The organism is Streptomyces sp. CoH27, from assembly GCF_020181035.1.
GTDB lineage: Bacteria > Actinomycetota > Actinomycetes > Streptomycetales > Streptomycetaceae > Streptomyces > Streptomyces camelliae.
Genome location: NZ_JAIQYY010000003.1, coordinates 331,862 through 389,532 on the forward strand (window position 1 = coordinate 331,862; position 57,671 = coordinate 389,532).

Annotated in this window: 48 protein-coding genes and 1 pseudogene (1 of these 49 cut by a window edge); 24 read left to right on the forward strand and 25 right to left on the reverse strand. The window is 71.7% G+C overall.

Annotation, left to right across the window (positions count from 1 at the left end; translation table 11 throughout):
* The 3 genes from LE548_RS06725 to LE548_RS06735 form a co-directional block, all read right to left on the reverse strand.
* The coding region (locus tag LE548_RS06725; RefSeq protein WP_225095720.1) for a trypsin-like serine protease at positions 1 to 761 on the reverse strand (761 nt) is incomplete at its 3' end.
* A 242-nt stretch (positions 762 to 1,003) separates the two neighbouring features.
* Entirely contained in the window at positions 1,004 to 3,823 is a 2,820-nt protein-coding gene (locus LE548_RS06730) for an AAA family ATPase (protein ID WP_225095721.1), read from the reverse strand.
* Positions 3,824 to 3,991: 168 nt separating this feature from the next.
* Entirely contained in the window at positions 3,992 to 4,822 is an 831-nt protein-coding gene (locus LE548_RS06735; RefSeq protein WP_225095722.1) for a helix-turn-helix transcriptional regulator, read from the reverse strand.
* Between the two features lie 114 nt (positions 4,823 to 4,936).
* Between LE548_RS06735 and LE548_RS06740 the strand changes: the two genes are divergently transcribed.
* Positions 4,937 to 6,607 (forward strand): AMP-binding protein, encoded by a 1,671-nt coding sequence (locus tag LE548_RS06740; RefSeq protein ID WP_225095723.1) that lies wholly within the window; start codon positions 4,937 to 4,939, stop codon positions 6,605 to 6,607.
* Positions 6,604 to 8,202, forward strand: a complete 1,599-nt coding sequence (locus LE548_RS06745) for an AMP-binding protein (protein ID WP_225095724.1) — start codon at positions 6,604 to 6,606, stop codon at positions 8,200 to 8,202. Before LE548_RS06740 ends, LE548_RS06745 begins: the two co-directional genes overlap by 4 nt.
* Positions 8,203 to 8,208: 6 nt before the next feature.
* On the opposite strand, the gene LE548_RS06750 is transcribed toward LE548_RS06745, so the two are convergent.
* Positions 8,209 to 8,910 (reverse strand): hypothetical protein, encoded by a 702-nt coding sequence (locus LE548_RS06750; RefSeq protein WP_225095725.1) that lies wholly within the window; start codon positions 8,908 to 8,910, stop codon positions 8,209 to 8,211.
* A gap of 236 nt (positions 8,911 to 9,146) precedes the next feature.
* Between LE548_RS06750 and gcl the strand changes: the two genes are divergently transcribed.
* Complete coding sequence (gene gcl / locus LE548_RS06755; protein ID WP_225095726.1) at positions 9,147 to 10,934, forward strand: glyoxylate carboligase; 1,788 nt, start codon at positions 9,147 to 9,149, stop codon at positions 10,932 to 10,934.
* Between the two features lie 89 nt (positions 10,935 to 11,023).
* On the opposite strand, the gene LE548_RS06760 is transcribed toward gcl, so the two are convergent.
* The 4 genes from LE548_RS06760 to LE548_RS06775 form a co-directional block, all read right to left on the reverse strand.
* Positions 11,024 to 11,257, reverse strand: a complete 234-nt coding sequence (locus LE548_RS06760; protein ID WP_158926183.1) for a hypothetical protein — start codon at positions 11,255 to 11,257, stop codon at positions 11,024 to 11,026.
* A gap of 431 nt (positions 11,258 to 11,688) precedes the next feature.
* Positions 11,689 to 13,161, reverse strand: a complete 1,473-nt coding sequence (locus LE548_RS06765; protein ID WP_225095727.1) for a catalase — start codon at positions 13,159 to 13,161, stop codon at positions 11,689 to 11,691.
* Positions 13,162 to 13,346: 185 nt separating this feature from the next.
* Positions 13,347 to 14,240 carry a 2-hydroxy-3-oxopropionate reductase gene (locus LE548_RS06770; protein WP_225095728.1) on the reverse strand — a complete coding sequence of 298 codons (894 nt, stop codon included), beginning with the start codon at positions 14,238 to 14,240 and terminating at the stop codon, positions 13,347 to 13,349.
* A 42-nt stretch (positions 14,241 to 14,282) separates the two neighbouring features.
* On the reverse strand, positions 14,283 to 15,140 hold the full coding sequence (locus LE548_RS06775; RefSeq protein ID WP_225095729.1) for a TIM barrel protein: 858 nt from the start codon (positions 15,138 to 15,140) through the stop codon (positions 14,283 to 14,285).
* A 424-nt stretch (positions 15,141 to 15,564) separates the two neighbouring features.
* Here LE548_RS06775 and LE548_RS06780 point away from each other — a divergent pair.
* From LE548_RS06780 to LE548_RS06820, 9 genes and pseudogenes are all read left to right on the forward strand, one after another.
* Positions 15,565 to 16,123 (forward strand): annotated as a pseudogene (locus LE548_RS06780) (ATP-binding protein); the annotation flags it as partial.
* Positions 16,124 to 16,260: 137 nt separating this feature from the next.
* A complete protein-coding gene (locus LE548_RS06785) occupies positions 16,261 to 16,500 on the forward strand; it encodes a thiamine-binding protein (RefSeq protein ID WP_225095730.1) in 240 nt (79 codons plus the stop codon).
* On the forward strand, positions 16,497 to 16,865 hold the full coding sequence (locus tag LE548_RS06790; RefSeq protein WP_225095731.1) for a helix-turn-helix domain-containing protein: 369 nt from the start codon (positions 16,497 to 16,499) through the stop codon (positions 16,863 to 16,865). Before LE548_RS06785 ends, LE548_RS06790 begins: the two co-directional genes overlap by 4 nt.
* 243 nt (positions 16,866 to 17,108) lie before the next feature.
* A complete protein-coding gene (gene uraD, locus LE548_RS06795) occupies positions 17,109 to 17,618 on the forward strand; it encodes a 2-oxo-4-hydroxy-4-carboxy-5-ureidoimidazoline decarboxylase (protein ID WP_225095732.1) in 510 nt (169 codons plus the stop codon).
* Positions 17,619 to 17,622: 4 nt separating this feature from the next.
* Entirely contained in the window at positions 17,623 to 18,018 is a 396-nt protein-coding gene (gene uraH / locus LE548_RS06800) for a hydroxyisourate hydrolase (protein ID WP_225095733.1), read from the forward strand.
* 8 nt (positions 18,019 to 18,026) lie between these two features.
* Complete coding sequence (gene pucL, locus LE548_RS06805; RefSeq protein WP_225095734.1) at positions 18,027 to 18,950, forward strand: factor-independent urate hydroxylase; 924 nt, start codon at positions 18,027 to 18,029, stop codon at positions 18,948 to 18,950.
* Positions 18,951 to 19,014: 64 nt separating this feature from the next.
* Positions 19,015 to 20,442, forward strand: a complete 1,428-nt coding sequence (locus LE548_RS06810) for a nucleobase:cation symporter-2 family protein (RefSeq protein ID WP_225095735.1) — start codon at positions 19,015 to 19,017, stop codon at positions 20,440 to 20,442.
* Between the two features lie 72 nt (positions 20,443 to 20,514).
* Complete coding sequence (locus LE548_RS06815) at positions 20,515 to 21,900, forward strand: 8-oxoguanine deaminase (RefSeq protein WP_225095736.1); 1,386 nt, start codon at positions 20,515 to 20,517, stop codon at positions 21,898 to 21,900.
* 339 nt (positions 21,901 to 22,239) lie between these two features.
* Positions 22,240 to 23,607, forward strand: coding sequence for a nucleobase:cation symporter-2 family protein (locus LE548_RS06820; RefSeq protein WP_225095737.1), 1,368 nt, complete (start codon positions 22,240 to 22,242; stop codon positions 23,605 to 23,607).
* Positions 23,608 to 24,224: 617 nt separating this feature from the next.
* On the opposite strand, the gene LE548_RS06825 is transcribed toward LE548_RS06820, so the two are convergent.
* Positions 24,225 to 25,028: an AraC family transcriptional regulator gene (locus LE548_RS06825; RefSeq protein ID WP_225095738.1), complete on the reverse strand. Its 804-nt coding sequence runs from the start codon at positions 25,026 to 25,028 to the stop codon at positions 24,225 to 24,227.
* Between the two features lie 95 nt (positions 25,029 to 25,123).
* Between LE548_RS06825 and LE548_RS06830 the strand changes: the two genes are divergently transcribed.
* Positions 25,124 to 25,978 (forward strand): NAD(P)H-binding protein, encoded by an 855-nt coding sequence (locus tag LE548_RS06830; protein ID WP_263635761.1) that lies wholly within the window; start codon positions 25,124 to 25,126, stop codon positions 25,976 to 25,978.
* Positions 25,975 to 26,445: a hypothetical protein gene (locus LE548_RS06835; RefSeq protein ID WP_225095740.1), complete on the forward strand. Its 471-nt coding sequence runs from the start codon at positions 25,975 to 25,977 to the stop codon at positions 26,443 to 26,445. The genes LE548_RS06830 and LE548_RS06835 overlap by 4 nt, the downstream gene beginning before the upstream one ends.
* Positions 26,446 to 26,456: 11 nt before the next feature.
* Here LE548_RS06835 and LE548_RS06840 read toward each other — a convergent pair whose 3' ends face one another.
* The 7 genes from LE548_RS06840 to LE548_RS06870 form a co-directional block, all read right to left on the reverse strand.
* Complete coding sequence (locus LE548_RS06840) at positions 26,457 to 26,879, reverse strand: thioesterase family protein (RefSeq protein WP_225095741.1); 423 nt, start codon at positions 26,877 to 26,879, stop codon at positions 26,457 to 26,459.
* 52 nt (positions 26,880 to 26,931) lie between these two features.
* Positions 26,932 to 27,552 carry a hypothetical protein gene (locus LE548_RS06845; RefSeq protein ID WP_225095742.1) on the reverse strand — a complete coding sequence of 207 codons (621 nt, stop codon included), beginning with the start codon at positions 27,550 to 27,552 and terminating at the stop codon, positions 26,932 to 26,934.
* 75 nt (positions 27,553 to 27,627) lie between these two features.
* Positions 27,628 to 28,227 carry a histidine phosphatase family protein gene (locus LE548_RS06850; RefSeq protein ID WP_225095743.1) on the reverse strand — a complete coding sequence of 200 codons (600 nt, stop codon included), beginning with the start codon at positions 28,225 to 28,227 and terminating at the stop codon, positions 27,628 to 27,630.
* A gap of 35 nt (positions 28,228 to 28,262) precedes the next feature.
* Positions 28,263 to 29,423, reverse strand: coding sequence for a serine hydrolase domain-containing protein (locus tag LE548_RS06855; protein ID WP_225095744.1), 1,161 nt, complete (start codon positions 29,421 to 29,423; stop codon positions 28,263 to 28,265).
* An 86-nt stretch (positions 29,424 to 29,509) separates the two neighbouring features.
* Complete coding sequence (locus LE548_RS06860) at positions 29,510 to 30,088, reverse strand: DUF4232 domain-containing protein (RefSeq protein ID WP_225095745.1); 579 nt, start codon at positions 30,086 to 30,088, stop codon at positions 29,510 to 29,512.
* Between the two features lie 35 nt (positions 30,089 to 30,123).
* The gene (locus LE548_RS06865; protein WP_225095746.1) at positions 30,124 to 31,935 is read right to left on the reverse strand and encodes an FG-GAP-like repeat-containing protein; all 1,812 of its coding nucleotides are present in this window, start codon (positions 31,933 to 31,935) and stop codon (positions 30,124 to 30,126) included.
* 446 nt (positions 31,936 to 32,381) lie between these two features.
* A complete protein-coding gene (locus tag LE548_RS06870; protein WP_225095747.1) occupies positions 32,382 to 33,590 on the reverse strand; it encodes a pyridoxal phosphate-dependent aminotransferase in 1,209 nt (402 codons plus the stop codon).
* A gap of 81 nt (positions 33,591 to 33,671) precedes the next feature.
* On the opposite strand from LE548_RS06870, the gene LE548_RS06875 reads away from it, so the two are divergent.
* Complete coding sequence (locus tag LE548_RS06875) at positions 33,672 to 34,298, forward strand: winged helix-turn-helix transcriptional regulator (RefSeq protein ID WP_225095748.1); 627 nt, start codon at positions 33,672 to 33,674, stop codon at positions 34,296 to 34,298.
* Between the two features lie 61 nt (positions 34,299 to 34,359).
* On the opposite strand, the gene LE548_RS06880 is transcribed toward LE548_RS06875, so the two are convergent.
* Genes LE548_RS06880 through LE548_RS06890 form a run of 3 tightly spaced genes read right to left on the reverse strand, consistent with a single transcriptional unit; the run spans position 34,360 to position 37,979 of the window.
* A complete protein-coding gene (locus tag LE548_RS06880) occupies positions 34,360 to 35,163 on the reverse strand; it encodes a hypothetical protein (protein ID WP_225095749.1) in 804 nt (267 codons plus the stop codon).
* The gene (locus tag LE548_RS06885; RefSeq protein WP_225095750.1) at positions 35,163 to 36,425 is read right to left on the reverse strand and encodes a VWA domain-containing protein; all 1,263 of its coding nucleotides are present in this window, start codon (positions 36,423 to 36,425) and stop codon (positions 35,163 to 35,165) included. The genes LE548_RS06880 and LE548_RS06885 overlap by 1 nt, the downstream gene beginning before the upstream one ends.
* 9 nt (positions 36,426 to 36,434) lie before the next feature.
* A complete protein-coding gene (locus LE548_RS06890) occupies positions 36,435 to 37,979 on the reverse strand; it encodes an IucA/IucC family siderophore biosynthesis protein (protein WP_225095751.1) in 1,545 nt (514 codons plus the stop codon).
* Between the two features lie 401 nt (positions 37,980 to 38,380).
* On the opposite strand from LE548_RS06890, the gene LE548_RS06895 reads away from it, so the two are divergent.
* A complete protein-coding gene (locus LE548_RS06895) occupies positions 38,381 to 39,958 on the forward strand; it encodes an IucA/IucC family siderophore biosynthesis protein (protein WP_225095752.1) in 1,578 nt (525 codons plus the stop codon).
* A gap of 211 nt (positions 39,959 to 40,169) precedes the next feature.
* Positions 40,170 to 41,282, forward strand: coding sequence for a tryptophan--tRNA ligase (gene trpS / locus LE548_RS06900; RefSeq protein WP_374116029.1), 1,113 nt, complete (start codon positions 40,170 to 40,172; stop codon positions 41,280 to 41,282).
* Between the two features lie 269 nt (positions 41,283 to 41,551).
* On the opposite strand, the gene LE548_RS06905 is transcribed toward trpS, so the two are convergent.
* Together LE548_RS06905 and LE548_RS06910 are read right to left on the reverse strand one after the other, a co-directional pair.
* Entirely contained in the window at positions 41,552 to 42,625 is a 1,074-nt protein-coding gene (locus LE548_RS06905) for a carbohydrate kinase (RefSeq protein ID WP_225095753.1), read from the reverse strand.
* Positions 42,618 to 43,676, reverse strand: a complete 1,059-nt coding sequence (locus LE548_RS06910) for a LacI family DNA-binding transcriptional regulator (protein WP_225095754.1) — start codon at positions 43,674 to 43,676, stop codon at positions 42,618 to 42,620. Before LE548_RS06910 ends, LE548_RS06905 begins: the two co-directional genes overlap by 8 nt.
* A gap of 149 nt (positions 43,677 to 43,825) precedes the next feature.
* On the opposite strand from LE548_RS06910, the gene LE548_RS06915 reads away from it, so the two are divergent.
* From LE548_RS06915 to LE548_RS06930, 4 genes are all read left to right on the forward strand, one after another.
* Positions 43,826 to 44,953 carry a substrate-binding domain-containing protein gene (locus tag LE548_RS06915; RefSeq protein ID WP_225095755.1) on the forward strand — a complete coding sequence of 376 codons (1,128 nt, stop codon included), beginning with the start codon at positions 43,826 to 43,828 and terminating at the stop codon, positions 44,951 to 44,953.
* 148 nt (positions 44,954 to 45,101) lie between these two features.
* Positions 45,102 to 46,136, forward strand: coding sequence for an ABC transporter permease (locus LE548_RS06920; protein WP_225095756.1), 1,035 nt, complete (start codon positions 45,102 to 45,104; stop codon positions 46,134 to 46,136).
* A complete protein-coding gene (locus LE548_RS06925; RefSeq protein WP_225095757.1) occupies positions 46,133 to 46,915 on the forward strand; it encodes an ATP-binding cassette domain-containing protein in 783 nt (260 codons plus the stop codon). The genes LE548_RS06920 and LE548_RS06925 overlap by 4 nt, the downstream gene beginning before the upstream one ends.
* A 17-nt stretch (positions 46,916 to 46,932) precedes the next feature.
* On the forward strand, positions 46,933 to 47,958 hold the full coding sequence (locus LE548_RS06930) for an aldose 1-epimerase (protein ID WP_225095758.1): 1,026 nt from the start codon (positions 46,933 to 46,935) through the stop codon (positions 47,956 to 47,958).
* Positions 47,959 to 48,410: 452 nt separating this feature from the next.
* Here the strand turns inward: LE548_RS06930 and LE548_RS06935 are convergent, their stop codons facing one another.
* The 4 genes from LE548_RS06935 to LE548_RS06950 form a co-directional block, all read right to left on the reverse strand.
* Positions 48,411 to 49,478 carry a sugar ABC transporter substrate-binding protein gene (locus tag LE548_RS06935; protein WP_225095759.1) on the reverse strand — a complete coding sequence of 356 codons (1,068 nt, stop codon included), beginning with the start codon at positions 49,476 to 49,478 and terminating at the stop codon, positions 48,411 to 48,413.
* Positions 49,479 to 49,623: 145 nt separating this feature from the next.
* A complete protein-coding gene (locus LE548_RS06940) occupies positions 49,624 to 50,895 on the reverse strand; it encodes a sugar ABC transporter permease (protein ID WP_225095760.1) in 1,272 nt (423 codons plus the stop codon).
* A 5-nt stretch (positions 50,896 to 50,900) separates the two neighbouring features.
* Positions 50,901 to 51,680 carry an ATP-binding cassette domain-containing protein gene (locus LE548_RS06945; RefSeq protein ID WP_225095761.1) on the reverse strand — a complete coding sequence of 260 codons (780 nt, stop codon included), beginning with the start codon at positions 51,678 to 51,680 and terminating at the stop codon, positions 50,901 to 50,903.
* Between the two features lie 36 nt (positions 51,681 to 51,716).
* Complete coding sequence (locus tag LE548_RS06950) at positions 51,717 to 52,805, reverse strand: substrate-binding domain-containing protein (RefSeq protein WP_225095762.1); 1,089 nt, start codon at positions 52,803 to 52,805, stop codon at positions 51,717 to 51,719.
* A gap of 288 nt (positions 52,806 to 53,093) precedes the next feature.
* On the opposite strand from LE548_RS06950, the gene LE548_RS06955 reads away from it, so the two are divergent.
* The 3 genes from LE548_RS06955 to LE548_RS06965 form a co-directional block, all read left to right on the forward strand.
* Complete coding sequence (locus LE548_RS06955; protein ID WP_225095763.1) at positions 53,094 to 55,625, forward strand: SpoIIE family protein phosphatase; 2,532 nt, start codon at positions 53,094 to 53,096, stop codon at positions 55,623 to 55,625.
* Entirely contained in the window at positions 55,622 to 56,725 is a 1,104-nt protein-coding gene (locus LE548_RS06960; protein WP_225095764.1) for a sugar ABC transporter substrate-binding protein, read from the forward strand. The genes LE548_RS06955 and LE548_RS06960 overlap by 4 nt, the downstream gene beginning before the upstream one ends.
* 145 nt (positions 56,726 to 56,870) lie before the next feature.
* A protein-coding gene (locus LE548_RS06965) for a HipA family kinase (protein WP_225095765.1) crosses the window boundary here: on the forward strand, positions 56,871 to 57,671 show its 5' portion. Its footprint extends 114 nt past the window's final position; 801 of the gene's 915 nt are visible here — the first part of the coding sequence; its start codon is at positions 56,871 to 56,873; its stop codon lies beyond the right edge, outside the window.

Below are 57,671 nucleotides of genomic sequence, written 5' to 3' on the forward strand. Positions count from 1 at the left end.
GAGAAGGTGGTCAGCCGGGTGTAGACACCCGGGTAACCGGCCTCCGCGCACCCCTCGCCCCAGGAAGTGATCCCTGCCAGGACGCCCCCGATGAGCAGGGGACCGCCGCTGTCGCCCTGGCAGGTGTCAACGCCACCGGACGTGTATCCGGCGCAGACCATGTCGGACTGGACGAAGTCCGAACCGTAGGAGCTCTTGCAGCCGGCGTCGGCCACGACCGGGACGGTCGCGGTCCGCAGCTGGTTGGAGGAGCCGCCGTTCTCCGAGGTGGTGCCCCAGCCCAGGATGCGGGCCGTGGCGCCGGCCGCGTACACCCCGGTGTCCGAGGCGGAGACGTACTTCGCCGGCGTGTACGGCATCGCCGTCGACAGGGTCAGCACCGCCACGTCGTTGCCGTTGGTGGCGTCCGTGTACTTCGGGTTCACCCAGATCTTGCTGACCTTGCCCACCGTGCCGTCGGTGCCGTTCAGATAGGTCCGGCCGCCGACCACCCGGACGCTGCTCGCCGACTCGCCGACCATGCAGTGCGCGGCCGTGACGACCTTGGTGGCGGCCACCAGGGTGCCGCCGCAGAACTGGCTGCCGGAGGCATCCGTGATCTGCATGACGAACGGGTACGCCGTCGTCGTGGTGGTCGTACCGCCGACGATGGGCTGCGGGGCGGCGCTCGCCGTGGGGGAGGCGATGGCCGCGGTCGCCGCGGCGGCGGCACAGGCCACCAGCGTCGCGGCGGTCCGTCTGGCACGTGTGAGGCCGAACATGTGGCTCCTCAGGGGGGTTGCACCGGTGGGGGATCGCACGGGCGTGGGGGGTGTGCACGGGGGCGGGGGTCCCCTGGTCGAGCGAAGTCGAGAGCTCGGGGAGGGACCGACCCCCGTGTGCCCGGGCGAGCGGCACGCCCCTTACGCTAGGACCCGGAACCCTCGGCTCCCAATGAGGGAACCCCCTAGGGGGGGCGGGTGAGGGAAAACCCTCGGTCCGGTTCAGTTAACCGGCCGCGCCGTCACTTCGCGCGGCGAGCCGCCGCCAATCGGACGATGTCCACCCGCGATCGGATCCCCAGTTTGCGGTAGACCCGGGTCAGGGTCGCCTCCACCGTCTTGACGCTGATGAACAGCCGGGCGGCGATCTCCCGGTTGGTGGCACCCTCCATGACCAGCGCCGCGACCTGACGCTCCATCGCGGCCAGCACAGCGAGCGCGTCCAGGGCGTCCGCCGCGGCCGGCACCGGCTCCTGCTCGGGGGCGGTGAGGGCCTCGTCCACCTGGCGCAGCCAGGGCAGTGCCCGGCAGCGGCGGAACATCCGGGTGGCCTCGTCGTACGCCGGTGATCCGGGCCGTCTGCCGCGCAGCCGGGCCAGCGCGAACGCGGCCCGCGCCTCCTCCAGCCCGTAGCCGAGCTTGCCGAGCCGGTCCTGAGCGGACGTCAGCTGGGCCACCGCCGCCTCCAGCTCGCCCTGCGCGGCCCGCACCAGCGCCTCGGACCGGTCGAGCACGGCGAGGACGCTCTCCCGGCCGAGCCGCAGCGCGTGCTCCCGGCTCACGTCGATGACGTCCTGCGCCTCCGCCGGTTCACCGATCCGGACCAGCGCCTCGGCCAGATCGCCCTGCCAGCGGCCGCGCGCCGGGTCGGTGATGCCGAGCCCCAGCTCCAGCCGGCGCACCCGGCGCAGCGAGCGCACCGTGCCCGCCGGGTCCCCGGCCACCAGCTGGGCGTACCCGAGGGCGCCCAGGGCCCGGGAGAGATACATCTGGTCGCCGTCCTCCTCGGCGTGCTGCACCGCCTCCCGGGCGAGTGCCAGGGCCCGGACCACGTCACCGCCGGAGGCCTCCGCGAGCGAGGTCAGCATCGCCGAGGCCGTCTCGCCGATCCCCGAGTCCCGGGCGAGCCGCAGGCTGTCGCGGGCCAGCTCCAGGGCGCGCCCGCAGTGCCCGGCGCGCAGTTCGGTCTCGGCGAGGCCGCGCAGGAAGTGCACCTCGCTCTCCACCGAGCCGCGCCGGCGCACCTCGCGCAGCAGCCCGGTGACCGTCGCTCTCGCCTCCGTCAGCTGGTCGCCCATGACCAGCCAGCGGAACCGGGCGCTGAGCGCCCCGTTGTGATGCCAGGCCACCCGCGGGTCCTGCGGCTCCTTCAGGGCCCGCTTGATGGTGCGGGGCGCCTCCGGATGGCCCATCAGGGTCTCCGTCTGCGCCTGGAAGGCGAGCGAGAGCAGCTCGGTGCGCCGCTCGCCGCCGCGCGCGGCCAGCTCGGCGGCGTGCGCGGCGGCCTGCCGGGCCTCGGTGAAGTCGCCCGACACGATCAGCGCCCGCCAGGCCAGCTGGTAGTGGACCAGGGCCAGCAGCCGGGGATCGTCACCGGCGTCCGCGAGGGCCTGCGGGAAGACGGCGTCCACCTCGGCCATGGTGTGCCCGGCGCTGTCGATCACGATCATCCAGGCCCGCACCCGGTCGGCCGGCACCGCCGTCCGGCTCAGCACCTCCCGGGCGATGTCCCGGGCCAGGTCCAGCTCGCCCGCGGTGATGGCGTCCTCGGCGGCCTGGAGCCGGCGCTCCCCCTGGCCAGGTGTGCCGTCGGCCGGGGTGTGCCGGGCGGCGAGCAGTCCCAGCTGGGCCGCGACCGACGGGGCGCCCCGGTCCCGGGCCAGGGCGGCGGCCTCGGCGAGCCGGGCGGCCACCTCCGGATCGGCGCCGGTGCTCGCCAGGGCCAGATGCCGGGCCCGCTCGATCGGGTCGGAGGCGGCCGTGGACAGCGCCGCGTGCGCGGCGCGCCGCTCGGGGGCGGGCGCCTCGGCGTACAGCGCGGCGGAGATCAGCGGATGCGCGAACCGTACGGCGGGGGCGTCGGACTCGGTGGCCAGCAGCCCGAGTTCGGCGGCCTGGGCGCACTCGGCCTCGGCGTTGGTCCGGCCGGCCGCGTGCAGCAGCGCCGGGGTGGGTCTGGCGCCGGCGCTGGCGACCAGCAGGGTGCGGCGGGCCTCGACGGACAGCATGTCCAGGCGGCTGAGCACCAAGGCGCGCAGGCTGGTCGGCACCGGCAGCGGCTCGCCCGGCCGGGGCGGGGTGGGGCTCTCGGCGAGGGCGCGGCCGAGCTCCAGGGCGAACAGCGGGTTGCCGGCGGAGGTGCGGTGGATCTCGCGGACCGTGGAGCGGGGCAGGCCGCCATGGCCGCGATGGTCGAGCAACTGGGCGACCTGGGCGCGGGTCAGCGCGCCGAGCCGGACCGCGAGGGTGCCCGGCGGGCAGGCGCGCAGATGCCGGTCGTACTCCTGGCTCTCGGTGCCCTCGGTGCGCACCGCGCACAGCAGCTGCACCGGGGTGCCCTCCAGGCGCCGGGCGGCGAAGCCGAGCAGTTCGGCGCTGGCCGGATCCAGCCACTGCAGGTCGTCGGCGACGACGAGGACACTGCCCCGCTCGGCCAGCGCGCGCAGCGCGGAGAGCACGGCGAGGCGCAGCGCGAGCCCGTCGCGCTGGAGGCTGGACTCGCCGCGGCCGGTGAGCGCCGACTCCAGGGCGGTGCGCTGGGCGGCGGGCAGCCGCGGGGAGACCTCGTCGAGGACCAGACCGAGGAGGTCCGCGAGCGCCAGGAAGGGAAGGTGGGATTCCGACTCGGTGGCCGAGCAGCGCAGCACGGTGTGCGCGGCGGCGCCGTATTCCTCGGCCAATGCCCGCAGCACCGTCGATTTCCCTATTCCGGCGGGACCGTGGAGCAGCACACTGCCGCCCGAGGCGAGCTGGTCCCGGGCGCCGGTGAACAGCTCCTCGCGGCCGATGACCAGGTCGGGGCGGCACCTGGCAGGCTCCTGGAAGTCCCGTCGCACGGTCACCGCTCCCCTCGTGTGTCGTGTTCTGGCCAAATTCTAGGCAACGATCCCTGAAATTCAGACGGGCGCCATGGTGAGGGAAATAACAGAAGGACAGGCACGGGAAAAAACAAGGCATGCCCGCTTGAATAGGCAGGTTTCTTGACTGCTGTCGCGGCCGGCCCGGAGCGGCTACGGCAGCAGCCCCGCCCTGCGGGCCGCGGTCACCGCCTCCCCTCGGGTGTGGGCGCCCAGCTTCCGCATCGCCGAACGCAGATAGCCCTTGACCGTCTCCGGCCGCAGACCCAGCCGGTCGGCCACCGCGGCGTTGGTGGCTCCGGCCGCCACCCAGGACAGCACGTCGAGTTCACGCGGCGCCAGACTCGCACCGGCCGTCGGGCGCGGCGCGGTCAGCAGCCCGCACGCGGCCAGCAGTTCCGCCCGCAGCTCCGGGTCCGCGATCCGGGGCGCGAGCGAGCGCAGCGCCGCGTGCGCCTCGCGCACCTGCTCCCAGGCCGCGCCGCGGTCGGCCACGGCCGGCTCCGGCCGCGCCGCCGCCAGCAGTTCCCGCGCCTCGTCCCGCACCACCAGCGTCTGCTCCACGTCCCGGGCGACGGCCACGGCCGCGCCCAGCGTGCGGTCGCCGAGCGGCTGGACCGAGCGCAGCGCGCCGTACAGCACCCCCCGCACCCGGCGCCGCACCACGACCGGCACCGCGAGCACCGAGCGGATGCCCTCCGCCGCCACCTGGACGTCGTACTCGTGGCTGATCTGCCGCGAGACCGAGTAGTCCGTCACCGCGCACGGCCGGGCCAGCGCCACCGCCTTGCCGCCGAGCCCGTTGCCGGAGGTCACCGCGAGCGCGCGCAGCGAGGACGTGCGCGTGCCGCTCAGCTCGCTGATCCGGATCTGCGGCCGGCCGGGCTCCAGCAGTCCGCCGAAGGCGACCGGGAGTCCCGTCGCCCGGCGCAGCCGGGCCAGCGCGCCGCCGATCTCCACTGCCCCCGCCACGTCTGCTGTCATGGTTCGCCCTTTCGGTCGTCCACACCCCCGTTCGGGGGTAGTGAGACCCGCATCACGGATTAGACGATGCCAGAGAGCCGCCCGGCAATGGTCCGGAACAGCAAGGAGCGTGTGATGACGACGGTGACTGAGGTGTTCCGTAACGCCAGGGACTTCCTGCTGGAACACCGCGAGGACTATGCCACCGCCTACGCGGGCTTCACCTGGCCGCGGCCCGCGCACTTCAACTGGGCGCTGGACTGGTTCGACGCGATCGCCGCCGGCAACGACCGGACCGCGCTGCACATCGTCGAGGAGGACGGCGGCGAGACCAAGCTGTCCTTCGCCGAGCTGGCCGAACGCTCGAACCGGGTCGCGAACCACCTGCGCGCCCGGGGTGTCGGCGCCGAGGACCGCGTCCTGGTCATGCTCGGCAACCAGGCCGAGCTGTGGGAGACCGCGCTGGCCGCGATGAAGCTGCGCGCGGTCGTCATCCCGGCCACCCCGCTGCTCGGCCCGGCCGACCTGCGCGACCGCGTCGACCGGGGCCGGGTCAGGCACGTGATCGTACGGGCCGAGGACACCGTCAAGTTCGCCGAGGTGCCCGGCCGCTACACACGGATCAGCGTCGGGGGCCCGGCGCAGGGCTGGGAGGCGTACGAGGACGCGTACACCGCGCCCGCCGCGTTCGTGCCCGACGGCCCGACCCTGGCCGACGACCCGCTGATGCTCTACTTCACCTCCGGTACGACCGCCCGCCCCAAGCTGGTCGAGCACACCCACACGTCGTACCCCATCGGGCATCTGGCGACCATGTACTGGATCGGCCTGAAACCCGGCGACGTCCACCTGAACATCTCCTCGCCCGGCTGGGCCAAGCACGCCTGGTCCAACCTGTTCGCGCCGTGGAACGCCGAGGCGACCGTCTTCATCCACAACTACACGCGCTTCGACGCGGGCCGGCTGATGGCCGAGATGGACCGGCACAAGGTGACCTCCTTCTGCGCTCCGCCGACGGTGTGGCGGATGCTGATCCAGGCCGACCTCGCCCAGCTGCGCACCCCGCCCAGGGAGGTCGTCGCCGCCGGGGAACCGCTGAACCCCGAGGTGATCGAGCAGGTCCGGCGGGCCTGGGGCGTCACCATCCGGGACGGCTTCGGGCAGACCGAGAGCGCCGTACAGGTCTCCAACAGCCCCGGACAGCCGCTCAAGACCGGTTCCATGGGCCGGCCGAGCCCCGGCTACCGCGTCGAACTCCTCGACCCGGTCTCCGGCGCGCCCGGCGCCACCGAGGGCGAGCTCGCCCTCGACCTGTCCGAGCGCCCCGTCGGCCTGATGACCGGTTACCACGGCGACCCGGACCGTACGGCGGAGGCGATGGCGGGCGGCTACTACCGCACCGGCGACATCGCCGCCCGCGACGCGGACGGCTATCTGACCTACGTCGGCCGCGCGGACGACGTCTTCAAGGCCTCCGACTACAAGATCAGCCCGTTCGAGCTGGAGAGCGCGCTGCTGGAGCACGCGGCGGTCGCCGAGGCGGCCGTCGTGCCCGCGCCGGACGAGCTGCGGCTCGCGGTGCCGAAGGCGTACGTCGTCCTCGCCGAGGGCTACGAGCCCGGTCCGGACACCGCGAAGGTCCTCTTCGAGCACTCCCGCCAGGTGCTCGCCCCCTACAAGCGCATCCGCCGGCTGGAGTTCGGCGCCCTGCCCAAGACCGTCTCCGGCAAGATCCGCCGCATCGAGCTGCGCGAGGCGACGGCCCAGGGCTCGGAGCACGAGTACCGCGAGGAGGACTTCCGGTGACCGCATCGCTGTCGTACACGCACGGAACCGGTCCCACCGCCCTGCTCGGCGACACCATCGGCGCCAACCTGGACCGGGCCGTGGCCGCCTGGCCGGACCGTGAGGCGCTGGTCGACGTGCCGTCCGGGAGACGCTGGACGTACGCCGAATTCGGTGCGGCCGTCGAGGAGTTGGCGCAGGCGCTGGCCGCGAGCGGAGTGGTCAAGGGCGACCGGGTGGGCATCTGGGCGGTCAACTGCCCGGAGTGGGTCCTGGTGCAGTACGCCACCGCCCGCATCGGCGCGATCATGGTGAACATCAACCCGGCCTACCGCACCCACGAGGTCGAGTACGTCCTGAAACAGGCGGGGATCTCCCTGCTGTTCGCCTCCCTCAGCCACAAGACCAGCGACTACCGGGCGATGGTGCAGGACGTGCGGGGCCGGTGCCCCGAGCTGCGCGAGGTCGTGTACATCGGCGACCCGAGCTGGGAGGCGCTGCTGAGGCGGGGGACCGGCGACGCCCCGTACCCGGAACTGTCCTGCGACGACCCCATCAACATCCAGTACACCTCGGGGACCACCGGCTTCCCCAAGGGCGCCACCCTGTCCCACCACAACATCCTCAACAACGGCTACTTCGTCGGGGAGCTGGTCTCCTACACGGAGCAGGACCGGATCTGCGTGCCCGTCCCCTTCTACCACTGCTTCGGCATGGTGATGGGCAATCTGGCGGCCACCTCGCACGGCGCCTGCGTGGTCATCCCGGCCCCCTCCTTCGAGCCGGCGGCCACCCTTGAGGCGGTGCAGCGGGAGCGCTGTACGTCCCTGTACGGCGTGCCGACGATGTTCATCGCGGAGCTGAACCTCCCCGACTTCGCCTCCTACGACCTGTCGACCCTGCGCACCGGGATCATGGCGGGCTCGCCCTGCCCGGTGGAGGTGATGAAACGGGTCGTCGCCGAGATGCACATGGCGGAGGTCTCCATCTGCTACGGCATGACCGAGACCTCGCCGGTGTCCCTCCAGACCCGGGTCGACGACGACCTGGAGCACCGCACCGCCACCGTCGGCCGGGTGCTGCCGCACCTGGAGGTCAAGGTCGTCGACCCGGCCACCGGGGTCACCCGGCCCCGGGGCACGGCGGGGGAGCTGTGCACCCGCGGCTACAGCGTGATGCTCGGCTACTGGAACGAGCCCGGGAAGACCGCCGAGGCGGTCGATGCGGGCCGCTGGATGCACACCGGGGACCTGGCGGTGATGCGGGAGGACGGGTACGTCGAGATCGTCGGCCGGATCAAGGACATGATCATCCGGGGCGGGGAGAACATCTACCCGCGCGAGATCGAGGAGTTCCTCTACGCCCACCCCAAGATCAAGGACGTCCAGGTCGTCGGGGTGCCGCACGAGACGTACGGCGAGGAGGTCCTCGCCTGTGTCATCCCGCGCGACCCCGACGCCCCGCCCACCCTGGAGGAGGTGCGGGCCTTCTGCGAGGGCCGGCTCGCGCACTACAAGGTCCCGGCCCGGCTGCGGATCCTGGAGGCCTTCCCGATGACGGTGAGCGGAAAGGTCCGCAAGATCGAACTGCGGGAGGGGTACGCCGACGTTCCTTGACCGCTGCTAGGCAATGGTGCGCTTGCTCGTGGCATGCGCATGCGTGTTGACCGGTCGGGGTGTCCCTGAGAGGTCCAGGACGAACAGGGGGACGCGCAGGCCGTCCGCCCTGCTGCGGGCGTCGTCCGTGTAGCCGGCCAGGGAGAAGTACACGCAGTCCGTGGACTCCGTCATCGCCGTCAGCCACAGGCACTCCACGTCGCGCGGCGCCGCCGGGCGGACGGCCGGGTCCACCTGGGCGAGCAGACCGGGCGCGGCGAGCCCGATGCCCTGCGGCGGCCGCTGGTCGGCCCGGCGTATGTCGCGGTAGCCGAGCCAGCGCAGATAGAGCGCGGCGGCGGTGACGGCGTCCCGGGCGGTGCGGATGGGGCGGGGCCTGAATCGCGGGCGGTCGGTACGGACCTCGGGGCCGGCCGCGGCCGGGGGGACACCGCTGTTCGCCGGAGGTGTCGTCGTCACCGCGATGCGCAGGACCGTGCCGCACGGGCAGCCCAGTTCCGGGCGGGGCCACTGGTTGCCGCGTCCGCAGGCCGCGCAGGGCACGGTGAGCCACTCGTCGTCCCAGGCACGGTGGGCCGTCACGGCCGGTTCGGCGGCCGGGTCCAGCCGTGGGGCGGTGGGGGCGCCGCACGCGCACGGATAGGACGGCGCGCGGTAGACGTGGTCGCGCCGGCAGGCCGGACAGCGCACCGGCAGGCTCTCGGGCATGGGCCCACCCACTCCCACGGTGTCATCTCGGGACCGCCCCATCGTCCTCCTGCCGCACCCCGCCTGTCCGGCACTTGGCCTCTCTTGACGGCACACGCGCACCCCCCTACATTGCTTCCAGATAGTAGAAATTAAATTCCGCATTGCGAAAGTAGTGCGGAGGTCGACTCTGGAGACTGTGCTCACCGCGGGGCGCGACGGGAGTACGCATCCGACAGCCGAAGCAGGAGTACTCGATGGCTCGTATGACCGCTGCCCGCGCGGCAGTTGAGATCCTCAAGCGCGAGGGCGTCACCGACGCCTTCGGTGTGCCGGGCGCGGCGATCAACCCCTTCTACAAGGCGCTCAAGGAGGGTGGCGGCATCAACCACACCCTCGCCCGCCATGTCGAGGGCGCCTCCCACATGGCCGAGGGCTACACCCGTACCGAGCCGGGCAACATCGGCGTCTGCATCGGTACCTCCGGCCCGGCCGGCACCGACATGATCACCGGTCTCTACTCGGCCATCGGTGACTCCATCCCGATCCTGTGCATCACGGGCCAGGCGCCCACCAGCGTGATCCACAAGGAGGACTTCCAGGCCGTCGACATCGCCTCGATCGCGGGGCCGGTCACGAAAATGGCGGTCACCGTCCTGGAGGCCGCGCAGGTCCCCGGCGTCTTCCAGCAGGCCTTCCACCTGATGCGCTCCGGCCGTCCCGGCCCGGTCCTGATCGACCTGCCGATCGACGTCCAGCTGACCGAGATCGAGTTCGACCCGGAGACGTACGAGCCGCTGCCGGTCTACAAGCCGGCCGCGACCCGCGCCCAGATCGAGAAGGCGATCTCGTTCCTGCTGGCCTCCGAGCGCCCGGTCATCGTGGCCGGCGGCGGCGTCATCGGCGCCGACGCGGCCGAGTTGCTGGTGGAGTTCGCCGAGCTGACGCAGACGCCGGTCATCCCGACCCTGATGGGCTGGGGCACGCTGTCCGACGACCACGAGCTGAACGCCGGCATGGTCGGCGTGCAGACCTCGCACCGGTACGGCAACGCCAACTTCCTGGAGTCGGACTTCGTCCTCGGCATCGGCAACCGCTGGGCCAACCGCCACACCGGCTACAAGCTCGACGTCTACCGGGGCGAGCGAAAGTTCGTCCACGTCGACATCGAGCCCACCCAGATCGGCAAGATCTTCCCGCCGGACTACGGGGTGGTCTCCGACGCCAAGGCCGCGCTGGAGCTGTTCATCGAGGTCGCCAAGGAGCTGAAGGCCGAGGGCAGGCTCCCCGACCGCTCCGCGTGGGTGGCCTCCACCCAGGAGCGCAAGGCCATGCTGCTGCGCCGTACGCACTTCGACAACGTGCCGATGAAGCCGCAGCGTGTGTACGAGGAGATGAACAAGGCCTTCGGCCCGGACACCCGCTACGTCACCACCATCGGCCTCTCCCAGATCGCCGGCGCGCAGATGCTGCATGTCTACAAGCCGCGCCACTGGATCAACTGCGGCCAGGCCGGCCCGCTCGGCTGGACCATCCCGGCCGCGATCGGCGTCGCCAAGGCCGACCCGGACTCCCCGGTCGTCGCCCTGTCCGGCGACTACGACTTCCAGTTCCTGATCGAGGAGCTGGCGGTCGCCGCCCAGCACCGGATCCCCTACGTCCACGTGCTGGTGAACAACGCCTACCTGGGCCTGATCCGCCAGGCGCAGATCGGCCTGGACATCAACTTCCAGGTCAACCTGGAGTTCGAGAACATCAACACGCCGGAGATCGGCGTCTACGGCGTGGACCACGTCAAGGTCGCCGAGGGCCTGGGCTGCAAGGCGATCCGGGTCACCGAGCCGGACCAGCTGGGCGCGGCCTTCGAGCAGGCGAAGAAGCTGGCCGCCGAGTACCGGGTGCCGGTCGTCGTCGAGGCGATCCTGGAGCGGATCACGAACATCTCGATGAGCCGCACCATGGACATCAGCGACATCTCCGAGTTCGAGGACCTGGCCACCGAGCCGGGTCACGCGCCGACGTCGATCAAGCCGCTGAAGGTCTGACGGCCGTAGCGCACCAGCCGAGGGCGGCCCGTCCGACAAGGACGGGCCGCCCTTCGGCGTTCCCGGATGCCCCCTCTCCTCTGCCTGTCCTATACCTCGTGTTCCGACAGCCCCGGCCAGTCGTCGGGGCCGCCGCCCTGCCACTCGATCAGGTCGCTCTCCTCCACCTCGATGCGGTCCAGGTCGGCCAGCCGCAGGATCTCCACGACATCGTCCAGATGGGAGGCGATCCCCAGGGTCACATCGCCCTCGGTGACCCTCCGGGAGCCGTCCAGGGCCGGGGAGTGGACCACGATGTGCGGGTACTGCGTCGGATTGCCCATGCCCTCAGCGTGCTGCGGATGCGCCCGGCGCGCACGCCGGGGCGGGCACACACGACAGCGCCCCCCTGGACCGGCTGGTCCAGGGGGGCGCTGCTGCACGATGACAGCCGTCCGACGGCGCGAGGCTGGGCGCGACAGGTCGTTCGCGCCGCCGGACGGGGCTGGTGGGGATCCCGTACGGGGTCCGCAGGGGATCGGGGTGGGACCGCGGCGGATGCGACGGAAAGCGGGGCCTCCTTCCCTCTGGTCGAGAAGGGGACACGCTCCTTCACCACCGCACTGGCTCGCACGCCGCCGCGGTCCTCGCCCTGCCCGCGCGCTCCGCCCGGCGGCCACCCCTCATCCGGGCCGTCGGGCATCCTGCGCGGGCCGCGTGCGGAGCTGCTGACCTCCTGTCAGGCCCCGTACGCCGCTCGGGTGTTGCCGGCCTCTCAGTCCTCGCGCAGGGCGCGGACCGCCTCCTCCACCCGCTTGCCGTACTCCGGGTCGGCGGCGTGGAAGTGGGCCAGGTTCTTCTCGATCACGTCGTCGCGGGTGACCTGCGACAGGCCGCCGGCGATGTTCGCGATCAGGCGGGACTTCTCGTCCTCGGACATCAGCCGGTACAGCTCGCCGGCCTGGTAGAAGTCGTCGTCCTTGGTGTGCGGGGGAGCGGTGTGGGTGCCGGTGTGGCCCGAGACCGCCAGCGGGGCGGACAGCGGGCGGCCGGTCTCCACCGGGCCGTCGTAGGAGTTCGGCTCGTAGTTCTTGGCGTGACGGCCCTGGCCGTTGACCGCCATGAAGCCGTCGCGGCCGTAGTTCTGCGCGGTCGTCGCCTTCGGGGCGTTGACGGCCAGCAGGGTGTGGTTGACGCCCAGGCGGTAGCGGTGCGCGTCCGCGTAGGCGAACAGGCGGCCCTGGAGCATCTTGTCGGGGGAGGGACCGATGCCCGGAACGAAGTTGTTCGGGGAGAACGCGGCCTGCTCGACCTCGGCGAAGACGTTGTCCGGGTTGCGGTCGAGGACCAGGCGGCCCACGCGCTGCAGCGGGTAGTCCTTGTGCGGCCAGACCTTGGTCAGGTCGAACGGGTTGAAGCGGTAGTCGGCCGCCTCGGCCGCCGGCATGATCTGCACGTACAGGGTCCAGGACGGGTGCACCCCGCGCTCGATGGCCTGGAGCAGGTCCGTCTGGTGCGAGTTGGGGTCCTTGCCCGCCAGCTCCGCGGCCTGCTCGCTGCTCAAGGACCGGATGCCCTGGTTGGTCTTGAAGTGGTACTTGACGAAGAAGGCCTCGCCTTCCGCGTTCGTCCACTGGTAGGTGTGCGAGCCGTAGCCGTTCATGTGGCGGTACGACGCCGGGATGCCGCGGTCGCCCATCAGCCAGGTCACCTGGTGCGTGGCCTCGGGGGCGTGCGCCCAGAAGTCCCAGACGTTGTCCGGCTCCTGACGGCCCGTGAACGGGTCGCGCTTCTGCGAGTGGATGAAGTCGGGGAACTTGATCGGGTCCTTGATGAAGAACACCGGGGTGTTGTTGCCGACGAGGTCGTAGTTGCCCTCCGCGGTGTAGAACTTCACCGCGAAGCCGCGCGGGTCGCGCACCGCGTCCGCGCCGCCGAGGGAGTCGGCGACCGTCGAGAAGCGCAGGAACACCTCGGTGCGCTTGCCGATCTCGCTCAGGAAGTCGGCGTGGGTGTAGCCGGTGACGTCGTCCGTCACCTCGAAGTGACCGTAGGCGCCGGAGCCACGGGCGTGCACCACGCGCTCCGGGATGCGCTCGCGGTTGAAGCGCGCGAGCTTCTCCAGGAGGTGCTGGTCCTGGAGCAGGAGCGGGCCGCCGACACCGGCGGAGGCGGAGTTCTGGTTGTCTGCGACCGGGGCGCCGGACTCCGTGGTGAGAGTTCGCGCCGTGAGCACGCGCTTCGACATCAGGGACCTTCCGTACGAGGGGCAGCGGAAAACTGTTTCCGCTTTGTGGAGCCTAAGTTCGGGCCTTCCGGGCGTCAACAGTTTGTTGAAGTCCGGGGCCGGGGGATGTGTTCCGGGCCGCGGCGGCGCCTGGGCGCGACAGGACAGGTGTCGGCGCCGCCGCGGCCCGGAAGTCTCGGGGTGGGTCAGACCTGGGCGCCGGACAGGCGCTCCACGGCCCGCAGCAGGGCCGAGTGGTCCAGGCCGCCGTCGCCCTGGGCGCGCAGCGAGGCGACCAGCTGGGCGACCACGGCGCCGACCGGCAGGGCCGCGCCGACGTTGCGGGCGGCGTCGGTGACGATGCCCATGTCCTTGTGGTGCAGGTCGATGCGGAAGCCCGGCTTGAAGTCGCGGTTCAGGAAGTTGTCCTTCTTCCGCGTCAGCACGGTCGAGCCGGCCAGGCCGCCGTTGAGAACGTCCAACGCGGCCGCGAGGTCCACGCCCGACTTCTCCAGGAAGACCACGGCCTCGGCGCACGCCTGGATGTTCACGGCGACGATCAGCTGGTTGGCTGCCTTCACGGTCTGGCCGGAGCCGTGCGGGCCGCACAGCACGATGGTCTTGCCGAGCGCCTCGAAGAGGGGCTTCGCGATGTCGAAGTCGGCCTGCTCACCGCCGACCATGATCGACAGCACGGCCTCGATGGCACCGGCCTCGCCGCCGGACACCGGGGCGTCGAGCACCCGGATGCCCTTGTCCTTCGCGGCCTTCGCCAGGTCCACGGAGGTCTGCGGGGTGATCGAGGACATGTCGATCAGCAGGGCGCCCTGCCGCGCGTTCTCCAGGATGCCGTCGGGGCCGTAGGAGATGGCCTCGACCTGCGGGGACGCGGGCACCATCGTGATGATCACGTCGGCGTCCCGCACGGCCTCGGCGATCGAGGAGGCGGCCGTGCCGCCGGCGGCGGCCAGGCGGTCCAGCTTGTCCTGCTCCAGGGTGAAGCCGGTGACCTGGTAACCCGCCTTGATCAGGTTCTCGGACATGGGGGAGCCCATGATGCCGAGGCCGATCCAGGCGATCTTGGGAAGGGCGTTGCTCATGATGGGGGTACCTCTCTCAACTGCTGTGCAAAGTCAGGGTGTTCAGCGGGCGGCGCGGGCCTCGGCCGGCAGCCAGTCGAAGGCCTCGGCGCTCGGGCGGTCACCCGGCTTGTACTCCAGGCCCACCCAGCCGTCGTACCCCGCCTTCCTCAGCCGGCCGAGCAGCTCCTCCAGCGGGAGCGAGCCGGTGCCGGGGGCGCCGCGGCCGGGGTTGTCGGCGATCTGGACGTGGCCGGTCTTCGCGGCGTAACTCTCGATGACCGACGGCAGGTCCTCGCCGTTCATGGACAGGTGGTACAGGTCCATCAGGAACTTCGCGTTCCCGAGGCCCGTCGCCTCGTTGACCTTGTCCACCACCGCGACGGCGGCGGGCGCGCTCACCAGGGGGTAGAGCGGGGACTCGGGCTGGTTCAGCGCCTCGATCAGCAGGATCGCGCCGATCCGGTCGGCCGCGCGGGCCGCGAGGACCAGGTTCTCCAGGGCGAGCGCGTCCTGCTCGGCCGGGTCCACGCCCTCGACGCGGTTGCCGTAGAGGGCGTTGAGCGCCGTGCAGCCGAGGGAGGCGGCGAAGTCCGCCGCCACGTCGATGTTGGCGCGGAACCTCTCCGACTCCTCGCCGGGGACGGACAGGGCGCCGCGGTCCGGGCCCGGCAGCTGTCCGGCGTAGAAATTCAGCCCCGTGAGCTGGACGCCCGCGTCCTCGATCGCCTTCTTCAGGGCGTCGAGCTCGCCCTGCTCGGGGGTGGGGGAGTCGACCCAGGGCCACCACAGCTCGACCGCCGTGAAGCCCGCCGCGGCGGCGGCCGCGGGACGCTCCAGGAGCGGGAGTTCCGTGAAGAGGATCGACAGGTTGACGTTGAAGCGCTGGTCTGCGGCTGTGCTCCATCCAGAACCTGGCATCGGGGCCGCGCTCCCTTCCGTGTCGAGATTCCGTATTGCGGAAGTTTGTTTCTGCGTAATGGAAGATTGCCTGTGGCCGGGGACGACTGTCAAGGGCGGGCACGAAAAAGTGACCCCGCGGGCCGCGCCCCTGGCACCCCTGAGTGCCCCCGTGGAGCCGTGTGCCGTCGGGGTGGGATGCGGTCGGGGAGCGAGTACGGCGTCACGCGCGCGGTCCGCCTCGTCGGCGGCCCGCACCGCCGCTGCCACGGTCCCGTGATCGGGGGACGGGTGGCAGACCGGATCGGTGCGGGCGGCGTCGCCGGTCAGCAGGAACGCCTGGCAGCGGCACCCACCGAAGTCGGCCTCGCGGCGCTCGCGGCTACGGCAGGGTTCCGGCATCCGGTCCGTTCCGCGAAAGTGCTGGAACAGGGGTGACCGCTCCCGGGTCCGTGACATCGACATCGGCCTGGACAAGCTCCGCGCCGTCCTGGCCTGCGCCGACCGGGCGCCGGAAGACACCTGCGAGGCTGTCCTGGACGCGCTGCTCCCGGCCCGCCCGAAGGGCGACGTGGCCCTGCTGGTCGCCCGCCCGCACGCCCTGGGGCCGGAGCGGGTCGCCGAGTGGGAGTGGCCGCGCGACCCGGCGATCGTCTCCGGCTGCCGCGCGGCGGTCACCGAGCAGCCGGCCGCCCGGGGCCTGGACGGACTGGCCGCCTGGGGTCTGGACGAACTGGCCTTCACCACCGAACTGATCGCCGGCGGGCTGGTCACCGACGCCATCCGGCACGTGAGCGGTCCGGTCCGACTGCGCCTGCCTTGCGACCGGGCGCCGATCCGCGAGGTCTCCGACGGAAGCAGCACGTCGCCCAGGCTGCGCCGCGCACGGAGCACGGACGAGGGCGGGCGTGGACTCCTTCTCGTCGCCCAGCTCAACCGAGCGCTGGGGAACCCGCTGCACCATGGACGGCGAGGTCATCTGGACCGAACAGCCCCTGCCGTGACCGAGGCGATGGCTTCCGGTCCCGCGGGCAGCAGGAGCCCCGCGTCGGTTAGAGTCGCTGCTGGGCGGTGCCCCGCAATGGTCCGTCCAGACAAAAGCGCAGGTCAGGACGGCTTTGGGGGCAGTATGCGATTGCGAGTGGAGTTCACGACCGAACCCTTCGATCTCGACGAGGCGCCCGCGCACGCGCTGGTGGCCCGACAGGTCATCGAGACGGCGGAACTCGACGCGGTGGACGTCGGCCCGTTCGGCAACACCGCCGAAGGGGGCGCCGACAGCGTGCTCACCGCCGTGGACGCGCTGCTGCGCAAGACCCTGGAGGCCGGCGCCACCCGGGTGTCGCTGCAGGTCAACGTGATCGAGGAGAGCGACAGGTGACCGGCGCCGGGGACGAGCCCTTCATCACGGCCGTGAAGCCGCTGGTCGACGCCATGGGCGGGGAGCTGATCCCGCCCGACGCGGCCGGCCCCGAGGACGTCGTGCTCGCCTGGCAGGGCGCCGACGTCGTCGCCGTACGCCTGCCCCAGCTCGCCGATTCCCTCGACCACATCCTCGCCGCCATGGAGCGCCGGCAGGGCAAGCCGCTGGCCGACCTGGACCGCAAGGCCAAGCAGGAGGTCGTACGGATTCTGGAGGCGCGGGGCGCGTTCGCCGTGCGGCACGGTGTGGAGACCGTGGCGAGCGCACTGGGCGTCAGCCGCTTCACCGTCTACAACTACCTCAACCGGGACAAGGGGGCATAGCGGCCCGAGGGGGGCGCGGGGCTGTATGGATATGCGGCTCCGCCGCGTGGGCGCGACCGGCCACGACGGCGCGGCAGGTGCATGACGGTGGTCGACAGCCCCTGGCGGTCGCCCGGCCACCCGGGAAGCGTCCTCACTTGTTACGCCGATTTTTCAACAAAGTGTTGACGTGGCGTTTCCGGGGGCGTTCACTATCGGCAGCCCGCTCAAGCACGAAGGCCGTTTCCGGCCACGGAGGCTCCCGTGACGACTTCCACGCCCCTGGGCCTGGCCCGGTTCAATGAACTGGAGGAACGCGACGCCCTCGCCGCCCTCCACGAGGCGTGTGCCTCCACCGAGTGGGGCCGGCGGATCGCCGCCGCCCGCCCGTACGCCACCACCGACGACCTCTACGCCGCCAGCGACGCCGCCATGGCCGAGCTGACCACGGCCGACCTGGAAGAGGCGATGGCGGGGCACCCGCCGATCGGGCGCCCCAAGCCCGGTGACCCGACCTCCGCGCGGGAGCAGGCCGGCATGTCCGGCGCCGCGGCGGAACTCAAGGCCGAGATGCTCGACCTCAACCTGGCCTACCAGGAGAAGTTCGGCCATGTGTTCCTCATCTGCGCGACCGGCCGGACCGGCGAGCAGATGCGTGACGCCGTGAAGGAGCGGATCGGGAACGCGCCGGAGCAGGAACGGGAGATCGTCCGCGCCGAGCTGGGCAAGATCAACCGTATCCGCCTGGCCCGACTCGTCGAAGAGGACGCCTGACACCATGAGCACCAGCACCACCGCCTCCGTGTCCACGCACATCCTGGACACCTCCGTGGGCCGCCCCGCCGAGGGCGTCGCCGTCCAGCTCTCCGCCCGCTCCGGGCGCGATGCGGACTGGCGGACGCTCGGTGGCTCCGCGACCGACGCCGACGGCCGGTGCAAAGACCTGCCGGCACTGCCGGAGGGGACCACACATGTACGGCTCGACTTCGCGGTGGAGCCGTACTTCGAGAAGAAGCAAGCCGATGCGCAGCAGGACGCCCCCGCGAATCGGGACAGCGGACGCGGCGTGTTCTTCCCGGAGGTGGCGATCACGTTCGCCGTCGTACCGGGCGAGCACTACCACGTGCCGCTGCTGCTCAACCCGTTCGGCTACTCCGTTTACCGAGGGAGCTAGCAGACACCATGCCCACGATTCTTGGACAGAACCAGTACGGCAAAGCCGAGAACCGAGTCGTCAAGATCACGCGGGACGGCGCCACTCACCACATCAAGGACCTCAACGTCTCCGTCGCGCTGAGCGGTGACATGGAGGAGGTCCACTACTCCGGCTCCAACGCCAACGTCCTGCCGACCGACACCACCAAGAACACGGTGTTCGCGTTCGCCAAGGAACACGGCATCGAGTCCGCCGAGCAGTTCGGCATCCACCTCGCCCGCCACTTCGTCACCTCGCAGCCGGCGATCCACCGCGCCCGGATCCGGATCGAGGAGTACGCCTGGGAGCGGATCGAGACCTCCGACGCCAACTCCAAGTTCATCGGCGCGGACGAGGTCAAGCACTCGTTCGTCCGCAAGGGCCAGGAGATCCGCGTCACCCAGGTCACCTACGACGGCTCGTCGTGGGAGGTCGTCTCCGGTCTGAAGGACCTGGTCGTGATGAACTCGACGAACTCCGAGTTCTGGGGGTACGTCAAGGACAAGTACACGACCCTGCAGGAGGCGTACGACCGCATCCTCGCCACCCAGGTCTCCGCCCGCTGGCGGTTCAACTGGACCGACGACGAGCAGAAGATGCCGAACTGGGAGAAGTCCTACGAGCAGGTCAAGAAGCACATGCTCCAGGCCTTCGCCGAGACCTACTCCCTCTCCCTGCAGCAGACGCTGTACCAGATGGGTGCGCGCATCATCAACAACCGCAGCGAGATCGACGAGGTCCGCTTCTCGCTGCCGAACAAGCATCACTTCCTGGTCGACCTGGAGCCGTTCGGGCTCAAGAACGACAACGAGGTCTACTTCGCCGCCGACCGGCCCTACGGCCTGATCGAGGCGACGATCCTCCGGGACGGCTGCGAGCCGAAGATCCCGGTCGACATGACCAACCTCTGACGCGGGACGCGCGCCCCCGACCCCGCCACCCGGCGCGGGGGCGCGCCACACCGGAGGGAACGAAATGGCACTGCCTGCGAAGGGGCCCGACACAGCCCCGTGTTCCACCCCGCCGGTGCACTCCGAGAACGCCGTCGCGTCCGACGCCGTCACATCCGTGCACCCGGTGGACGAAAAGCTCCACCCCTCGCGGCTCGTCCCCGCCGCGCTCCAGCACATCGCGGCGATGTACGCGGGCGTTGTCACTCCTCCGCTCATCATCGGCCAGGCCTGCGGACTCGACATCGCGGCCCGCACCCGGCTGATCGCCGCGAGCCTGATCGTCGCGGGCGTCGCGACCATCCTGCAGACCCTCGGCGTCAAAGGCTTCGTCGGCAACCGGCTGCCCTTCGTCAACGCCGCCTCCTCCGCCGGCATCGCCCCCATCCTGGCGATCGCCGAGACCAACGCCAAGGGCCACCAACTCCCCGCCATCTACGGTGCGGTGATGGTCGCCGGGGCCTTCTGCCTGGCCGTCGGCCCGTTCTTCGGCCGGCTGCTGCGCTTCTTCCCGCCCCTGGTCACCGGCGTGGTCATCACGCTGATCGGGGTCACGCTGATGCCGGTCCCGGTGAGCTGGGCGCAGGGCGGCGACAAGACGGCCGCCGACTTCGGCTCCCTGCGGCACCTCGCCCTGGCCGGGTTCACCCTCGCCGTCATCCTGCTGATCCAGCGCTTCGGCCGCGGCTTCGTCCGGCAGATCGCCCTGCTGTCCGGCCTGCTCATCGGCACCCTGGCCGCGATCCCGTCCGGCATGGCCGACTTCAGCGCCCTGAAGTCCGCGCCCGTCGCCGCGCTGCCCACGCCTTTCGCCTTCGGCCCGCCGGAGTTCCAGCCCGCGGCCGTCCTGTCGCTGTGCATCGTGATGCTGGTCCTGATGACCGAGTCCAGCGCCGGCATGCTGGCCCTCGGCGAGATCTGTGAGCGCCGTACCGACGCCAGGACCATCACCCGGGGCCTGCGCACCGACGGCATCGCCACCCTGCTCGGCCCGGTCTTCGGCGGCTTCCCCACCTCGGCCTTCGCGCAGAACGTGGGCGTGGTCTCGCTGACCCGGGTGCGCAGCCGCTACGTCGTGGCCGTCGCCGGCGGCGCCCTGCTGGTCCTCGGCGCCTTCCCGGTGCTCGGCGCGGTCGTCTCCCTGGTCCCCATGCCGGTCCTCGGCGGCGCGGGCATCGTCCTGTTCGGCTCGATCGCGGTCAGCGGCATCCGTACGCTGTCGGAGGCGGGACTTGACGACAGCTCCAACATCATCCTGGTCGCCGTGGCGCTCGGCGCGGGCATCATCCCGCTGGCCGCACCGACGTTCTACGCCGACTTCCCGGCGTGGGCGCAGACCGTGCTCGGCTCCGGCATCAGCGCGGGCGCGCTCGTCGCGGTCCTGCTCAACCTGTTCTTCCATCATCTCGGCACCCGGAGCGGCGGAGCCTCTCCGGCACTCAAATCCTCCTAGGGTCCTGCCGTGCCCTCCCCGCGGACACTCCCTCCCCGTCCCGGGGCCGCCACCGAAAGACAAGGAAGCACGATGGCACCATCGGCAGACCAGCGCATCGTCATCGAGAACTGCGCGATCGCGACCGTGGACGCGGGCGACACCGAGTACGCCTCCGGGTACCTGGTCCTCACCGGCAACCGCATCGAGGCGGTCGGCGCGGGCCGGGCCCCCGAAGGCCTTCAGAACGTGGTGCGCCGGATCGACGCGAGCGGCCATCTGGCCACGCCCGGTCTGGTCAACACCCACCACCACTTCTACCAGTGGATCACCCGGGGCCTGGCCACCGACCACAACCTGTTCAACTGGCTCGTCGCGCTCTACCCCATCTGGGCGCGCATCGACGAGCGGATGACGTACGCGGCCGCGCAGGGCTCCCTCGCCATGATGGCCCGCGGCGGTGTCACCACCGCCATGGACCACCACTACGTCTTCCCGCAGGGCTCCGGCGACCTGTCCGGGTCGATCATCCGGGCCGCCGCCGAGATGGGCGTCCGCTTCACGCTGGCCCGGGGCTCGATGGACCGCAGCGAGAAGGACGGCGGCCTGCCGCCGGACTTCGCCGTCGAGACGCTGGAAGGCGCCCTCGCCGCGACCGAGGAGACCGTCAATCAGCACCACGACGCCTCCTTCGACGCCATGACCCAGGTGGCCGTGGCGCCCTGCTCGCCGTTCTCGGTGTCGACCGAACTCCTGCGTCAGGGAGCCGAGTTGGCCCGCCGCCTCGGCGTACGGCTGCACACCCACGGTTCGGAGACCGTGGAGGAGGAGAAGTTCTGCCACGAGCTGTTCGGCATGGGCCCGACCGACTACTTCGAGTCCACCGGCTGGCTCGGCGAGGACGTGTGGATGGCGCACTGCGTCCACATGAACGACTCCGACATCGCCGCCTTCGCCCGTACGAAGACCGGCGTCGCCCACTGCCCGTCCTCCAACGCCCGCCTCGCGGCCGGTATCGCGCGGGTCCCGGACATGCTGGCGGCCGGCGTCCCGGTCGGCCTCGGCGTCGACGGCACCGCCTCCAACGAGTCCGGCGAGCTGCACACCGAGCTGCGCAACGCCCTGCTGATCAACCGCCTCGGCGCCCACCGCGAGGCCGCCCTGGGCGCCCGTCAGGCACTCCGGCTCGGCACCTACGGCGGCGCCCAGGTGCTCGGCCGCGCCGACCAGATCGGCTCGCTGGAGCCGGGCAAGCTGGCCGACGTCGTGCTGTGGAAGATGGACACCCTCGCCCACGCCTCCATCGCCGACCCGGTGACCGCGCTGGTCTTCGGCGCGGCGGCCCCGGTCACCGCGTCCTTCGTCAACGGTGAGCAGATCGTGACGGACGGCCGCCTGGTCACCGTCGACGAGGACGCCATCGCCCGCTCCACCCGCGAGGAGGCCCAGCGCCTCGCCCGGATCGCCGCCCAGGCCTGATCCACCGCGGACGAAATACCGCAGCATTCCGGGTGGTCGCCCCGTTCGTACGGGTGACCTGCCGGAGAGGCCCGGCCGTCGCCTCGTATCCGACGGCCCGCCGGAAGACTCCGGCCGGGAGGGACGGCTCCCGGCCGGGAACCGTGGACCCGAGCGGGGTCCACGGCAGCCGTTCCGGGGCGCGTGCGGACGCACCCGCCCCGGAACGGTCACCCCACCGCTCACCGCTCACCGCTCACCGCTCGACGAGCACCCGTCACGGTCCCGCACGACCACACATGCACCACCTCCATGAAACCCACGTCGAGGCCGACGTGTTACCCGCCCGGAGGAGCCGCCGTGGCCGCCCATCCTGTCGACGAGAAACTCCCCGCCCTCAAAATGGCGACCAGTGGCCTGCAGCATGTGGCCGCCATGTACGCGGGAGTCGTCGCACCACCCCTGATCGTCGGCGCGGCCGTAGGCCTGTCCGCCACCGACCTGACCTTCCTCACCGGAGCCTGTCTGTTCACCGCCGGGCTCGCCACCTTCCTGCAGACCCTCGGGTTCTGGAAGATCGGCGCCCGGCTGCCGTTCGTCAACGGCGTCACCTTCGCCGGTGTCGCGCCGATGACGGCCATCGTCGCCTCGGCCGGGGACAAGTCCGACGCCCTGCCGATGATCTTCGGCGCGGTGATCGTCGCCGGTCTCCTCGGCTTCTTGGCGGCGCCCTTCTTCAGCAAGGCCGTCCGCTTCTTCCCGCCCGTCGTCACCGGCTCGGTCATCACCCTGATCGGCGTCTCCCTGCTCCCGGTCGCGTTCGGCTGGGCCCAGGGGCCGAACCCCGCCGCGCACGACTACGGCTCGACGACCAACCTCACCCTGGCCGGCCTCACCCTGCTGATCGTGCTGCTGCTGCGCCGCTTCACCCGCGGCTTCGTCAAGCAGATCGCGGTCCTGCTCGGCCTGATCACCGGCACCCTCCTCGCGATACCCTTCGGCGCCACGGACTTCAGCCCCGTCGCGCACGCCGCCGTCGTCGGCTTCCCCACCCCGTTCCACTTCGGCACCCCCACCTTCCACATCGCCGCGATCCTGTCGATGTGCGTGGTGATGGTCGTCTCCATGACCGAGTCCACCGCCGACATGCTCGCCCTCGGCGAGATCGTCGAACGCCCCTCGGACGAGAAGACGATCGCGGCCGGCCTGCGCGCCGACACCCTCGGCTCCGCGCTCAGCCCGCTCTTCAACGGCTTCATGTGCAGCGCCTTCGCCCAGAACATCGGCCTCGTCGCCATGACGCGGATCCGCAGCCGCTTCGTCGTCGCCGTCGGCGGTGGCTTCCTGGTCCTGATGGGCCTGTGCCCGATGGCCGCCTCGCTCATCGCGGTCGTCCCCCGCCCGGTCCTCGGCGGCGCCGGCGTCGTCCTGTTCGGCTCGGTCGCCGCGAGCGGCATCCAGACCCTGGTCCGGGCCGGCCTGGAGAAGGACAACAACGTCCTGATCGTCGCCGTCTCCCTCGCCGTCGGCATCATCCCGATCACCGCGCCGGGCTTCTACCACGCCTTCCCCGAGACCGCGAGGATCGTCCTGGACTCGGGCATCTCCACCGGCTGCGTGATGGCCGTCCTGCTCAACCTGGTCTTCAACCACCTCGGCCGCACCCGCGACGCCGAGGACGTCACCCATCCCATGGAGTCGGGCGAGGAGCTGGCGCCGGCGCACTGAGTCCCGCGCGGGGTACGGCGGTCCGCCGTACCCCACGCGCTTGTCTGCGGCAGTCTTGGACCATGAACGAGTCCGGCCGCGTGGAGGCCCGACCCGGGCCCGGTTCGCTTTCGGCTCCCTCGGCTACCCGCTGACGATGGCCCTCGCCTTCGTCTCCGCACCGTTCCTGTGGACTGAGCAGGAGTGAGCCTGCTCAGCCGCACGCCCCGAACGGTCTTGGGCGCACTGGTCCCCGGCGTACTCGACCCCGGGGCGGCGACACGCATCCTGTGCGTGGTCCGATCCCGGGAGGCCGGCTCCCTCACGACCTGGCCAGATGGGTACGGCCAGAGGCGACGGGGAGGCCCTGAACCATCACTCCGGTGGAGCAGGGGCCCCGCACGCTGGCGCCGTACCCGGCGTCCCAGATCGCACGATCACCGTAGCCCGAACGGCCCAGCCCACAGCAAGCCCGAAAGCCGACCACCACACGATCGGGTTAAGCTGCCCTTGTGCACACTCCCCGGCGAGCAGTCGCCAATCCCTCACCCTCGCCGCCCACGGCCTGCTCGCCCTGTACTACGGCTTCAACCAGGTACCGGTCCCGCTCCGCCGGGACACCCCATGAGACGAACCGGTCAGAAACGCGGCACACCCTGACAAGGCGTCAGAGCGGGCAGTCGGCCGGTGACGTAGGAGCGGGGCGGGACTCCCATCAGGGCGCGGAAGTCGGAGGTCATGTGTGACTGGTCGAAGTAGCCGGTCACGGTGGCCAGTTGGGACCAGGGGGCGTGTCCGGCCCGGGTGACGACCGTGCGGACGCGGTCGATGCGGGCGTAGTGCTTGGGGGAGACCCCGACGCCCTCGGCGAACAGGTTGCGCAACTGGCGTTCGCTGACCGCCAGTTCGCGGGCCACCTCCCGCACCTGTGCCGGTGCCCGGTCCGGGCGGACCGACAGCGCGTCGACGCCCGCACGCAGCAGCGCCGTACGGGCCGGGTCCACGGCGGCCGACAGGAGCTCCGGAAGCGTCTCGACGAGGTACGGCACCGCCTCCCGCGGGTCCAGCCGGCGCAGCCCGGCCGCGAGCCGGCGGGGCGTGTCGCCCGGCAGGTCCTCCAGCCGCGCGGTTCTGCCGACCAGTTCGGTCGCCGATACGCCCAGCAGCGGTCGGGTCATGCCGGGTGCGAGACGCAGTTCGACGCAGCGGACGTGGGCCTTGCCCTCGTGGTACGACGCCCGCACCCGCGGCCCGGAGACCAGCACATCGCGCCGCCCGTCCGCCCCCACCCGCAGGATCACCTTGGTGACCGCGGCGGGCAGTCGTACGAAGGGCTCCTCGGCGGGCTCGGTGCGGGACACGGACAGCGTGCGCACCCCGGAGATCCAGGGGCGCAGCACCTCGGGCGTGGTCAGGTCCTGCTCGGCGACGGCGTTCGGCATCACTCCACGGTAAGCGCGCCCGACCGCTTCCGGGCCGGTGAACCGTGCCGGAATTTCCAAGAGTCCGGCATCGCTCCCGGCCCATCGTGGACCACATGATTCTGGTGACAGGTGCCACGGGCACCACCGGCAGTGAAGTCGTACGACAGCTCACGGCGCGCGGCGAGAAGGTGCGCGCGCTGACCCGCGACCCGCAGCGGGCCCGGATGCCCGCCGGGGTGGAGGTGGCCGGCGGGGACTACGCCGACCCGGACTCCCTGGCGGCGGCGATGACGGGGGTGACGGCCGCGTACCTGGTGTGCCCGCCCGGCCCCGGCGCCGCCCACGACACGGCGCTGGTCGCGGCGGCCCGGGCGGCGGGCGTACGGCGGCTGGTGAAGCTCTCCGCCATCGGCACCGACGATCCCGCCACGGGGCCGACCGTTGCCTGGCACGGGGTGGGGGAGCGGGCGGTCCGGGACAGCGGGGCCGAGTGGACGGTCCTGCGGCCCTCGTCGTTCGCCACGAACACGCTGGCCTGGGCGGCGGCGGTCCGCCGGGGCGAGCCGGTGCCGAACATGACCGCCGACGGGGCGTCCGGGGTGATCGACCCGCGCGACATCGCCGAGGTGGCGGTGCGGGCCCTGCTCGACGCCGGGCACGCGGGGCGGACGTACACCCTGACCGGCCCGGCGGCGATCAGCGTCCCGGACCAGGTCGCCGTCCTCGCCGCGGTCCTCGGCCGCCCGCTCACCGTCCGGAATCTGTCGCAGGACGAGACCCGCGACTTCCTGCGCACCGCCTACGGCATCGACGAGAGCGGGGTGGAGGACGTCCTGACCGGTGTCGCCTACCTCCGCGACGGCCGCAACGCGACGGTCACCGAGGACGTGCCGCGGGTGCTGGGCCGGCCGGCCAGGACGTTCCAGGAGTGGGCCGAGGACCACAAGGAGGCCTTCCTGACCGGGTGAACCGGCCTCACTGGCGCGGCAGCCGGCGGCGCGGCCCGGCCGAGGCCCCGCCGCCGGGATGCCTCACCGGCTCCCCGGCCGCAGCACCGCCTCGGCCGCAGCACCGCCTCGGCCGCAGCACCGCCCCGGCCGTCACCAGGGCCGCCACCGCGATCCCCGTCGCCACCCCGGAACGCCGGCCGGCAGCCCTCCGCCGTCGCCGGGATCAGCTCCGCGCCCGGTCGAGCAGACCGCCGGTGCGGCTCGCCGCCCGTGTGCTCAGCATCGCGAGACCCCAGCAGCACCCGGTAACCGCCGTACTGCGCGGCCGTGCGCGCGGACAGGCCCAGCATCTCACTCCCGTCGCCCATGAGTTGAACGACACCCTGCTCCGGCTGGCCGAATGGGCCGCGCACAACCGGGAGTACATCGCCGGGGCGCGGGCGGCCTGCGACGCCGGGCACCGGCCGGAGCTGCTCGACGCGTAAGCCCGCGGAGCCTACAGACCGAACAGGGCGAGGTCCGTCGTCAGCTCCTTGAACACCTCTCGCGGGTCGGCGACCATCTTGCGCTCCTCAAGATCCAGCAGGCCGCCCACCGCGCTGACCTCGGCCGCGAGCGTGCCGTCGGTCTTGCGTATCTCCTGCACGATCCGGAAGGTCTTGCCACCGCCCCACTCGAACGCACAGGTCACATCGACCTCGTCGCCGGCGAGCAGTTCGCGCCGGAAACGGATCGTCGTCTCCAGCGCCACCGGGCCCACGCCCCGCCCCACGAGCCGTGTCTGGCTGATGCCGGCCGCCTGGAGCAGTGACCAGCGGGCATGCTCCGCGTAGTTGAGGTACACGGACTGGTTCAGGTGTCCCTGCGTGTCGGTCTCATAGCCGCGGACGGTCACGCGCACGGAAAACGGCTCGCTCACGATGTCCCCTTCTCGTGTATGGCACACTTACCCTCCGATCCTGGCATGCCGCTCACACCCGGCGTGGCGAGGCCAGCAGATACCGCGCTCTCGTCCGCGGCTCGGTGTACTCACCCGCCTGCCAGCCCGCGCGCTCCAGCGTGGCCGCGCAGGCCGCCAGGGCCGGGGCGTCCGGCGCGTACACCGCCACGGCCTCCGGCTGCGGCGTCGCCCGCACCCGGTAACCGTCCCCGTCCCCGCTCGCCGGACGGTGCCCGGCCGCCTCCAGGGCGAGCGCCGCGGCCCGCACCAGATGCGCCCGTTCCCAGTCGCACGGCCGGTCCACGGCGCCGTCGGCATGGGTCATCCGGCGCAGCTCCAGCAGCCCCTGCCAGGCACCGTGCACCTCGCGCGCCCGCGCCGGCCCGTCCTCGGCCGGCTCCTCCTCGCCGCCGACCCGCGCCGCGAACACCCCCGCGTCGGGCACCGGCTCCGGTGCCGCCTCGGGCACCGCCTCCCGTATCCGGTGCCCCGCCGGCGTCAGGAAGTGATCGTGCGGCGGCCGGGGATGCCGAAAGGCCAGGCCCCGCTTCACCAGCGCCGCGAGCTGTGCCTCCGTACCCCGCAACCGCCCGGTGACCGGGTCGGCGCCCTCGACCACCCGCCGCTGCGCGGCACTCAGCGCTCGGGTCACAGCCGTACTCCTTCCGTCCTTCTCGCAGAGTACGGCGCGGGTCTGACATCGGTCCCGGGCAGCCAGGGCGGCCCGCTACTGCCCCGGCCGGATGTTCCACCCCGCCACCACCGGCCGCTCGTGCTCCGTGCCGAGGCGGCACAGGGTGCCCGTGGCCAGCTGGAACAGGGCCCCCTGCTGGGGCGGGAGGCCCAGCCGGCGGGCGGTGAGGACGCGGAGGAAGTGGCCGTGGGCGATGAGGACGACGACGCCCTCGGTGTTGCAGAGGGCCGCGTCGGCCTTGGCGAGCATCCGGTCGGCGCGCTCGCCGACCTGTTCCGCGGTCTCGCCCGGGTGCTCCGGCGGGCCCGGCGCGACCCCGTCCGTGAACAGGAACCAGCCGGGCCGGGTGCGCCGGATCTCCGGGGTGGTCACGCCCTCGTAGCCGCCGTAGTCCCATTCGCGCAGGTCGGCGTCGACCAGGGCGTCCGGGATCCCGATGAGCTCGGCGGTCTCCCGGGCCCGCTGCAGGGGGCTGACGAACGCGGCCCCGATCCGGTGCGAGCGGATCAGCGGCACCAGCCGGCGCGCCTCCTCCCGCCCGTGCTCGGTGAGGGGTACGTCGGTCCAGCCGGTGTGCCGTCCGGACCGTGACCACTCGGTCTCACCGTGCCGGACGAGAAAGAGGTCACCCACGTCAGCGCCCTTCCCGCTCGTCTGTCAGCACGGTGTCACAGGGAGGCGGCCGCCCGCAGGACGGACTCGGCCAGACGGCCGTTCTCCAGGGCGGCGCCCACCCCGGAGGGGAAGGAGAACCGGCGCCGGGTGTAGGCGTAGGCGATGCCGTGCGCCGGGTCGGCGAAGCCCAGCGAGCCGGTCGCGCCGCTGTGCCCGAAGGTGCCGGCGTCGAGGAACGGGTAGAGCCCGGGGGTGTGCTCGAAGCCGCGCGCGAAGTGGTCCTCGCTGCCGACGACCAGGTCCGGTCCGCCCGGGGTGCGCAGCTCGCCGAACAGGGCCGCGGTCGCGGGCGTGAGCAGCGGCGGCCTGCCGTCCACGGTGCTGATGGCGGCCGCGAACATCCCGGCGACCCCGCGCGCGTTGCCCACCCCGCCGGAGGACGTCGGCCCGAGCGCCTTCACCCGGGGGTGATTGCCGAAGGCCACCAGGTCGGTCGGCTCCGGTGTGTGCGCGTTGAAGGCGATGCCCCGGATGCTGTCCGGGGCCGCCGCCCGCTCCTTCAGCAGTACGGCCTCCTCCGGGGTCGGCACCAGCGGCTGCACGTCCACCCAGCGCGGCTCCGCCTCCGCCGGCAGACCCAGGTAGTAGTCGAGGCCGTACGGCGCCCGGATCCGCTCCTCGTACAGCTCCTGGATCGACCGGCCGGTCACCCGGCGCACCACCTCGCCGGTGAGGGCGCCGATGACGAAGGCGTGGTAGCCCCAGGCGGTGCCCGGCTCCCACAGCGGCCTGCGCCCCGCCAGCCGGGCCGCGATGAGCCGGTCGTCCGCCAACTCCTCGATGGTGAAGCCCTGTTCGGCATCGCCCACGAGTCCGGCCCGGTGCTCCAGCAGCTCGCCCAGCGTCAGCCGGTCCTTGCCGTGGGCGCCGAACTCGGGCCAGTACGCGGCGACTTCACGCTCCAGGTCGAGCACCCCGTCCTGCACCAGGAGCGCGACGACGAGATGCGCGGCGCCCTTGGCGATGGAGTACAGGTTCGTCAGCGAGTCCCCGTCGATGCCGTCGCCGCCCCACAGGTCCACCACGCGCCGCCCGTGCCGGTACACGACGAGCTGTGCGCCCGGATCGTCCCGTTCCCCGGCGAGCACCGCCGCGAACTCCGCGCGTACGCCCTCGAATCCCTCCGCCACCGTTCCGTGCACATCGATCGGCATGTGTCGTTCCCCCTGTTCGTAGATCAGCGACGCAAGTCGACAACGTGGGGGCGCCGCCGGGCATTCCCCCGCTCCCGTGCCGCCGCTCAGCGCCCCTGCGCGACGCGCCGCGGCGGTGCCATGGCCACCGTCGCACCGCAGGCGTCGATCGAGGCGGCCCTGAGGTGCGTGTCCGTGACGGGGACGACGGCCGGGCGGGAGTCGTGCGGTGCCCGCACCGCCGCCTCGGTCTGCCGCACGCACCAGCTGCCCGCGCCGGGCGTGCCGGCGGGGGTGTAGCGGAGGTCCACGGAGATCGCCGCCCTGGCGGGCAGGATGACGGCGGCCGGGTGTCCGTGCCCGGCGCCGTCGATGCTGTCCGCCTTGCCGTTGTGGATCTCCAGTCCCGGGTAGCCGCCGAACACACAGGTTCCCGGGCCGTTGTTGCGGGCGGTCAGCCGTGCATGGCCGACACCCTTCGCCGTGCCGAGCCGGGCCAGTGTCCAGCTCAGCGCGGCGGTACGGCACGGCGGCGCGGCCGTGGCCGCGGGCGGGGCCTTGGCCGTGGCTGTGGCCGGCGGGGTCGTGGTGGTGGTGCGGTTCGTCGTGCCGCCGCAGGCCGCGAGGGCCAGGGCGGCGGTGAGAGCGGCGAGGCCGCCGGTGGTCAGCCGGGTCGTCGCGCGCATCGGTCCCCCTTCGTTCCTCCGGAGTCGTGGATGCGTCAGGTGCCGGGGTGGACCAGCGTGTTCTCGGTGCCGATGGATTTGGTGCCGTTGTCGGCGTACAGCGTCGTCTCGCCGTCGGACCAGCGCACGATCAGGTCGTTGCGCGTGTGGTCGGCGGTGAAGTCGCCGGACGTCATGGCCTGGGCGTGGGTCCACGTGCCGTTCGGGCCGAGCACCCGGGAGCGGGTGCCGGGTCCCGCGGCCGAGGTGCCGGCGTAGGAGTCGAGCGAGCCGTCCCCCCAGCGGGCCAGGAAGCCGGGGGTGCCGCCGAAGTCTCCGCCGGTCAGCTGGGCGGCCTTGGTCCAGGTGCCGTTCGCCGCGAGGAGCTGTCTGGTGGGGCCGAAGCCGCCCGTGCCGACCCCGGTGTGCAGGGTCAGCCGGCCGTCGGACCAGCGCACCAGCAGATCGCTCGCGCCCTTGTGGTCGAACTGCCCGGACGTGATCTGTACGGCGTTCTTCCAGTCGGACTTGGGGGCCGCCATCCGGACCTCCCGGCCGAGGCCCGCGGTGCCGATGGCCGGGTACAGCGTGGCCTCGCCGTCGGACCAGCGCACCAGGAGATCGCTGTGGCCGTCGCCGGTGAAGTCCCCGCTGGTGAGCGTACGGGCGTACGTCCAGGTGGAGTTGGCGTTCGCCAGCCGCTGCTCGGACCCGAACCCGCCCTTGCCGTCCCCGGGATAGAGGGTGATGCCGCCGTCGGACCAGACGACGAGCAGGTCGCCGAGGTGGTCGCCGGTGTAGTCGCCGGAGGCCAGCAGCTTGGCCCCTCGCCAGCGGGCGGCGCCGCCGGGCAGGGCGTTGATTCCCTTGTAGGGCGGCAGGTCGGCGGGCGGGTCCTGGTTCGCGACCGCGTCGGCCAGGAGGTTCGCGGCGTCGGCGCCGAACGCCGGGGCATAACTGATGTAGTCGACGTCCGCGTCGTTGCCGCCGCCGTTGTAGCCGCCGAGGTTGCCTATGACATGGCCGGTCGTGGCGTCGTCCTGGTAGTCGGTGATCCAGGGGCTGCCGGACACCCCGCCGTAGTAGCCGCCGCAGGTCATCGACATCTGCCGGTAGCCGGGCAACTGCGTGGTCGGCACGGTGCACTTGAGGGCGCTGCCGGTGTTGTTGTGCCCGTAGGACGGATAGCCGACGACGGTGACGTTCTTGTTGGCGTAGCCGGACGGCTGGGTGAAGGTCAGACCGCCGCCCACCGCGTCCTCAAGGCTCTGCCCGCGCTGGTTGGCCGAGACCCGGGCGAAGGCGGTGTCCAGGTCGGATGCGGCCGTCTTGGTGGTGCTCGATCCCTTGTCGGGTACGTACCGGGGGTCGGTGAACATCCGCTGGATGTGGAAGATCCCGTACGGCTGCTGGTCGGGGCCCGCGCCCTTCACGAACTTCGGGACGAAGATGTAGTCGGCGTTCATGTTCAGCCCGCAGTGGGCCGCGGTGAGGACGATGTTCCGCGCCGTCGTGTCGATCACGCTGCCAGTGCAGTGCCAGGTGGTGCCGCCCGGCCCGTCCGACCCGAAGAACGTCCCCACCAGGCGGGTCCCCGGGAACGCCGTGCCCTGCGGCCCTCCCGCCGCCGCGACCGACGGTCCCGGACGGCTCGGAGCGGTGCGCCCGCCGTCCAGCGGCCGCGCGTCGGCCATGCGCCCGGCGGTCCAGAACCGGGCCGCGTCCCGCGCCTCCCGCCCCGCGGGGGACGGCGCAGGCGCGCCGTCACCGGCCTGTGCCGCGGGAGCCGCGAGCAGAGGCGTCGCGAGGCCGAGGGCCGCCGCACACAGTATGGCGACGGCGGTCCGGCGGTTTCCGTACGTAAGCAAAGATGCCCCCTGGTCTGATCGAACCGGACCAGGGGGAGCGGCGGTGCGGCGCGGGTCTGGCGCCCACCGAGAGCCTGTGGTGTCAGCCGTGTATGGACGTCCCCCCGGTCGCACAGGCGATCTTCGCACATTTTCGCGAAATGCGGGGATCGGGCAGCGCACGTCCACCGGTCCGTCACGTGACGAACTGTCGGGGCTGGGGCGCCCGGCCGAGCGGGCAGCGGGCCGTCTCCTGGCCGAAACCCTGATGGCCGGCCTGACCGGCCTGCCGGTCAGGCCGGTGGAGATCCTGCCTCGCGACGACGGCAGCACGACCGCCCCGAACTCCTCACCGTTGCCGGGACGTCGAAGGAGGCGGCGGTGAAGACCGGCCGGCACGGCCTGTTCGGCGAGACCCCGCGCCGTGTCCGCATCCTCACCCTGAACACGCCCCGCCTGTCCGGCGCCTACTGCCGATATCCGCCGAGGAACCGTCCGATGCGCCCGATCGCCGCCTCCAGATCCTCCGCGTGCGGCAGGGTGAGGATGCGGAAGTGGTCGGGGGAGGGCCAGTTGAAGCCGGTGCCCTGGACCACCTGGATCTTCTCGCGCAGCAGCAGGTCGAGGACGAACTTCTCGTCGTCGTGGATCTTGTGCACCTTGGGGTCGAGGCGCGGGAACGCGTACAGCGCGCCCTTGGGCTTCACGCACGAGACGCCGGGGATCTCGTTGAGCTTCTCCCAGGCGGTGTTCCGCTGCTCGTACAACCGGCCGCCGGGCAGCGTCAGTTCGCGGATGGACTGGCGGCCGCCGAGCGCGGCCTGGATGGCGTACTGCGCGGGCGCGTTGGCGCACAGCCGCATGGAGGCCAGCATCGTCAGGCCCTCCAGATAGTCCTTCGCGTGCTGCCGCGGGCCGGTCACGACCAGCCAGCCGGAGCGGAAGCCCGCCACCCGGTACGTCTTCGACAGCCCGCAGAAGGTGAGGACGACCAGATCGGGGGCGAGGGCCGCGGCCGAGTGGTGCACGGCGTCGTCGTACAGGATCTGGTCGTAGATCTCGTCGGCGAACACCATCAGGCCGTGCCGGCGGGCGAGGTCGAGGATGCCCTCGACGACCTCCTTGGGGTAGACCGCGCCGGTCGGGTTGTTCGGGTTGATGATCACGACCGCCTTGGTGCGGTCCGTGATCTTCGACGCCATGTCGGCCAGGTCCGGGTTCCAGTCGGCCTGTTCGTCGCACAGGTAGTGCACCGCCTTGCCGCCGGCCAGGGTCGTCACGGCCGTCCACAGCGGGAAGTCCGGGGCCGGGATGAGGATCTCGTCGCCGTCCTCGACCAGCGCGGTCACGGCCATGGAGACCAGCTCGGAGACGCCGTTGCCGAGGAAGACGTCGTCCACGCCGACATCGAGGCCCAGGTTCTGGTAGCGCTGGGCGACCGCCCGGCGGGCGGAGAGGACGCCGCGTGAGTCGGTGTAGCCGTGCGCCTGCGGCAGCATCCGGATCATGTCCTGGAGGATCTCCTCCGGCGCCTCGAAGCCGAAGGCTGCGGGGTTGCCGGTGTTCAGGCGCAGCACGCTGTGTCCCGCCTTCTCCAGCGCGTTGGCGTGCTCGATCACCGGACCGCGGATCTCGTAACAGACCTCGCTGAGCTTGTTCGACTGCCGGAACTCCATGCGCCCCTCCGGAAACTCGTGTTGCTTGGTTTTACCAAGTGGACGCTTGGAAAGTCCAACATCTTGTCTAGACTGCGTCGCATGTCACCTCGCCGAAGCTACGACCAGTACTGTTCCGCAGCCCGCGCCCTCGACCTCGTCGGCGACCGCTGGACCCTGCTGATCGTCCGGGAGCTGCTGGCCGGGCCCCGCCGCTACACGGACCTGCACGCGGACCTGCCCGGCGTGAGCACGGACGTCCTCGCCTCACGGCTGAAGGACATGGAGCGCGACGGACTCACCACCCGCCGTAAGCTGCCCCCGCCCGGCGCGGCGTACGTGTACGAACTCACCGCCCGTGGCCGCGCGTTGCTGCCCGTCCTCCAGGCGCTGGGCAGCTGGGGCGCGGCCGAGCTGGGGGAGCGGCGTCCGACCGACGCGGTCCGCGCCCACTGGTTCGCACTCCCGCTGCTGCGGGCCCTGGAGGGTGAGGGGCTGGTCGAAGTCGGCCTGGAGGAGGGCGAGTTCCATCTGCGCGTCGGCGCGCAGGAGGGCCCGGTCTACGGCGACGGCCCGGCGCCCGGCGAGGCCGACGCCCGCCTCGTGCTGGACGCGGCGACCTGCGAGGCCGTGGCGCGCCGGGAGCTGAGCCTGCCGGACGCGGTGCGGGCGGGGCGGGTGACGGTGACGGGCGAGGGCACACTCGCGAAGGCGCTGCGGGAGGCGTGAGGAAGCACGAAGGCCTGCCGAAGCGGCAGGCCTTCAAGGGTGGTCGAGGTGCTGCGGCGGCTCAGACGCCCGGCGGCACCCGGGACGGCCGTCCCGACCCCCGCGTCAGCGCATAGCCCCCGATCCCGGCGAGCGCCGCGAGCACGGCACCGATCCCGGTCCACACCCACCGGTCGGACCACCAGCCGGAGGACCAGCCGTCGTTCCGGCCGAAGCTGGACAGCGCCGCCGTCTTCGAACCGCCCTGGTCCGCCGCGGACTTGACGGCGATACCGGGCACGAGCGGCTTGCCCAGCGAGCCGTCCACGGCCGAGGCACCGCCGATGTCCTTGGAGTCGACACGCACCTCGGCGCTCACCGGCTGACCGAGGTCGGAGGCGCCGAGGTCCACCACCGTCAGCCGGACGTAATAGGTGCCCGGCAGCGGGTCGTCGGACCACGGCTCGGCCCAGCCGCGCACCGTGCGCAGCACACAGGCCAGCTCGGCCTGAGAGGCGTCCTGCGCGACCGGGCGGGGGTCGGCGCCGTACTGGCAGGCCTGCCGGCGCCGCAGCCCGTCGTACACGTCGAGCTGCCAGGTCTGCGCGCCGTGCGTCCGCGGGAGCTTCACGGTCGCCTTGACGGTGGGCCGCTGCCCGACGTCGGCAGGGAACGACCAGTACAGGTAGTCACCGGTCGAGCCCGACGCGGTGGCTGACTGCCCCTGCTTGATCTCCGTCGCCGTACGGAAGGAGGTGCCCGCCTGGGTGGGCGCCGAGCCGTCGGCGGAGGCGCTCGCCGAAGGGCTCGGGGTGTTGGCGGCGGCCGGCCCGGCGGCCAGCCCCACCGCCAGCAGCGCGGTACTCAACGCAACGGTGAAACGCATCAGTTCGTCCTCCAGACCGCGACCCGCCAGCGCGACAGCCAGCCCCACAACAGACCGGCCAGAAACCCGATCACGACGAGCGCGCCCAGCAGCCACCAGCCGCGCCCGAGGCCGAAGGAGGCCACGTCGTGATGGCCGGACGGCCCGGCCACGACGTCGACGGTCAGCTCGATCGGCAGACCGGGCGCCGTCTTGACCCCCGGGGCGGCCGAGAAGGAGTGGCTGACCTGGAGACACACCGTCTCCGCCGGCGCGTTGTCGTCGTCGCTCGCCGGCTTCGGATAGCGCAGCCCGGTGGAGACGACGTCCGTACGGCCGGTGCCGGCGGCCTCACCGCGCACGATCTCCCGCCCGTGCACGGTCACCGCCCGCAGCAGCACGCCGTAACCGGGGTTCACGGCGCGGTCGTCGGCCACGCTGACCGAGGTGCGCAGTTCCTGGCCCGGTTCGACGGAGACCTTGTACCAGCGCTGCTGCCCGAACGCGGCCCGGTCCGTGTACAGCCCGGACTTCAGCTCCGGCGCGTCGGTGCACTGGGCGGCGCCCTCGGTGGCCACCGGCGTCACCACCGGATCGGCGGCCCGGTCGACCAACTGCCCGACCCGGCTGCTCAGCTGCTCCTTGTGCCGTACGTCGGTGTAGGTGCCGCCGGTCGCGTCCGCGATGCAGCTGAGCTGGTCACGGGTCTTGGCGTCCGGGACCAGGCCGAGGGTGTCGATGGTCAGCCCGACGCCCTTGGCCGCTATCTCGCGGGCCACCTCACACGGGTCGAGCGGCTGGCAGGTGTCCTCGCCATCGGTGATCAGGACGATACGACGGGTTCCGCCGCCGCCGTTCAGGTCGTCCGCCGCCTTCAGCAGCGCCGGCCCGATCGGCGTCCAGCCGGTGGGCTGCAGCGTGGCCACCGCCGTCTTGGCGTCGGTCCGGTTCAGCGTGCCGACGGGGTAGAGCTGCGCGGTGTCCTTGCAGCCCTCCTTGCGGTCGTTCCCGGGGTAGTTGGCGCCCAGTGTGCGGATGCCGAGCTGGACCTCCTGCGGGGTCGCGTCCAGCACCTCGTCGAACGCCTGCTTCGCCGCGGCCATCCGGGAGCCGCCGTCGATGTCCCGGGTACGCATGGAACCGCTGACGTCCAGCACGAGTTCGACCTTCGGAGCGGCCGCCTGTGTCTCGTCGGCGACGGCCCCGCCAGGGAACGCGATCCCGGCCGCCAGGGCGGCGAGCAGAGCACACACGCCCGCCGCCAGCCGTTGTCTTCTGATCATCGCAGGATCCTATGGAGCAGATGCGCCGGGCTCCAAAACGAGCGGGTTCGGCAGCGCCGTCCACTGGTCGCCCGGGGTCCGCGGGGACAGGCGCATCAGGGTCAACGCCTTGACCGGGAGGGGCGATTCACGCAGGGCCGACAGGTCGGAGGTGGCCGGGAGGTGGGGGAGCGCGGCGGCCAGGGCCGCTCCCAGGGGCGCGGCCGAGCCTGCGGTGGCCGCCAGGGATCCGGCCACCAGAGAGCCGAACAGCTTGCGGCGCAGGGCGGTTTCGTCGTCCGTGATCAGACGGCCGGTCAGCGGGGGCGGGGTGAGACCGTGGCGGGCCAGGCGGGCCGGGCTGATGCGGATGTCGGCCAGGTCGCGGTAGACCAGCCGCCGGGGAGCGCCGTCGGCCGACAGGATCACCAGCAGGTTCTGCCCGTGCGCCTCCAGGGCCACGCCGAGGTCGAGCAGAAGCAGGCCCACGGTGAGCGCCAGCCGGGCGAACGCGGCCGTCCAGCCGGGGGAGTCGGGCAGACCGGTCAGGGGCAGCGCGGCCACCGGCAGCACCCGCTCGCCCGGTGCCGCGTACACCTCGGGCGACTCCCGCAGCAGCGCCGCGAGATCGGGGGAACCGGCCGTGACCGCGCCCAGCGTGCGGGTGATGTGCAACAGGCCCTCGGTGCGCGCCGTCAGCTGCTCGGCGAGGTCGTTGAGAGGCCCGGCGGACCGGATCGAGTAGGCCGAGATGTCCCGCACCGACGAGGTCAGCCGTGCGCTCAGCGCGGTCTTCACATGCGGCCCGCCGTCCGGCAGCGCGAGGGTGCGCAGGGACAGCAGGGGGTGGGCCGAGCGCCAGGGATCGGACGAGCGGTTCAGCCGGTGGGCGGTCTGCCACGGATGCACGGGGACCAGCAGCCGCTCCCCGTCCCGGAGTTCCGCCGGCCAGTCGCCCGTCAGCAGACACTCGTCCACCGGTACCGGCACCGTCCCCAGCCCCACCACCGGCCGGTGCTCGGGGCCGTACGCGAGCTGCTCCGCGACCGAGAACCCGGGCCGCGAACGGCAGTTGGGATGGTATGGATGCCCGTCGGTCACCCGCTGCTCCCACTCCCAGTCCCTTCCCGGGCCTTCGGTCGGGGGGACCCCCACCGGCCACTCCTTCGGGTGATCCGCATCCGCCCGGGACAGCGCCAACGAGGCCGCGCTGCCCGCCAGTTCCGCCGCGAACGCCGCGCCGTGCGGCACGGCCAGGGCGGCCATCAGGCCCGCCGGATCCACGTGACGTTCCTGGCCGAGGCGGACCCCGGTGACGTACGCGCTCGTGGCATACGGATCCGCGTGCGGCCCGTACAGCGTCCTGCCGTCGGCCAGCCGCAGCGCCAGCCCGTGCGCCCCGCGCACCCGCCCGGTGATCCACGGCAACGGCTCATGCGCCAACGCCCGCCACAGGCGGCTCAGCACGGCAGCACGGGCACCCGGCAGCTCCGCCGTGTACCGGGTCAGCAGGGCAGGCCGCACGGCGGCCAGCTCCGCGGCGATCTCGGCCTCGGCGGCGGGGGGACGGTGCACGGTCGGCTCCTTGGGGAGGGGAGGGCGGGCGCCCGGTCGGGGACCGAGGACGGGAAGGGGGGCGGGCTCGGTGGCCCCGGGACGGGAACGGGATGCGGAGGGGGTGTGGCGACGGGGAAGGGGGACGAGTGAAGGAACGGGACGGGGAGCCGGTGGGGACGCGGGAGGAGGGGACGGGGGGAGACTCGGGTGGGCCCGGGATCCGGGCTCGGGGCACGATTGTGAAGGACGACGGACATACTGATCGCGACCGGCTCCCGGATGCGCTCCGCACGAGACCGACGGCGTACACGTCGCACGGCGTCCCCGGCCGGCGGCCACCGGCCGGGCGCACCGCGACGCCGGGCGCGCCCCGCCGGACACGGGACGACCTGTCCGGCCACAGGACGAAGAACGAACGAATGGATCGCGTGGACCTCACACACCCCGCCGGTGCCGTCGGCCGCCGCGCCGACGCGTACGCGGCCGCGCCCCTGCTCAACTGCCTGCTGCGCGAAGTGGCCGAGCCCCTCCCGGACCCGGACATGGTCCTGGCAGCGCCCCCGAACCCGGTCGCGGCCCCGCAACCGGCTCCGCAGCCGCCCCCGGACACACTCCCCGGTGACCGCCGGATCCACCGGCTGCCCAGTGGCCGGCTGTTGCGGGTGCGTCCCGGGCGGCGTCCCGGTGAGCCCGAGGTGTGCGCCTCCGGTGTCTGGCGTCCCGTCGGTCACACCGAGCTGGTCAAACTGGTCGCCGAGGAATTGCGCCGGCACACCGGCCAGTCCGGCGGCGACCTGCCCGCCGAGATGGTCGACAGCCGGGACGCGGTCGCCGCGCTGCTCACCGCCCGCGCCGGCGCGACCGCGCCCGCCGACCCCTACCTGCGCTCCGAGCAGTCCCTGATCACCGGCCACCCCTACCACCCGGCCCCCAAGGCCCGCGGCGGCGGCCCGGTCGCGTCCTGGCTGCCGTACGCCCCCGAGGCGCACGCCCGCTTCCCGCTGGTGCTGCTCGGCGTCCGCGAGGACCAGGTGGCCGAGGAGGGCGACACCCGCGCCCTGGACGCCCTCGGCACCGCCCCGCCCGGCTACCGGCTGCTGCCCGCCCACCCCTGGCAGCTGGACCTGGTGGGCCGTGAGCTGGCGGCGGCCTTCGCCGACGGCCGTCTGCTCGACCTCGGCACGACCGACTTCGACACCTGGCCGACGGCGGCGGTCCGCACGGTGTACGCGCCCCGCCGCGACCTGTTCCTGAAGTTCTCCCTGGACGTCCGCATCACCAATGACATCCGCCGCCTCTGGCGCCATGACCTGCGCCGCCTGCGCCGCACCGACACGGCCGCCGCACAGGCCTTCGCGGCCGTGCGCCCGCCCGCGGCCTGGCTGAGCGACCGCGGCTACCGTACGGCCGCCTTCGCCTTCGAGGAACTCGCGGTGCTCGTCCGCGACGGGCTGCGCGACCACCTCCCGCCCGGTGCCGTCCCGCTGCTCGCGGCCGGGCTCGCCGAGGGCTTCGAGGGCAGCCCGCTGGCGGCCACCGCCGACCCGGAGGCCTGGTGGGAGGCGTATCTGCGGCAGGTCGTACCACCCGTTCTGACGGCGTTCGACGAGCACGGGGTCGTCGTGGAGGCCCATCTGCAGAACACGCTCGTCGCCGTCGACGCGGCCGGCACGCCGGTGCGGGCGCTGTTCCGGGACGCCGAGGGCGTCAAGCTGCTGCCGGACGTGACCCGGGCCGCGGGCTGGGAACGGCTCGTGTACTGCCTGGTGGTGAACCACCTCACCGAGATCGCCGCCGCGCTCGCCGAACACCACCCCGGCCTCGACCCCTGGCCCGCCGCCCGCCGCGAACTCGCCCGGCACGGCCTGCCGGAGATCCCCGTCCTGCTCGCCGCGGCCACGCTGCCCGGCAAGACCAACCTGCTGCTGCGCTGGACCGGCGCGGACGGCGCGGACGCCCGCTATCTGCCCCTGCCCAACCCGCTGGCCGGCGCCTGACCCGCCGCGAGACGGCTCTGCCCGGACTCCAGCGGCTGACGTTATGCTCTGCACATGCATCTTTCGTCATGCCGTAGCTGGTGGCGCTCCCCGTAGGAGCGGCCGACACGCACGCATGATCCGGGCCGTTCGGAAGGACGGCCCTTTCGTGTCCCCTCGGACCAGGGTCCGTGCCGTTCCGGCGGCGAGACCGACCCCACGAGGAGACGCTGTGACCATCACGCCCCAGACCCCCGGCCCCGACACCATCGCCCCGGCTCCCTCCGCCGACACGCTCGGGACGTCCGCCGCCCGGGCCCGCAGCGCGGTGCTGGAGGAACAGATCCGCGAGGACCCAGGACGGTTCCGCATGCTGACGGGCGACCGCCCCACCGGTCGCCTGCACCTGGGCCACTACTTCGGCACGCTGCACAACCGCGTACGGCTGCAGGACCTCGGCGTCGAGACGTACGTGATCATCGCGGACTACCAGGTCCTGACCGACCGGGACGTGGCGGACAGCCTGACCGAGCACGTCGAGGAGCTCGTCCTGGACTACCTGGCCATCGGCGTCGACCCGGAACGCAGCACGATCTTCACGCACAGCGCGATCCCCGCCCTCAACCAGCTGATGCTGCCCTTCCTCAGCCTCGTCTCCGTCGCCGAACTCAGCCGCAATCCCACGGTCAAGGACGAGATCGCCCACTCGCGCCAGTCCGCCGTCAGCGGCCTGATGTTCACCTATCCCGTCCACCAGGCCGCCGACATCCTCTTCTGCAAGGGCAATCTGGTGCCGGTCGGCCAGGACCAGCTCCCGCACCTGGAGATCACCCGCACCATCGCCCGCCGCTTCAACGACCGCTACGGCAACGGCAGTACGGTCTTCCCGGAACCCGACGCCCTGCTCTCCAGCGCACCGCTGCTGCTCGGCACGGACGGAACCAAGATGAGCAAGAGCCGCCGCAACGCCGTCACGCTGGCCGCCGACGCCGACGAGACCGCCCGCCTGCTCAAGGGAGCCAAGACGGACTCCGAGCGGCACATCACCTACGACCCGGCGGGCCGCCCCGAGGTGTCCTCCCTCCTGCTGCTCGCGGCCCTGTGCCAGAACCGGACCCCCGAGGAGGTGGCCGACGACATCGGCTCGGCGGGCGCCGCCGCGCTGAAGAAGACCGTGACCGAGGCGGTCAACGAGTACCTGGCACCGCTCAGGGCCCGCCGCGCCGAGTACGCCCAGGACCGCGCCTACCTCCACCGCACCCTGCGCGAGGGCAACGAGCGCGCCCGCGCGGTGGCCGAGACCACGCTCGCGCAGGTGCGCGCGGCGATGTACAGCCACTACTGAGCGCCCCAGGGAGTGTCGTCGTCTCGGGCAGCGGTGACCATCGGAATCACCGCTGCCCTGGACGCCGCCCGCTGCCGCCTCCCGCCAGGGCCGACGCCGGCTGGAGCGGGCAAGAGGCTGCCGGACGAGCTGGGTGCCGGCACGCAACGTCGACGGCCATGGCAGCAGTTGCCCGGCCCAGGCGCCGGCCTCCGCCGGCGTGACGCCCGGCAGCCGGTCACCGACCCCGGCAGCCGGTCACCGACGGAACCGGGCAGCCGGTGTGGCCGTCAGCTGCTGACGGATCGCGCCGGCTCCGGAGCTGGGCTGCGCGTGCCCGCCGGGTCGGTGTCGTCGGGGAAGACCAGATCCGTCGCCGTCAGGGGTGCTCGGGCATCCAGGTGGGGGCGGGGAAGAGCGGTGGGCGGGTCGGCGCCCAGGCGCTCGCAGGTCAGCGCGGAGACGAGGACCGCGTCGTCCACGGCGATCCTCAGCACGCCCGGGTCGGCCGCGGCCAGCTGCTGCGGGATGTGCAGTCCGTGGCGGGCCAGCGCGCCGAGCAGCCCGGCGGTGAACGCGTCGCCCGCACCGACCGTGTCCACCACCGCGACCTTCTGCCCGGGACGGCTCAGGCTTCCCGCACGGGCGTGAAAGGCGTGAGCGCCGTCGGGACCGTCGGTGATGACGACGAGGAGCGCGCCCAGCTCCAGCCAGTGAGCGGCGATCCGCTCGATCGGCGTGTCCGGGTAGAGCCACTCGACGTCCTCACGGCTGGCCTTGACCAGATGGGCGGTGCCGACGCTGCCTTCGACGGCCCGCCTGCCACGCTCCGGGTCGCCCAGCAGGGCGGGGCGGACGTTGGGGTCGTAGCTGATCAGCGCCGTGCCCTCGGCGCGCAGGCGCCGGACGGCGGAGTCGATGCGCTCGGCGGCCGGCGAGGTCCAGGAGGCGACCGAGCCGAAGTGCAGTACGGCGGTGTCCCGCGGGACGAGGGCGGTCTCCGCCTCGGTCCACTGCCAGTCCGCGGTGCCGTCCAGGTAGAAGTCGTAACTCGCCCTTCCCGCCGCGTCCATGGAGACCACGGCGAGCGTGGTGGGCTCGGCGGCCGCCGGGGCGTACGTCAGGTCGATGCCCTCGGCGGCGGCGTGCGTGCGCAGCATCCGGCCGAAGGTGTTGTCGGCCAGGCGTGCCATGAGCGCGGTGCGGTGTCCGAGCCGGGCCAGGCCGACGGCGACGTTGAACGGGCTGCCACCGGGCCGGGCCCTGTAGTCGCCCGGTGCGTCGAGCTGGACCAGGTCGATGAGTGCTTCGCCGATCACGGTCACGGCCGGGAGCTGTGTGGCGGTTTGTGCGGTTTCAGTCATGGCGGGGCCCTTCGGCTGGGATCTCGCCGGAGCCCCGCTCGATCAGCCGGGTCGGCACGGTGACGGTGCGGGTGGGCGACTCGTCGCCGTCCAGCCTGCGGAAGAGCATCTCGGCGGCTGTCCTCCCCACCTGTTCGACGTCCTGGGCGATGACGGAGATGCCCGGGCTGAGGATGTCGGCCAGGGGGAAGTCGTCGAAGCCCACCTGGGCGACGGTGTCCTGCAGGCCCATGGCGCGTAGTGCGCGGACGGCACCTATGGTCACGAAGTTCTGGCTGGTGAACAGCGCCGTCGGCGGATCGGGCAGGGACAGGACCTGCTCGGTCGCGGCGACGGCCGCCTCCTCGCTGGACCCGACGTGGCGGACGATCTCCTCGTCGTATGCGATGTGCGCGACTTCCAGGGCGTGCCGGTAGCCGTCGAAGCGCTGGGCGGCGGTGGGAATGGAGGCGCGGTCGCCGAGGTAGGCGATGCGGCGGTGGCCTGCCTTGAGCAGGTGGTTGACGGCGGTGAGGGCGCCCTGCCGGTTCTCGGAGACGACGGCGTCCGCGTCGAGCAGGCCGGCCTCGCGGTCGACGAAGACCATGCGGGTGCCGGTGTGCTGCTCGTTGATGAGGTAGCTCTGGTCGCGTCCCGCGGGGACGATCACCAGCCCGTCGACCCGGCGGTCGACGAGCGCCTGGGCCAACTCCCGTTCGCGCGCCGGGTCTTCGTCGAGGCTGCCGACCAGTACCAGCACTCCGCGTTCCCGGGCCACGTTCTCCACCGTGCGGGTCAGAACGGCCGAGAAGGGGTTGGCCGCGTCCTCGACGAGCATGCCGATGGTGGCGGTGCGGCCGTCGCCGCGGCGCAGGCTGCTGGCGGTGAGGTTGGGCCGGTAGCCCAGTTTGTCGGCGGCCTCGCGGACCCTGGCGACGATCGCCGGATCGACGGTGGGGACGCCGTTGAAGACGCGCGAGACGGTCTTGATGGCCACTCCGGCCAGCGCCGCGACCTCACGCATGGTGGGGCGGCTGCGGGTGGACCGGGGCGCGGCCTCGCCCTGAGTCATCGTTGTCTCCAACCGGTTGTGCGTTACCTACTCGTTGCCCGCGCATGTCTATCAGCGTCTTGACGGGCTCGTCCATACAGGCCCAGTATCTCGCCCAGTCAACGTTGTCTCAGCGTCGGCCAAGGGACGGCTCCGAAAGGGAACAAGCGATGAACATCTCCTCCAGCCAGGCGTCGAGCCGCCGCAGTCGGCGCACCGGAGTGGCCGCGATCGGCGTCAGTGTCTGCCTCGGTGCCACGCTCGCGGCCTGCGGTTCCTCGAACGGAAGCTCCTCTTCGTCCGCGTCGGGCGGCGGCGGCAAGGTGGGTGTGTCGCTGATCCTGAAGACGCTCACCAACCCCTACTTCGTGAGCATGGAGAAGGACGCCAAGACCCAGGCCGCCAAGGACAACGTGAGTCTCACGGTGGCCGCGGGCAACACCGACGGCGACACCCAGACCCAGATCACCGCCATCGACAACGCCATATCCCGCGGCGACAAGGGCATCCTGATCACCACCAACGGCGACGCCGTGAACGCCGCCCTGAACCGGGCCAAGCAGGCCGGCCTCTTCGTGATCGCCCTGGACACCGCACCCAACCCGGCGAGCATCGCGAACATCACCTACGCCACCGACAACGAGCAGGCGGGCAAGCTCGACGGCCAGTACGCCGCGGCCGCCCTGAACGGCAAGCCCGCGGTCATCGCCATGCTCGACCTGTTCAACAACCAGGTCGTCTCCGTCGACATCAACCGCGACCACGGCTTCCTGGAGGGCATGGGCATCGACCCGGGCAGCAAGACCGAGAACGGCAAGGAAGCCAAGTCCGGCAAGTACACCGGCGGCAAGGGCGGAAGCTACATGGTCGCCTGCCACCAGCCCACCCAGGGTGCCATCGACGGCGGCCGCACCGCGATGGAGAACTGCCTGTCGGCCAACCCGGACATCAACGTCGTCTACGCGATCAACGAACCCGCGGGCGAGGGCGCCTACAACGCGCTGAAGGCGGCCGGCAAGGAGAAGAACGTCGCGATCTACGCGATCGACGGCAGCTGCGCCGGCCTGAAGAACCTCACCAGCGGCGAGTTCGCGGCCGATGCGGTGCAGTACCCGGGCAAGATGGCGGCCCTCGGCGTCGACTCGATCGCCAAGCTGGCCCGCGGCGGCAGCAAGCCCAGTGTGACCGGCGGCAAGACCTTCTACGACACCGGCACCGCGCTCGCCGCAGCGAAGCCCCTCGGCGGCCTGACCGTCCAGTCCCCCTCGCAGGCCGCCTCCGCCTGCTGGGGCAACTGACACCCCGAGCGGGTGCGACCGCCCCTCGACCGGGCGACTGCCCCCGAGCCGGGTGCGGCGCCGGAAGCCACCGTGATGGCACCGGCGTCGCACCCGCACCACACGAGCCCATGAGCCCGTACCAGGGAAGACACCGGAAGGACCCCCTGTGACCACCCACGTGGACCCTCAAGCCACACCGGCACCGGCGGAGGAGCTCCTCAACCGGCCCGCCACCCCCGCCCAGCGCATCCACTCGGTGCTGCACCGCCAGCCCGCACTCAGCCCGGCGATCGTCCTGGTACTCGCCGCTGTGGTGTTCTCCCTGGTCAACGACCGCTTCTACGCGCTGCAGAACCTCTCGCTCGTCGTCCAGCAGGTGGCCGTCATCGGCTCACTGGCCGTCGGGCAGACGGTCATCATCCTCACCGCAGGCATCGACCTGTCCATCGGCGCGGTCATGGTGCTCGCCTCGCTGCTGATGTCGAAGCTCGTCGCGGACAACCACTGGCCGGGCGGGGTGGCCCTGCTCGCCGGGGCGGTCGTCGCCATCGCCGCGCAGGCTCTGAACGGGCTACTGGTCACCAAGATCAAGCTGCCGCCGTTCATCGTCACCCTCGGCACCCTGAGCATCTTCACCGCGGTCACCCTCATCTACGCCAAGGGCCAGACCATCGCCCTGCAACCGGGCAACATCCTGATGTGGACCGCCAACACGGTCTCCCTCGGGCAGCTGAACCTGACCAACGGCGTCCTGATCATGATCGCCTTGTACGCGGTGATCGGCTACGCCCTGCGCTACACCGCCTGGGGCCGGCACCTGTACGCCGTGGGCGACGACGTCGAGGCGGCCCGCCTGGCCGGCATCTCCGTCAACCGGGTGCTGCTCAGCGCCTACATGGTCGGCGGCTTCGCCATCGCCGTGGGCGCCTGGATCCTGGTCGGCCGCGTCGGCGGCGGCGACCCCAACAGCGGCCTCAACGCCAACCTGCAGTCCATCACCGCGGTCGTCATCGGCGGCACCAGCCTGTTCGGCGGACGCGGCGTGGTGCTCGGCTCGCTGATCGGCGCGCTCATCGTCCAGGTCTTCGTCAACGGCCTCGCGCTGGCCGGCATCGACCCCAACTACCAAGTCCTCGCAGTCGGCATCCTGGTGATCGCGGCTGTCTCCGTCGACCAGTGGATCCGGAGTGTGAAGTCGTGACCACCGCCACCGCCCCCGTCCTCGAAGCCAAGGGCCTGGTCAAGCTCTTCGGCAAGGTCGTCGGCCTGAACGACGTCGACCTCACCCTCCACCCCGGCGAGGTCCTCGCCGTCATCGGCGACAACGGCGCCGGCAAGTCCACCCTGATCAAGTGCCTGTCCGGAGCCCTCGTCCCCGACCAGGGCAGCCTCTTCGTCAATGGCGAGGAGGTCCACTTCAAGCGGCCCCAGGACGCCCGCGAAGCCGGCATCGAGACCGTCTACCAGACCCTGGCCGTCGCTCCCGCGCTGGACATCGCCAGCAACCTGTTCCTCGCCCGCGAAGTCCGCCGCAAGGGCGTGCTGGGCTCGGTGTTCCGCATGCTCGACACCAGCGAGATGAAGCGTCAGGCCGCCGATCACATCAAGCGGCTCGGCATCGGCACCCTGCAGAACATCAACCAGGCCGTGGAAACCCTCTCCGGTGGCCAGCGGCAGTGCGTTGCCGTCGCCCGCACGGCAGCCTTCGGGGGCCGCGTCGTCATCCTCGACGAGCCGACCGCCGCCCTCGGCGTCCGCGAGACCGGGCAGGTCCTCAAACTCGTCCGCGACCTGCGCGACCAGGGCCTCGGCATCATCCTCATCAGCCACAACATGCCCAACGTCTTCGAGGTCGCCGACCGCATCCACATCCAGCGACTCGGCGGCTGCGCGGGTGTCATCACCCCGCAGTCGCACTCCATGGAGGACGCGGTGGCCATCATGACGGGCGCGAAGAAGCTCGCCCCCGAAGCGAGCTGAAGGGAAGATTAGGGGACATGTCCGCCGAGTACCGGATCGCCGAGGACCGTCTCGGCGGCGAACCCACTCTTGTCGTCTCCGCGCCGGACGAATCGGCCCGCGCCGTCCTCGCCCTGCGCGGAGCGACGCTGCTGAGCTGGCAGGTCAGGCATGGGGAGACAGGCCGGCTGAAGGAGCTGACGGACGGCTACCGCGACGAGAAGGAACTCCTCGCCCAGGACGGCGTACGCGCCGGCCTGATGGCTCCCTTCACCAACCGCATAGCCGACGGCCGCTACCGCTACGACGGACACGACCACGACCTGCTCCCCGGCCACCACGCGGACCGCCTGATCTACCACGGCTTCGCTCGCGAGACACCGTTCGAACTCGTCCATGCCACCACGACGGCCGACTCCGCCTGCCTGCTGCTGCGCACCACGGGCATCCGACCGGGCCGGTACCCGGGCTACCCGTTCGCCCTCGACCTCGAAGCCGAATTCACCGTCACGGCACGGGAGCTGAGCATCGAGGTCCGCGCGACGAACGTGGGCGACACCACCGCCCCCTACGCGGCGGGCTGGCACCCGTACTTCACCCTGTCGCAGTCCATCGGCGACCTGCTCCTGCACATCCCCGCCCACACCCTGATCCGCACCGACGCCTCCCTCATCCCCCTGCCCGGCGAGGACGCCCTGCTTCCCCTGGACGACTGCCCCGACATGGACTTCCGGGCACCGAAACGGCTGGGCGACGCGGTCATCGACGCCTGCTACGCGGACCTCAGCGGTTCCGGCAGCCGGTTCGAGACGGTGCTGACCGACACGGCGACCGGCGAGGAACTGCGGGTCTGGCAGTACGGCGGATACCTGCACGTCTTCACCGGAGACACCCTGGCCCGCGACCGGCGCGCCTCCATCGCACTCGAACCCGTCGAGACGATGACCAACGCCTTCAACCGCCCCGAACACGCCGCCCTCCTCGCCCTGGAACCCGGCCGAAGCCGCGCCTTCGGCTTCGGCGTCGTGTACGGCCGCATGAGCCGTGCGCCTGGAGATTCCTGAGACGGTGGAACGGCTGAGTCCCCAGGCGGAACTCCTTCCCCAGCAGATCGATCGCTTTCCGGGACTGCGTGCCGGGAAGCGTGAAGTCGTCCGTCGCGGTGCCGGAGACACTGCCGGCACCTGTGCCGACAGCGGCCAGGACGACGATCCATGCCATCAGGAAGAGCCGTCGTCGCCGGAAGACCGACCGGCCCGGACGGTGGAGGAAGGTGGCCACGGAGCTACTCCCACCAGGAGAAGAGGGGCGGTACGAGAATCGGGGCCCGCTCGGCCCTGCGCCCACGCCATGAGCGGATCTCCACGCCTCCCGGCACCACGGGACCGAATCCGCCCAGGAACCGGTACCGCAGTACTGGTACGGCCTCCCTGCGGGGAACGCTCGGCTCGGGCATTCCTCCCCGGCTGTCCTCGCCGCACAGACCCGGCGGTTCACTCAGCGGTCGGACACGGTGTCAGCCGAGGTTGTTGCCCCACAGGGACCTGTCGGAGCTCTTGAGGCTGGGGACGCCGCCGTACGTGCCGCCGTCGGCGGTGACGAGCGGGGCGGAGAGCTGGTCTTCCAGAAGGCCGTCGCGGACCCGCACGATGGTGCTCTCGTGGTCGGTCTTGCCGGGCTTGAACGTCTTCCCGTCGATCGCGGCCTTCAGGTAGTACAGGGCGTACTTGGCGTAAAGGTCGACCGGCTGGGAGACGGTGGCGTCGATGGTGCCGGCGGAGATGTCCTTGAGTTCCCTGGGGACGCCGTCGTTGGAGACGACGAACACGTGTTTCTTGTCCTTCGGGCCGGTCAACAGCCCCTCCTGCCTGAGCACGTGGAGCGTGCCGGACAGGGCCAGGCTGGCCTGCATGTAGATGCCCTTGATGTCCGGGTGGGCTGTCAGGTCGGTCTGGAGCTTCTGCGCGGCGATGGCGCCGTCCCAGTTGGTGGCCTCGCCGAACACCTGGATGCGCGGGTAGTTCTTCTTCATGCAGTCGTTGAATCCGTCGGTGCGGTCACGGCCGTTGATCGACGCGAGGTCGCCCTGGAGCATCACGGCCTTGCCCTTGCCGCCCAGCTTGGTGCCCAGGTACCTGCATGCCTTCTCGCCGTAGGCGCGGTTGTCGGCACGGACCACCATGTAGACCTTGCCGGTGTCGGGGCGGGTGTCGATGGTGACAACCGGGATCTTCGCCGCCTGCAACTGTGCCAGGATCGGCGCGATGGCAAAGGTGCTCTGCGGGGCCATCGCGATGCCCTTGACGCCCTGGAGGATGAGTGTCTGCGCGTCGGCGGCGAGTTTGGCGACATCGTTCTGCGAGTTGGTGGTCTTGAGCGAGAGGCCGAGCTGCTTGGCGTACTCCGGCGTGTACTTGATGAACGCGCTCCAGAAGTCGGTGTCGGAGCGTGGGTAGTCGACGCCGACCAGCGGCTTGCCGCCGCTCGACGTGGCCGTGATGCCGGAGCCGCCGCTGCAGGCGTTGAGCAGCACCAGTGCGCAGAGGGCGGACGCAGTGGAGCAGAGGACGGATCTGAGCCTCATCGGTACTTCCTAGCGCCGGGTCCCGAAGCGCCTGCCGTCTACCCCTCGGAAGGGCCGGCTGTGCCTCTTTTTCCAACATACATGCGAAAAGGCTCCCCTCATGTCCAGGTCGCTGCGGGCCTCACCGACGCCGCCCGTGGACATGTCAGGCACGCCCGTGCGCCTGCTGCGTATGCCGGGACAGTGAGTCGATGACCACCGCGGCGAAGAGCACCCCGCCCGTGATCACCAGCTGGACGGCGGTGGGCGTGTCGGTGAGGGCCATGCCCGAGGCGATCGACTGGATGACCAGGATGCCGAGCACTGCGGACCAGGTCGTACCGCGGCCTCCGAACAGACTGGTGCCGCCGATGACGGCGGCGGCGACGGCGTTGAGCAGCAGGACGCCGGAGCCGGAGTTCTGGCTCACCGACGTGATGCGCGAGGCCAGGAACAGGCCGCCGGTCGCCGCCAGGGTGCCGGAGACCGCGAGCACGGCCGTCTGTACGCCGGTCACGCTGAGGCTGGCGCGACGGGCCGCCTCGATGCTGCTCCCCAGTGCGTAGACCTGCCGTCCGTAGGGCGTGCGCCGGAGCATGATGTCGAGGCCCGCCACCACCGTGAGGAAGATCAGCAGAGCCAGTGGCAGGCCCTGGAACTGGTTCAGCAGATAGGCGGAGGCGAACGCGATCACCGCCACTACTGCTGTGCGCACCCCGATGGTGTGCAGCGGGCGGTGTGGCATGCCGACGGCCCTGCGGCGGCGCCTGTCCAGGTAGGAGGTGAGGAAGACCAGAGCTGTGGCGAGTGCCGCCACCGCGTAGGCGACGGCGGCGTTGGTGAAGTAGTAGCTGGTCAGGTGGGCGATGAGCCCGTTCTCGTCGAGGTTGACGGTGCCGCTGGTGCCGAGGATGGCGAGCATGAGGCCGTTCCACGTCAGCAGCCCGGCGAGGGTGACCACGAAGGCCGGCACCCGGGTCCTGGCGACGGAGTACCCCTGGACGGTTCCTGCCGCGGTGCCCGTCAGCACGGCGGCGATCAGGGCGAGCCACTCCGGCACGCCGTTGTTCACGTTGAGCACCGCGAAGACCGCGGCGGCGAGCCCGCTGATCGAGCCGACCGACAGGTCGAGTTCACCGAGCAGCAGCACGAAGACGATGCCGACCGCGATGAGGCCCGTGCCCACGATGTCCACGCTGAGGTTGGACAGGTTGCGGGGCGAGAGGAAGGTGGAGTTGATGCACTGGAAGATGATCCAGACCGCGGCGAGGACGAGGGTGACGGGAAGGTAGCCCAGCTCACCGGCGCTCAGCCTGCGCCGCCGGACGGCGATCCAGCCCGCCACGGCACGGGTGACGGCCCGCCCGGCGCGGCGCTGAGGGGCTTCCGTGGTGGCTGCCGCGGGATCGGCCCGCGTCTCGTCCGGCATGTCACGCATCCCTTTCACCACTCGGCCTCGCGGTGGGCCGGCCGGCGGGGCGCATTGTCCGTGGCGCCCGTGATGGAGGAGACGATCTGCTCCTGGGAGGTGGTACTCACGTCGAAGAAGCCGTTGTTGCGGCCGAGCCGCAGCACGGCGGCCCGGTCCGCGAGGGCCTTCACATCGCCCATGTTGTGGCTGATGAGCAGGATTCCCAGGCCGTGGTCGCGGAGACGGTCGACGAGGTCGAGGACCTCGGTGGTCTGCTCGAACCCCAGCGCCGCGGTCGGTTCGTCCAGAAGAAGGACGCGCGGGTCGCCGAGAAGCGAGCGGGCGATGGCGACGGTCTGCCGCTGGCCGCTGGACAGTGACACCAGCGGACCGCGCAGATCGAGGACGCTGCGGGTCAGGCGCTCCAGCAGCTGCCTGGTGCGGCGCTCCATCTCCACCTCATCGAGGAAACCGAACCTGCGGATCTCCCGTCCGAGGAAGAGGTTGCCTACGACGTCGAGGTTTCCGCACAGCGCCAGGTCCTGGTAGACGGTGGAGATGCCGAGGTCCCGGGCTTCTTGGGGACGCCGTATGTGAACGGGCCGGCCCTCCCACTCGATGCTCCCCTTGTCCGCGGGAGCGACTCCGGAGATCACCTTGACCAGGGTGGACTTGCCGGCTCCGTTGTCGCCGAGCAGGGCGAGGACCTGGCCGGCGTGGATCTCCAGCTCGATGTCCTGGAGGACCTCGACGACGCCGAAGCGCTTGCACACGCCGTGCAGGGCGAGCAAGGGAGGCGGCAAGAGAATCATCTCCTTCCCGGACCTGGGGTCGGCCGGTCCCGCCTGTCAGGTCAGCCCGGCCTTGTGGCAGTCGCCCGCGAGTGGCGGGGTGCAGATCTGTTCGAGCGTGTACACGCCCTCCTTCACCAAGGTGTTCTTGATGGTGGCAAGGGTCACGGGCACCGGGGTGAGCAGCACGGCCGGAACCTCCGCGCCGCTGCGGGTTTTCACCCGGCTGGTGGCCACCCCGTCGAGGCGCTGACCACGCGCGGCGGCCACGGCCATGGCGCCGCCGGCGGCAGCCTCGGGTCCGAACGGCTTGTAGACCGTCATGTACTGATCGCCGCCGACAATGCGCCGTACGGCTGCGAGCTCGGCGTCCTGCCCGGTGACGGGCGGCAGCGGGCTGACCTTGTTGGCCTTGAGGGCGGCGATACTGCCGCCGGCGAGGCCGTCGTTGGCGGCGTAGACGCCGTTGATGCTGCCGGCGCCCAGGGCGGCGATGGCTCCGGACATGTTCCGGTTCGCCGCCTCCGCGCTCCACTGCGGTGTGTCGTACTCCTTGGCGATCTTCACCTTCCCCTGGAGTTCGGACAGTGCGCCCTGCTTGAACGACAGCGAGTTGGGGTCGCCGGGGTCGCCGTTCATCATCACGATCCGGCCGTCGTGCGCCTTGGCGCCCATGGCCGTCAGCAGCGCCTTGCCCTGGAGCCTGCCGACCTCCTGGCCGTCGAAGGAGACGTAGCCCGAGATCGGGCCCTCGGCGAGGCGGTCGTAGGCGATGACCGGGATGTGTGCGGCAGCCGCTCTGTCGACCGAGGGGCGCATGGCCCTGGCGTCGACGGCCGTCAGCAAGATGGCACTGACCCCGTTGGCGATCGACGAGTCCATCTGTTCCTGCTGGATGGCCACGTCACCTTTGGCGTTGGCGTGCTCGATCGTGCAGTCGCCGCACAGCTGCCGGATCTTCTGCTCCAGCAGCGGCCTGTCCTGCGTCTCCCAGCGGGCGGTGGTGGAGTCGGGCAGCAGCACGCCGATCTTCAGCGCGCCCCCTGGGGCGGAGGTGTTCCCGGCACCCGATCCGCAGGCGGCGAGAGACACGGCCGTCGAGACCGCGGCCAGGGCAAGGGCGGTGTCCCGGACGCAGGCCTTCATGCGCGAGGCCTCCCTCCTCCCTGAAGCCACGCGGCTGCAACCGCGGTGCGGCAGCATGGCCCACCGGGGCGAGGCGGGGTCTCGGCCCACACCCGCCCGGACCGAGCGAAAGCGGCAAAACGACCATGCCGTCAGTGTGACACCGGCCACGGTGAACTGCGAACCCGGTGCTGCGCAGCCGACATCACGTCGATCTGTCTGGTTCGTCCCTCTATGCGATTCTGGTAGGGGGAGTGCCCAAGCGGTAGCCGGTCGGCACCCCGGCACGGACGGGAGGTAGATGCGGACATGCCTCACGACGGCAGTGCCCGGGCCGGACTCTCGCAGCCGGGGACAGCCGGGGCCGGCGTCGCGGACACCGGCTCACCGCCGGGGCCGGAGACCCCCCTGAGCGTCGGCGCCCTGATGTTCGCCGGAGCGGAGCTGGCAGTGCTCTATGTGCCCGGCGCAGGTTCTGACGACCTTCGGTCGGTGGACACGGCCGGATGCGCCCCTGCCGGGTACGGACTGCCGGAGCGCCTGGCCCTGTCCGGCGACTCGCCTGCGGCCCGCGCCTGCCGCACCTCCCACCCCGTGTGGCTGACCCCCGCGGCACTCGCCTCCTGCCCCGAAGGACGTCCGGTGCCGCCGCGGGCCCGGACATCGCTCGGTGCGCTGCCCCTCGGCGCCGAGGGCGGGCGGCTCGGCTGCCTCGTCGTCGTGGGCGCCGGCGAGAACGGCTTCGACACCGGGCAGCAGCGCTTCCTGGAGCGCTACGCCGACGCGGTCGCCGGCGTGCTGGAGGCCGGGGCCGGGGGAGGGCCGCCGCCGGCACCCTTGAGTTCCGCACTACGCCGCATGCGCGTCGGCTCCTTCGTCCTGGTGCCGGAAACCGGCGTGATCGACGCGGACGAGACGCTGTGCGAACTGGTCGGCATCAGGCCGGACGACTTCGACGGCAAGGCGGACTCCCTGCTCGCGCACGCACTGCCGGAAGACCTGCACGCGCTGATGTCGGTGCTGGAGCCGTCCACCCAGATCTCCGGCCGACGGGAACTGGACTTCCGCGTCCGCTGCCCCACCGGTGAGATGCGCTGGCTGAGTCTGAGGTGCCGCGTGGCGGCGGGTCCCGACGACCGGCCGGAGCAGGTGCTGGGTGTGGTGACGGCGACCTCGGTCCTGCACCGGGGCGCCGACGACGTCTCCCGGATCCAGTGGTTGACCGCCGCACTCGACGAGGCCACCACCGTGCGCGACGTCAGCCACGTGGTGGTCACGGCCCTGCGCGAGCCCCTGAGCGCCGACCGGGTGGCGTTCGCCGAGCTGCAGCACGAACGGCTCCAGGTCACCCTGCTCGACCCGGCGCAGCCCGCCGCCTGGCCGCAGACATGGCGTCTTCAGTGGCGTTCGGAGTGGCCGGACGCGCCTCTCAGTGCCCTGCCCACCCTGCAGATGGCTCTGCGCGACGGACGTATGGACCTGTGGCCGGCAGGCACCGCCTTGGAACCGGGACTCGACGGCATCGGCCCCGGAGGCCTCGCCGTCCTGCCGCTGCCCGCCAGAGGCCGGGTCGCCGGCGTGTGCCTGATCGGCTGGGACCGGCCGCACGAGTTCGTCCCCGAGGAACGTTCGCTGCTGACCGCCACCGCCTCACTGGCCGGCCAGGCGCTCACCCGCGCCCACGCCTATGACGCCGAACAGGAACTCGCGACGATGCTGCAGCGCAGCCTGCTGCCACGACGTCTGCCCGAGCTTCCCGGCGGGATCGCCGTCGCCCGCTATCTGCCCGCCCGGCGAGGACTGCAGGTGGGCGGCGACTGGTACGACGTGATCGCCCTCTCCGAGGACCGGGTGGCGCTGGTCATCGGCGACGTGCAGGGCCACAGCGCCGCAGCCGCGACGATCATGGGCCAGATGCGTACCGCGGTCAGGGCGTACGCGGTGGAGGGTCACCCGCCCGACGTGGTCGTCTCGCACGCCAACCGCCTCCTCGTCGGCATGGAGACGGATCTCTTCGCCACCTGCTGCTACGCCGAACTGAACATGGACGAGGGCGACGTTCTGTTCGTCCGGGCCGGGCACGTCGCACCGCTGCTGCGCCATCCCGACGGCGCCACCGAGGAGGTCGAGGTCGAGGGCAGCCTTCCGCTGGGCATCTCCATGGAGGCGGACTTCCCGATGACCGCGGTGGCACTGGCGCCCGGAACGATGCTCGCCCTGGTCACCGACGGGCTGATCGAGGCCGCCGACCTGTCCCTGGACGAGGGCATGCGCCGCACGCGCGCCACCCTCGCCGCGGCCGACCCGTCGGATCTCGGGCGGGTGGCCGACGCCCTGCTGGGCGACGTCGGCCGTCGCGAGGACGATGTGGCGCTGTTGCTGCTGCGGTACGACGGCATGAAGACCCGGCCGATCCGGGCGGGCTGGGTGGTGTGGCGGCTGCCCGACGCGGTCATGCACGCCCGCCGGTTCACCGCGCGCACGCTGCGCAGCTGGAAGGTCGAAGAAGCCACCGACCCGGTGCTGCTGGTGGTGTCCGAGCTCGTCACCAACGCCCTGGTGCACACCCAGGGCCCGGTCCGTCTCGACCTGATGCTCCGCGGGGACCGGGTGCGTGTCTGCGTGAGCGACTCCTCTCCGCGGGCACCCGCCAAGCCCGTGATCGTGGACTGGGAGTCGACCGGCGGCCGGGGCCTGCTCCTGGTCGAGGCGATGTCGGAGTCCTTCGGCACGGTGCCGGTGGCCGGCGGCAAGCAGGTGTGCAGCGAGATAGCGGTACCGCGTCGTGAACCGGCTTCGGTCGGCGCAGGACCGGGCGCCGAGGAGGGGGACCGGTCATGACGTGTCGCAGGCAAAGGGTGACGCCCCGTACGCGATATGTCGTCGGCGCGCTGGTCGCGGGCCTGCTGGTCATGCCCTCGGCCGCCTGCACAGGAGGCGGAACAGCCACCACGGACAGCTTCACCGTCGGCCTGCTGTTGCCGAGCCGGGTGGTGCCACGCTGGGAGAACTCCGACAAGCCGCTGATCGAGCGACGGGTGAAACAGCTCTGCCCGCACTGCAACGTCACCTATGCCAACGCCGCCGACGACGCGACGGCCCAGCGGCAACAGATGATCGCCATGATCACCAGGGGGGTCAGAGTCCTCATTCTCGTCGCCACCGACAACAGGGTGCAGCGCTCGTCCGTCCAGGCGGCGCACGACGCGGGCGTCCCCGTCGTCTCCTACGACAGGCTCGCCGACGGGCCGATCTCGGGCTACGTCAGCTTCGACGGCGTACAGGTCGGCAGGCTGCAGGGCCAGGCCCTCCTGAAGGCCATGCACGCCCCGGCCGAGGACGGGACCATCGTCATGATGAACGGCGACCCGACCAGCTCCAACGCCCCGTTGTACAAGAGGGGTGCACTGTCCGTCCTGCAGGGCAAGGTGAGGATCGGCCGTTCCTACGACACCCTGGGCTGGGGCACGGACAACGCGAACGCCAACATGTCTGCCGCCATCTCGGCCCTGGGCCCGGGCCGGATCGACGGCGTCCTGGCCGCCAACGACGCCATCGCCGCAGGCGTCATCTCCGCACTCAAGACCGCCCACGTCAGGCGCCTGCCACCGGTCACCGGCCAGGACGCCGACCTCGACGCGGTGCAGCGCATCGTGGGCGGCGAGCAGTCCATGACGGTGTACAAGTCCTTCCGCGCGGAAGCCGAAGCAGCCGCTGCCATGGCCGTCGCCCTGGGCCGCGGGGAGAAGCTGCGCACCATCGCCACGACGACGATCGACAGCCCCACCACCCACCACATCCCGTCCGTGCTCCTCACCCCGGTCGCCGTGACCACCGCCAACATCAAGCAGACCCTCGTCAAGGACGGTGTGTACACCATCGACCAGATCTGCACACCGCAGCTGCGGGCCGCTTGTGCGAAGGCAGGGCTGACTCCGTAGAGGGCGATCGGCTCCTTGCCTGCGCATCGATCATGGCGGAGGCAGGGGTCTATGCTCACTTCATGCCCGAGGCCGGAGGCAAGGGGCGCACCGCGTGGGAGCTGGCCGTGGAATATAAGGCAAATGAGCTATGGGGCCTGGGTAGATGTTGAGAGAGGTCGCTGCAACCCGTTACATCGAACCCCTCCGCTCGGGCGGCTCCGTCCCAGGAGTCGTCGAGGCCGACGACCTCGGCATGTACGTGGTGAAGTTCACCGGCTCGGCGCAGGGGCACAAGGCGCTGGTGGCCGAGGTGATCGTCGGGGAACTCGCCCGTGCGCTGGGCCTGCGCTTCCCGGAGCTGGTGCTCGTCCGCTTCGATCCGGCGATCGCGGCGGAGGAGCCCCATCAGGAGGTCCGGGACCTGCACGGCGCGAGCGCGGGGGTGAACCTCGGCATGGACTATCTGCCGGGCGCCGCCGACTTCACCCCGAAGGTCGCGAAGAGCTTCCCCGTGGACCCGCTGGAGGCGGGCCGGATCGTCTGGCTGGACGCGCTCACGGTCAACGTGGACCGCACGGTGCACAGCTCCAACCTCATGGTCTGGCCCACGCTCGGCACCGTACCGCCGCGCCTGTGGCTCATCGACCACGGCGCCGCGCTCGTCTTCCACCACCGCTGGGACACCACGGCCCCGGGCAAGAGCTACGACTTCCGGCACCACGCCCTCGGCCACTACGGACCCGACGTCCGGGCGGCCGACGCCGAACTGGCCCCCAGGGTCACCGAGGAACTGCTGCGGGGCATCGTCGCCCAGGTGCCGGACGCGTGGCTGGCCGAGGACGCCGGCTTCGCGACCCCGGACGACGTCCGCGCCGCCTACGTCGACTACCTGCTGGCCCGGGTCCGCCTGTCACGGGAGTGGCTGCCCACCGACTTCCCGAGCCATGAGCAGCTCGCCGCCGAG

Bases quoted from the DNA above. Each gene is read 5' to 3' on its own strand.
- LE548_RS06955 (WP_225095763.1), top strand. From the start codon at position 53,094: ATGCCTCACGACGGCAGTGCCCGGGCCGGACTCTCGCAGCCGGGGACA.
- LE548_RS06870 (WP_225095747.1), bottom strand. From the start codon at position 33,590: ATGGAGTTCCGGCAGTCGAACAAGCTCAGCGAGGTCTGTTACGAGATC.
- LE548_RS06905 (WP_225095753.1), bottom strand. From the start codon at position 42,625: ATGACTGAAACCGCACAAACCGCCACACAGCTCCCGGCCGTGACCGTG.
- LE548_RS06750 (WP_225095725.1), bottom strand. From the start codon at position 8,910: ATGCCCGAGAGCCTGCCGGTGCGCTGTCCGGCCTGCCGGCGCGACCAC.
- LE548_RS06910 (WP_225095754.1), bottom strand. From the start codon at position 43,676: ATGACTCAGGGCGAGGCCGCGCCCCGGTCCACCCGCAGCCGCCCCACC.
- LE548_RS06735 (WP_225095722.1), bottom strand. From the start codon at position 4,822: ATGACAGCAGACGTGGCGGGGGCAGTGGAGATCGGCGGCGCGCTGGCC.
- LE548_RS06895 (WP_225095752.1), top strand. From the start codon at position 38,381: ATGGATCGCGTGGACCTCACACACCCCGCCGGTGCCGTCGGCCGCCGC.
- LE548_RS06930 (WP_225095758.1), top strand. From the start codon at position 46,933: ATGTCCGCCGAGTACCGGATCGCCGAGGACCGTCTCGGCGGCGAACCC.
- LE548_RS06875 (WP_225095748.1), top strand. From the start codon at position 33,672: ATGTCACCTCGCCGAAGCTACGACCAGTACTGTTCCGCAGCCCGCGCC.
- LE548_RS06915 (WP_225095755.1), top strand. From the start codon at position 43,826: ATGAACATCTCCTCCAGCCAGGCGTCGAGCCGCCGCAGTCGGCGCACC.
- LE548_RS06880 (WP_225095749.1), bottom strand. From the start codon at position 35,163: ATGCGTTTCACCGTTGCGTTGAGTACCGCGCTGCTGGCGGTGGGGCTG.
- LE548_RS06810 (WP_225095735.1), top strand. From the start codon at position 19,015: ATGGCACTGCCTGCGAAGGGGCCCGACACAGCCCCGTGTTCCACCCCG.
- LE548_RS06960 (WP_225095764.1), top strand. From the start codon at position 55,622: ATGACGTGTCGCAGGCAAAGGGTGACGCCCCGTACGCGATATGTCGTC.
- pucL (WP_225095734.1), top strand. From the start codon at position 18,027: ATGCCCACGATTCTTGGACAGAACCAGTACGGCAAAGCCGAGAACCGA.
- LE548_RS06740 (WP_225095723.1), top strand. From the start codon at position 4,937: ATGACGACGGTGACTGAGGTGTTCCGTAACGCCAGGGACTTCCTGCTG.
- LE548_RS06885 (WP_225095750.1), bottom strand. From the start codon at position 36,425: ATGATCAGAAGACAACGGCTGGCGGCGGGCGTGTGTGCTCTGCTCGCC.
- gcl (WP_225095726.1), top strand. From the start codon at position 9,147: ATGGCTCGTATGACCGCTGCCCGCGCGGCAGTTGAGATCCTCAAGCGC.
- LE548_RS06765 (WP_225095727.1), bottom strand. From the start codon at position 13,161: ATGTCGAAGCGCGTGCTCACGGCGCGAACTCTCACCACGGAGTCCGGC.
- LE548_RS06860 (WP_225095745.1), bottom strand. From the start codon at position 30,088: ATGCGCGCGACGACCCGGCTGACCACCGGCGGCCTCGCCGCTCTCACC.
- LE548_RS06825 (WP_225095738.1), bottom strand. From the start codon at position 25,028: ATGCCGAACGCCGTCGCCGAGCAGGACCTGACCACGCCCGAGGTGCTG.
- LE548_RS06770 (WP_225095728.1), bottom strand. From the start codon at position 14,240: ATGAGCAACGCCCTTCCCAAGATCGCCTGGATCGGCCTCGGCATCATG.
- LE548_RS06815 (WP_225095736.1), top strand. From the start codon at position 20,515: ATGGCACCATCGGCAGACCAGCGCATCGTCATCGAGAACTGCGCGATC.
- LE548_RS06935 (WP_225095759.1), bottom strand. From the start codon at position 49,478: ATGAGGCTCAGATCCGTCCTCTGCTCCACTGCGTCCGCCCTCTGCGCA.
- uraH (WP_225095733.1), top strand. From the start codon at position 17,623: ATGAGCACCAGCACCACCGCCTCCGTGTCCACGCACATCCTGGACACC.
- LE548_RS06775 (WP_225095729.1), bottom strand. From the start codon at position 15,140: ATGCCAGGTTCTGGATGGAGCACAGCCGCAGACCAGCGCTTCAACGTC.
- LE548_RS06950 (WP_225095762.1), bottom strand. From the start codon at position 52,805: ATGAAGGCCTGCGTCCGGGACACCGCCCTTGCCCTGGCCGCGGTCTCG.
- LE548_RS06945 (WP_225095761.1), bottom strand. From the start codon at position 51,680: ATGATTCTCTTGCCGCCTCCCTTGCTCGCCCTGCACGGCGTGTGCAAG.
- LE548_RS06855 (WP_225095744.1), bottom strand. From the start codon at position 29,423: ATGCCGATCGATGTGCACGGAACGGTGGCGGAGGGATTCGAGGGCGTA.
- LE548_RS06940 (WP_225095760.1), bottom strand. From the start codon at position 50,895: ATGCGTGACATGCCGGACGAGACGCGGGCCGATCCCGCGGCAGCCACC.
- LE548_RS06830 (WP_263635761.1), top strand. From the start codon at position 25,124: ATGATTCTGGTGACAGGTGCCACGGGCACCACCGGCAGTGAAGTCGTA.
- LE548_RS06760 (WP_158926183.1), bottom strand. From the start codon at position 11,257: ATGGGCAATCCGACGCAGTACCCGCACATCGTGGTCCACTCCCCGGCC.